Origin of the sequence: Labrys sedimenti, from assembly GCF_034424805.1 — a bacterium.
Classification (GTDB): Bacteria; Pseudomonadota; Alphaproteobacteria; order Rhizobiales; family Labraceae; genus Labrys; species Labrys sedimenti.
Map to the genome: position 1 here is coordinate 55,862 of NZ_JAXOUF010000011.1, position 53,237 is coordinate 109,098.

Consider the following 53,237-nt stretch of genomic DNA (forward strand, 5'->3'; position numbering starts at 1 on the left):
CAGGCCTTTGCCTTCTGCCCGGCCTGACCTCGGGCCGGGGCGATGATCTGGCCTGCGGCGGCGCCCAGCATAATCGCTGGTCGGCCCGGGCGACGGCGTTCAACTATGATTTGGGCACGGTCCATTCCGATTTTGCCAATGCGCCCGAACCCTATGCGGCCGGCTGGGAATGACAAGCTATTTAACGGCGCAATAATTCACAAAATTAATTTCTCGTTAACTATAATAATCACGTAGTGACGTTAAGGCAATTTACAGAACATACATCATAGTTAACAAAATATTTCAAATATAATTGAAATCACTGCCATAATATTGCCTTGTTAAATCTACTTAATAAACCCATCAGGCAACCTTCTCTTAAGAGTCTTCACGTAACACGGTCGCATGATTGTTCGATGGGTTGGGGATACCGGCGTCATCGCGTGTATGAGTTCCAGGAGTTCACGATGAAAAAGCTTCTTCTCGCTACAGCAGTGACGCTGATCACCGGGGCCGCCTTTGCGGCCGACATTCCGCCCTATCAGGAGCCCGCTCCGGCCTACCAGGCACCGGCCTCGAACGTGACCTGGACGGGCTTCTATGCCGGTATCAATCTCGGCTATGGCTTTTCCGGCGACTTCGATGCTGATCGCGGCGTCCGCCTGAACGAGGCCAGCGGCTTCACCGGCGGTGTCCAGGCCGGCTACAACATGCAGTACGATCCGATCGTGGTCGGCATCGAAGGCTCGCTGAACTATGCCGACATCACTGACAAATATGACGGCCACAAGGGCACCTACGGCTTCAACGGCTCGATCACGCCCCGTCTCGGCTACGCCATGGGCGACTTCCTGCCCTATATCAAGGCCGGCCTGGCTTTCGGCGATACGGAGATCAATCGCTTCGGCGCCAAGGATTCGCAGTGGCAGATCGGCTGGACCGCGGGTTTCGGTGCCGAATATCGCGTGACCCCGGAAGTGTCGGTCCGGGCAGAATACAACTATACCAGCTACGGCAAGGATGACTTCGACATCCGCAGCGGTATCGTCAAGGCCGGCTATAGCGGCAGCGACATCAAGCTGGGCGTGAACTATCACTTCTGATCCATTCGGAAGACAGCGCTCCGAAAAGGCCCGGCACAACGCCGGGCCTTTTTCGTTCGACGATCGTCAGCCGGACTGGGCCGTCGACGTCCGGCCTTCCCAGACCATGCTGCCCACCACCGCCAGAAGAACCACGCCGCCGCCCGCCAGGGCAGCCGTTCCCGGCGCTTCTCCGAAAGCAAGCCAGACCCACAGGGGCGCAAGCGGTGTCTCCAACGCCCCGATCAGCGCCGTCTGGGCCGCCGGAATGAACTTCGCGCCGATGGTGAAGCAGACCAGAGCCAGGCCCATATTGCTCACGCCGAACGCCACCAGCATGCCGACCTCGCGGCCATCCATCGGCCAGCTCGACATCAAGGGTGCGCTGATCAGGGCTGGCACCAGCGCCGACAGGCAGGCAGCAGGCACCAGCGGCACATCGGGGAAGCGCCGCCGCATCACCACGAAGGCGGCCACCAGCACGGTCATCGCCAGCGCAAGGGCATCACCGATCAGGCTCCCCTGCCCGCTGCCGCCCGCCACGGTCAGCGCCACGCCCACGACGGCAAACAGGCTGGCGACCAGCACCGCGGCGGAAGCCCGTTCGCGCATCACCAGCCATCCAAAGCCCGCCGCCACGAAAGGCACCGTCGCGTAGATGATCGAGACATGGGCCACGCTGGTGAGGCGCAGTGATGCCACGAAGCAAGCCATGCCCAGGCTGGACAACAGGCAGAAGCCCAGGCCGACCCATCCCATCGCCCTGAAGCTGCGCCAGGTGTTGCGGCCTTCCAGCGCCAGGATGAAGGCAAGGCTGGTGGCCGCGCCGAACAGGCCCCGCCAGAACAGCAGGGCGGCAATGTCGAGGGGCACCGCCCGCGTGAAATAGCCGGCCGAACTCCACAGGATGGCGGAGGCCGTCACCAGTGCCACGCCGACATGGCGCGGCGAGAATGCGGCCGGCATGCTTCCTTCGATGGACATGGCAATCTCCGATATGGCTGGATGCCGATTGACAGATGCCGATTGAAGCAGAACCCTGCTGCCAAGAATCTGTCAGCAGTCAGCGGTCTCCGCACAGACCACAATCACCGGCTTGTTTCCCATGCGCCGCACCACCCGCCTGTTCGAGATCATCCAGTTGCTGCGTGTCGCCAAGAAGCCGGTGACGGCCGAGGCGATCGCCACGCAACTCGAAGTCGCCAAACGCACCATCTATCGCGACATCGCTTCGCTCCAAGCCCTCTCGGTACCCATCTATGGCGAAGCCGGCATCGGCTATGTCATGCGCTCCGGTTACGACCTGCCGCCGCTGATGCTGTCGATCGAGGAGGTCGAGGCCCTCGTAGTCGCGCTCGGACTGCTGGAGCGCACCGACGACCGCGCGCTCAAGGCGGCAGCGGGCTCGATCCGTGCCAAGATCGCCACCGTCCTGCCGGTCGCCAATCGCGAGCCTATCGACAAGACCAACCTTTTCGTGCCGCAGTGGATCCATCCCGAGCCGATCAGCATCGATCTTGCCGCCATTCGCTTGGCCATCCGCGACGAACGTAAATTGCTGCTGCACTATGCCGACGTCGAGGGGCGGGAAAGCCGGCGGGTCATTCGCCCGATTGCCATGGTCTATTATGTCGAGGTGATGCATGTCGTGGCCTGGTGCGAACTGCGCCGGGACTTCCGCAGTTTCAGGGCCGACCGCATCCGCCATTGCGAGGCCATGCAGGAGCGTTTCGAGGGCGAGAGCGCTGCTTTGCGCGTGGCCTGGGAGGCACGCCAGCGCGAAGAGGCGTCACAGCGCTAGAACAAAGCGCGTTCAAGACTGAACGCTTGTTTGCTCTAACTCTTTGGTTCGACGCGTCTTTGCGATGCGAGGTGACTCCGTCAAATCGCAAAACGCTACAGCGCCCGGTCAGGCTTCCAGATCGAGTCTGGAAAGCACTGGTCCGTCGAAAACGGGTTTCCCCGGCATCGCAGGCATCCGTACTGCTCTTCCGGCTCCCTCACCGGTGCGCTCACAGAGGCGGGCAAGGATGCCCGCGATCCCAGAAGAGTTCAGTCGCAATGTGAAGTGGTGCCGGACGGTGACTTCGACGAGGCTGCTCAGATCAATGCCGTCGACGTGGCCGGACGGAAGCGATAGGGGCCACTGTTCAGGCCCATCGCCTCACTGCGGACGCGTCAGGCCGAAAGCCGGGATTTCCGCCTCGAAGGCGGCCAGCCAGGCTTGCAGCTTGGGATGATGCTGCCGCCAGGTTCCGGCAAAGCGCAAATCGAGATAGCCGAGCGCGCAGGCCAGCGTGATGCTTCCCGCGTCCAGTGCCGGGTCGAAGGCCCCTGCCCGTGCCTCGAATTGAGCCAGGCCACGCGCGACCTTGCCGGCCTGGATGTCGAGCCATTTGGCGCTGCGCTGGTCTTCGGGACGCATCCTCGCCTCATAGACCTGGAGCAGGGCAGCATCCATGATGCCGTCCGCAAGGGCCTGACGGGTCAGCACTTCATAGCGTTCCGGGCCCTGCGGCATGATCCGCCCGCCTCCTGCGAGGTGGTCGAGATAATCGAGAATGACACGGCTGTCGTAGAGGATGGACCCGTCATCCAGGATCAGCACCGGGATCTTGCCGAGCGGGTTCTGCCCGCGCAGGCTGTCCTGCGGATCATTGGTATCCGCCGGGACCACGGTGATGCGATCGGACAGGCCGAGATAGTGGGCGGCGATCTTGACCTTCCGGCCGAAGGGCGAAGGCGGCGAGGAGCGCAATTGCATGATGGAGCCGAAATCCAGGTGCTGGAATCACGAGCGCCTGCAAGCGCTCATCCATCCATTACCGCATTTCAGCCGCAAGTGCGGAAATACCGATCAGGCCTTCACCAGATTGACGGCCTTCGGTCCCTTGCCCTTCTTGTCGGGCTCGACATCGAAGGAGATCTTCTGGCCTTCAGACAATGTACCCAGACCGGAACTCTCGACTGCGGTGATGTGAACAAAGATGTCGCGTCCACCATCGTCAGGCGTTATGAAGCCATAGCCTTTTTGGGTGTTGAAGAACTTGACGGTGCCGCTCTGCGCCATCTTACGCTCCCAGTCCCGATCTGGCCGGATGACCAGATCCATTCCACACCAGTACGCAATGAGTTTCATCCAAAGGACGTTTGTACGCAAGAGGCGATATCGGCTGCTGGATCGATAGGCCCTTGCCGCACCGGACAAATTTCACCGATACTGGAAATCCCCATGGGCGAAGACATACCTTACAACCGCGAGGCGCCGTCCCCGGGCGTCCTCGAGGAATTGTCTCCGGGTGTCCGCCGCATCCTGGCTTCCAATGGCGGTGCCTTCACCTTTACCGGTACCTGTTCCTATATCGTCGGACGCGGCAAGGTCGCCATCATCGACCCCGGACCGGACGATCCTGGCCACGCCGCTGCCTTGCTCGCGGCCGTACGCGGCGAGGAAGTGGTGGCGATTGCCGTCACCCACACTCACCGGGACCATTCACCGGGTGTGTCGGCGCTGGTATCGGCCACCGGGGCGCCCACCTACGGCGCCGGCCCGCATCGCAGCGCCCGCCCCTTGCATGACGGCGAGATCAATCTGCTCGATGCCGCCGGCGACCTCACCTTCCGGCCCGACGTAGTCCTGGCCGAGGGCGATCATTTCGGCCCGCCCGATTGGCCGTTGACGGCGCTGGCGACGCCCGGCCACTGCGCCAACCACCTCGCCTTTTCGCTGGAGGCGGACAAGGTGCTGTTGTCGGGCGACCATGTCATGGCCTGGTCCACCAGCATCGTCGCCCCACCCGACGGCTCGATGGGGGACTATATGGCCTCGCTGGAGAAGCTCCTCCGCAGGCCGGAGGCCCGCTATTTCCCCGGTCATGGCGGGCCGGTCGAACAGCCCCAGCGCTTCGTGCGCGCGATGATCGAGCACCGCCGCATGCGCGAGGCGTCGATCCTTCAGGCGCTCAGCGAAGGCCCCGCGCCGGTCACACCCTTGACCGCCAGGGTTTATGCGGGACTTCCCGCCGGCTTGCAGGGAGCCGCGGCCCTCAATCTGTTCGCCCATCTCGAAGACCTGGTCCAGCGCGGCAAGGTCGTCACCGAGGGGGTTCCTTCCATGGCGGGCCGCTACTGGCTCGCCTGATCCGGCGTCAGGGCCCGATCACGCAATTCGGCCATGAAGCTCTGCACATGCCTGGCGTTGGCCCCGAAATCATAGGAGCCGTAGCGAGCAGCCGAGCGCATGTCGATGCGCGTCTTGCCGCCCTCGCTCCGGACGCGGAGTGCGATGTCGTCGACAGTACCCAGAATGGTGGATGAGGCGACCGCCTCGATGCGATCGCCGAAGCGCCTTTGGGCAGCGGCCGGGCCCGCGGGCGAGCCGCCCATCGCGTCGGAGTCCACGGGATCGCCATCGTCGCGGATACTGTCGGGCAGGCGGATACGCGCGGCCATCTCGCCAAAGCGAAGATCGCCGACAACCTGCCAGCGCCTTTCCCGCATCAGGCGGAGGGCGATCTTGCGGATATCGTCCGGCGGCACGTCGAGGAGGATAGACTGGACCTGCGGCAAGGCCTCGCGCTGATAGGCCGCCAGCCCCGCTGCATAGGCGGTGGAATTGGCGTCCGCCGCGCGTGTGCGGTTGGCATGGGCCAAGGGCGGGGGATCATCGGGATCGGTGCTGACATCCACGATATCAGGCACGCTGAGGGCAAGGCTGGTGGCGATCGCCGCGGGCCCCAGCACCAGGATGGCAAGCAGGAAGGCGCTGAAGGCCCGGCCGAAGCCTCGTTCGCCCTTGCGCCAGATCACCTGGAAGGCGATCACGGCGCAGAGCAAGGCGGCGCAGGCTGCCAGCAGCCCCGCGCACAGGGCGGCAAAACCGGCCTTGAGCGGAGCGAGATGAAAGCGCAGCAGTACCAGCGCGATCAGCACCACCTCGAAGGCGAAGACCGCCAGGCTCTGCGCGGTACGGGCCCAGCCGGTTGGCGGAGGCGCCGGACGTCGCAGCATCAGGGCGCATCCGCCAGCGACTGCAGGAGATCCGGCAGGTCCATCACGCTCTCGATGACGTGATCGGCATGCGGCGCCAATTCGTCCCGCTTCGCGAAACCGCTGAGCACGGCGATGGCCGTGCCGCCGGCCGCCTTGACGGCATGAAGGTCATGGGTGGAGTCGCCGACCAGGGCGATTTCCTGGGGTGCCACGCCGAAGGCCTGGGCAAAGCCGAGCACCGGGCCCGGCTCCGGCTTGCGGCCATGCCCTGAATCATAGCCAAGCACGGCGTCGAGCCAGGGCATCAGGCCGAGCTTCTCGCAGTGGGCGCGGGCGCCCGCCTCGGAATCATTGGTACAGATGCCCAGCAGATAGCCTCGGCTCTTCAGGGTGGACAGAAGCCAGGGCGGATCACCGATGGGCGTGACATGTTTCAGGCCCTCCTCGATGAAGATGCGGTCCATCTGTTCGAAGAAAGCGGTATCGGCAACCTCCCCGAGCACTTCGGCCCAGGCGACGCCGTAATCGGCCGAAGATTCGGCCACCAGCACCGAATGCGGCAGGATGCGGTGGCTCGCCAGGTCATAGTCGTTGATCTCGACCAGCCGAGCCATCTTCTCGGGGTCGCCACCGCTCAGGCGCTGCATCGCGGCATAGGCGGCAGCGCTCCAGGTGAGATGAAAGTCGACCAGGGTCCCGTCCTTGTCGAAGAGTATGGCGCGTATCGGCATGGCGAATCCCAGTCTACAGCCCTTTCTCGCCCTCCATAAGGAATTTGGCAGGCGCGGCATACCGAATTCGCGCGGAAACAGGAGGCTGGAACAAGAGATCGTCCATTAAGCGTCAAACCCAGCACCCGAACCGGCACGTTGGTGGAAATCGCCGCCTTCCCGAGATTTCGCGGCGCGAGCATATTGCGGAATCTCGTGCTAAATCCCATCTCTTGGGCGCACGTGGGCCTTGTGCCACGGTGGCGGGCTGCCCATCAGGGGGCCGGCGGGAGAGATTTTGAATATGCGTGACCCCTATAGCGTCCTTGGCGTTTCCAAGACGGCAAGCTTGGCTGAGATCAAGAAGGCCTTCCGGAAGCTCGCCAAACAGTACCACCCCGATCAGAACAAGGATGCCAAGGCCGCGGCGAAGTTCGCCGAGGTCAACAGCGCCTATGAAATCGTCGGCGACGAGAAGAAGCGGGGCCAGTTCGACCGCGGCGAGATCGATGCCGAAGGCAAGCCGCGCTTCCAGGGCTTCGAGGCCGCGGGCGGTCCCGGTGGCTTCGGACGCGACACCGGCGGCTTCGAGTTCAATTTCGGTGGTGGTCGCGGCGGCAGCGGCGGCGGTTTCGCGGGTGGCTTCGACGATATCCTCAGCGAGATGTTCGGTGGACGTGCTCAGCGCGGCGGCGGTTCGCGCGGCTCGGCGCCCCGCGGCGAGGACATTCAGGTGACCGGTCAGATTCCCTTCACGGTCTGGGCGTTGGGCGGCAAGACAAGGGTCGAGCTCGGGCCAGGCCGCATGGTGGACGCTTCCATTCCGGCCGGCATCGCTCCAGGCAAGACCATTCGCCTCAGGGGCCAGGGCGAGCCGAGCTCGTTCGGGGGCGAGCCCGGCGATGCGCTGATCACGGTGGCCGTGGCACCGCACGAGGCATTTCGTGCCGAAGGCAAGAATGTTCGCGTCGACGTCAACGTGACCCTCTACGAGGCCGCTCTCGGCGCCAAGGTGCGCGTGCCGACGCTCGACGGTTCGGTCGATCTCACCTTGCCCGCCGGCACCACAGGGCTGCGCTCCTTCCGCCTCAAGGGCAAGGGCGTGCAGGCCAAGGATGGGCCCGGCGACCTCATCGTCCAGCCCCGGGTCATCATGCCGGGCAAGATCGATCCCGAACTCGAGGCGGCCCTCGTAAAGCTGCGCGACAAGGGCTACGACATCGGGCGTTGAATCGGGGGCGGGTCTGAAGACCCGCCGTCCGTTATTTCTCGAATGGCCAGGCCACCGGCGTGCCGACCTGCCCGCGATGGCGCAGAAAATGGTCGGCCAGCACGCAGGCCATCATCGCCTCTCCCACCGGCACGGCGCGGATGCCGACGCAGGGGTCATGGCGTCCCTTGGTGACGATATCGGTGTCGCGACCGTAGCGGTCGACCGTACGGCGCTCCTGCAGGATGGAGGAGGTCGGCTTCACCGCAAAGCGCAGCACCACCGGCTGGCCGGTGGAGATGCCGCCGAGAATGCCGCCGGCATGGTTGGAGAGGAACAGCGGCCTTCCGTCATTGCCCATGCGCATCTCGTCGGCATTCGCCTCGCCTCCGAGCTCGGCAGCGGCAAAGCCGTCCCCGATCTCCACGCCCTTGACCGCATTGATGCTCATCATCGCCGCCGCAAGATCCGAATCGAGCTTGCCATAGATCGGAGCACCGAGGCCTGGCTGCACTCCTTCGGCCACCACCTCGATCACCGCACCGATCGAAGAGCCGGCCTTGCGTATGCCGTCGAGATATTCCTCGAAGAAGGCGGCCGCGACCGGGTCCGGGCAGAAGAACGGATTGGCATCCACCGCCTCCCAATCCCAGCGGCGGCGATCGATCTTGTGCGGCCCCATCTGCACGAGCGCGCCGCGGACGGTCACGCCGGACAGGACCTGCCGAGCCACCGCCCCGGCCGCTACGCGGGCTGCCGTCTCGCGAGCCGAGGATCGTCCGCCGCCACGATAGTCGCGAATGCCGTATTTGACGTCATAGGCATAGTCGGCGTGGCCGGGGCGATACTTGTCCTTGATCTCCCCGTAATCCTTCGAACGCTGATCGACATTCTCGATCATCAGATGGATCGGCGTCCCCGTGGTCAGCAACTGCCCGCTCGCCTCGTCCGCCATCACGCCGGAGAGGATGCGTACGGCATCGGGTTCGCGACGCTGCGTGGTGAAGCGGCTCTGGCCCGGCTTGCGGCGGTCGAGGAAGCCCTGGATCATCGCCTCGCTGATCGGCAGGCGCGGCGGGCAGCCATCGATCACGCAGCCCAGCGCCACGCCGTGGCTCTCGCCATAGGTGGTAACGCGGAAGAGATGGCCGAAGCTGTTGAAGGACATGGGAGCTCGCAGGGAACAAGTGATGGCCGCCTTCTACAGCATTCGCGCCAAAACTCAATTTCGGCCGTGCCCCGACAGAGCCGAAGGTATCTTGCAAACGCCCCCAGCGCCATGCGAGGCGATCAGAATAAGCAAGGCATAACCTGACATCGAAATAAGATTCGGTCAGATGCCGCCGCTGAATTCTCAAACGAAGGTCAAAATTCGGCCATGTCATGGTTCCATGCCTGGAGCGGGCTGGGTATCGAAATCGTTACCGAAATCGAATATACTGGAGGAAATACCATGAACGTCCGCCGTTTTGGCCTGCTTCCGGCAATTGCATTGGCACTTTCCTTGGGTGTGGACGCAGCCTCTGCACAGACGACGCCTGAGACCACGCCACCTGCGACGGCCGCGCCGACGGAACAGATGGCGCCGAGTGCCACGCCTACGACCCCGAAGGCCAAGAAACCGGCGGTCGATGCCAGCAAGAAGGCGGCCATTTCCAAGGCCTGCTCCGACGCCGCCGACAAGCAGGGGCTGAAGGGCAAGCCCCGCAAGAAGTTCCGCGAAAGCTGCAAGCGCAAGGGTGGCCCGGTTACCTGAGCGACCAGCCTGGCGACGGGAGCCGCCGCGCTCCCAGGAATGCCCTCATAGGTCGGTCTTTCTTGCGGCCTGGTATTTAGACCCATTCGGCCGATTTGTTGCGGAAGACCAGCAGCTTGCCCTGCCAGATCGGCTCCTCGGCGGCTTGAGCGCTGGCTTTACCGGCCAACAGCACCATCAATACGCGGGCGACGCCGCCATGGCTGACAACCACCTGATCCTGCGTCACCGTCTTGAGCCAGAGCGCGATACGGTCGTGCAGCATGGCATAGCTCTCGCCGCGCGGCGGGACATAGGCCCATTTGTCGGCCGTGCGCGCTTTCACCATGTTGCGGTCCACCGAACGCAATTCGGCCCAGGTGCGGCCTTCCCAATCGCCGAAGGTCAGTTCCTTGAGGCGGTCATCGGTGGTGTAGCGCTGCGGCGGCAGGCCAATCGCCTTGCGCGCCAGTTCCGCCGTCTCGCGCGTGCGCCCGAGCGGGCTGACCAGCCAGGGCAGGCTATCCGGCTCAGGCAGGACCCCCGCAAGCCTTTGGCCTGCCTCGGCAGCCTGCTTGCGCCCCGCTTCATTGAGGGGGATGTCCTGCTGGCCTTGCAGGCGCGCTTCGGCGTTCCAATCGGTCTCGCCGTGGCGCATGAAGTAAAGTGTGGGCGCCACGGGCTTACTCCTGCTTTGGACGTATGAACCAGACGGGAGGCCGTCCTGCCTCCCGAAACGGGCATGACGCCAGCCGGCGAATGCCCGTTTCATTTTCGTGCTGCCGGCCCCTCATGAGCTGCTGAACCGGTGCTCCAAAGCCTGCGCTTGCCGCTCAGTCCTTGCCGGCGAGCGTGATGTCGGGCGAGGTCGGGTTCTTCATGCCGACCACATGGTAGCCGGCATCGACATGGTGCACTTCGCCGGTAACGCCGCGCGACATGTCGGAGAGCAGATAGGCCCCCGCTTCGCCCACCTCCTCGATGGTGACTGTGCGGCGCAGCGGCGCGTTATATTCGTTCCACTTGAGGATGTAGCGGAAATCGCCGATGCCGGAAGCGGCCAGGGTCTTGATCGGACCAGCGGAGATGGCGTTCACCCGAATCGCCTTCTCGCCGAGATCGGCGGCCAGATAGCGCACGCTCGCCTCGAGCGCGGCCTTGGCCACGCCCATGACGTTGTAGTGCGGCATCCACTTCTCGGCGCCGTAATAGGTCAGCGTCAGGATCGAGCCGCCCTCCGTCATCAGCTTCTCGGCGCGCTGGGCGACCGAGGTGAGCGAATAGCAGGAGATCAGCATCGTCTTGGTGAAGTTCTCTTCGGTCGTCTCGAGATAACGGCCGTCCAGCTGATCCTTGTCCGAAAAGGCGATCGCGTGGACGATGAAGTCGAGCTTGCCCCACTTGGCGGCAACTTCGGCGAACACCGCATCGATGCTGGCGCCGTCGGTGACGTCGCAATGGCCGACGACAAGGGCATCGAGTTCGGCAGCCAGGGGCTCGACGCGCTTCTTGAGGGCGTCCCCCTGATAGGTGAAGGCGAGCTCGGCGCCATGCTGCCTGCACGCCTTGGCGATACCCCAGGCGATCGATCGATTATTCGCCACACCCATGATGAGGCCGCGCTTGCCGGCCATCAATCCACTTGCTGTCATTCCGCAACTGCCTATTCGAAAGGAACGGCATGAATAACGGAAGGCTGCGCAGGGGGGAAGGGGCGATAGACCTATTTGTTGAGGAATAGACCGTCCCTGTCATGCCGAGAGCATTGTCGGCAACCTTATCGCCCCCGGAATACCGCCGTCAGACGTGCTGCCCGCCATTGATGGCGATCTCTGCCCCGTTCACATAGGAACTCTGATCCGTGCACAGAAAATAGATGGTCTTGGCCACTTCGTCGGGTGTGCCGAGGCGGCGCATCGGGATTTGCGCGACGATCTTCTCGGTGCCGGGCGACAGGATCGAGGTATCGATCTCACCAGGCGCGATCGCATTGACCCGGATGCCGCGCGGTGCGAAGTCCGAGGCCATTTCGCGGGTCAGCGCCGCCAGGGCGGCCTTCGAGGTCGCGTAGGCGGCCCCGGCGAAGGGATGGACACGTGCCCCGGCGATCGAGGTGACGTTCACCACCGAGCCCTTGACCTGCTCCAGTTCCTGGATCAGCCCGCGCGCCAGCATGATCGGCGCGAAGAAATTGACCTGGAACACCCATTGCCAATCCAAAAGCCCGGTCTCGATGCTGCTCAGCCGCGTACCGCTGTTGCCCTTGGGCGAAATCGCCGCATTGTTGACCAGCGCATGCAGGCCGCTGCCGTCGAGACGGCGCTTGATCTCCTGGATCGCCTCCTCGGTATTGGCCGGATCAGCCAGGTCGACCTGGATGTGATCCTCGGGGCCTGCCTCCCACGGGCACTCCTCGGGGAAGGCATGACGGGAGCAGGTGATGACCCGCCAGCCTGCCGCTGAAAAGCGCTTGACGGTCGCATGCCCGATCCCCCGGGAGGCGCCGGTGAGGATCATCGCGCGCTGCGGATGCTGGGCGGAACTGCTTGTCATTGATGTAACCGATCGAAAAAGGGGGCGGCTCCCAAGAGCCATGCCAGAAGACATAGATATCACGACGCCCAAATGAAATAGGGCGGCGGCTCGCGGCAAAGGGCACGCCGAATTGCCGCGCGCTGGCTCAGGGATAAAGCTGCTCGCGGCGCCAGCCGTCCTGGCTCTCGGCACGCCTGAAAACCAGGCGGTCATGCAACCGGAACGGCCTGTCGTGCCAGAACTCGATCTGCACCGGCAGGATGCGGAAACCGGTCCAGTGGGGCGGGCGCGGGATCTCGCCGATGGCGAATTTGGCCGTGTAGGTCGCTACTGCCTTTTCGAGGGCGAAACGCCCCTCGAGCGGCCGCGACTGCTGCGAGGCCCAGGCGCCGATTCGGCTCCCACGCGGGCGCGTGACAAAATAGGCGTCGGCCTCCGCATCGGTGACACGCTCCACCGGCCCGCGCACCCTCACCTGCCGGCGCAGACTCTTCCAGTGAAACAGCAGGGCGGCCTTGGGCGTGCCGGCCAGTTCCTGGCCCTTGGCACTCTGGGTGTTGGTGTAGAACACGAACCCCTTGTCATCGAGGCCCTTGAGCAACACCATGCGCACATCCGGCAGCCCTTCGGGATCCACCGTGGCGAGCGCCATGGCGTTGGGGTCGTTGGGTTCGGATTTCTCCGCCTCCGCGAGCCATTGCGCGAACAACAAAAACGGTTCGGACGCGCCGAGGAAGCCAGCCGAGTCACCCGGCGTTAACTCGCCCGTGCCAGGATTACCTAACGTCATGGTCATTGGGGTGGCTCCACTGTGTTCAGCCTGTTCGTCTTCAAGGGCGGTTATAACGCCTACCGCGTCCGCGGCCCACTGTCAGTGCTGTTCGCCAGTGTCATTTTGACAGGCTGCGCCATTTCGACGCCTCTCGGCCCGATCTTCGGTTCGGCCGAGGATCAGACCACGACCGGTTCGATTCCCGTCCAGGACATCCGCCTCAATGCCAGCATGACCGACGCCGACTGGCAGCAGGCCAAGGCCGCGCTGCAGGCCGCCATGGACCCCCAGAATCCGGGCGCCTCGATTCAATGGTCGAACATGACGACCGGCGCCCACGGCTCGGTGACGCCAGTGGCCGAGACCTATGTCGAGAACAAGCTCACCTGCCGCAGCTTCGTGGCGGCGCAGTCGGACCAGGCCGGCGGGGCCATCCGAGGAACGAACCCGGCGCAATGGTATCAGGGCAAGGGTTGCCGCAAGAGCGGTACGGCCTGGTCGATCGTCAGCGTGCAGCCCTGGGCCTTGCCGAGGGCATGAATTGCCGGTGCCGGCGGCCCGGTTAATCGAACATTCAGGTAGCCGGGCCTATACTGTCCACCATGCCGTGCGAAGTATCACGGAGCCTTCACGTTAACCATGATAGCTTCGCCGCCAAATATTCACAGTCCGGCCCTCACCTCGCTTCAAAGCACCTCCAGGGTGAATGTAAGTAGAGCGTGTCGTTGCGTATGGAGTTAATTATGACGACCTCCCCTCTTTCCACCGCCCAACCGGGCGAAGGGCTCGCGCCCCAGCAAGGCTCGCCGCGCGAGCAGCTGCAGCATCTCTATCGCGCCATCGGCATTTCGGCCGTCGCCGCAGCCGCGGCACAGGTGGCCCGTGTCGTGGCCAAGCCTGAAAAGCCCAAGCATGAAATGCCGGCCTGCCTGCGCGACGAAGACGACGATCTCGCCGCCTGAACGGAAGCATCCTGCTTTTGTCGATATGCGACGCGGCTGCAACGACATGCGCGCGGCATATCGGTAACATTGAACTTATGAATGCATCACAGCCGCGCCGCAAAGCGCGGCTTTCTTTATGGCCTTGTGGCCCATTTACTTGTGACGTTCTTGCAACATGCTGCAGCAAAATAACGACAATGTCGCAATTGAGCTAATCGTGTCGCCGTTCCGTCATAATTCCCACGCCTTCGCTGTCAATTATGGGATAAGTTGTTGTCGTAACTGCGTAAATCCGTGCACGTACTTGTCGTGTATCTTGGTTGAGGACCAGATTATGGACATCGAGGGATCGCGTCTCCAGCAGCCCGCGCAACAGAAGCGGGAAAAGCTCGAGGATCGTTATGGCAAGATTGCCATCCCGGCTCTGGCCGCCGCCGTGGGTGCGGCGCGCAAGGAAAAGGACCAGCGCCAGATGAGCGCGGAGGCGGCCTATACTCGCCTTCAGCAGATGGCCCAGTCGTAAGACTTGGCAATATTGCAGGCCGGTACGTCAGGCCGGCAGCTCCCACGCTCTGGGGTTGTCCCCCGTGGCGCTTGGCAGGATGTGCGAAAGCAAAGCGCTTTTTTCAGAAGCGACTCGCTTAATCGTTGATTTCGCGCTGTCGAATCGCCGTCCTGACCGCCTGCGCCGTCGTCGCCGCTCCCAGGCGAAGGCGCGCCCGGCGTAGATGATTTTCAACCGTCCGCTCCGACAGACCGAGTGTCGCGGCAATGTCCGCCTGTCGCCGGCCTGCTGCCGTCCAGCGCAGGACTTCGCGCTCCCGCGACGTGAGGTTGGCAGCCGTGTCGCCGCCACCGCCCTCGATGAGGCGCCGCGCCGAACGGAAGGCCGCGATGCCGATGATCGTCAGGGCAATGCGGGCCCGCGCAGAGCTGTCGATCCGCTCACCACCATAGGTCACGGCGCCTTCGAGACCGGTGGGTCCGAAGACAGGAATCTGCAGCCCATGCACGCCCGCTCCCCTGGGCGTGCGGACCACGCGGTATTTCTCGCCGCGGCTCGAAACCGTCTTGGTTTAGAAGAAGGCCTCGTCCGTGGACAGGATATGGCGCGTCACCGGGCAGCGCTGGACATAGGTCTTCGCATCCACAAAGGTCCCGTCGCCAAACTAATCCCCCTCCGCCCAGTAGATCTTCTCGACCAAGTCGTCTCGCACCGGGGACGCGGAAAACAATACGAAACGATCATATCCGAACAGCAAAGCGATAGCGCGGACACGTTGCTGGATCGATGCAAGGTCTTCGCTTCTCTCGATGGCGAAGACCGTTCCATAGAACTGATCCATGTCTTCATCCGTCTCTTCATGCGCCGCCGTCGGGGCGACTATAGCGCGGCAGCCTCTGTGATCAGAGCGCGGGCTGCCGCCTTGCCGAGATTGTTCGATGCAAAAGGGCTGTCGCCGGTAATGAGTTTGCGATCCTGGTGCGTCCGGCCCGTGATGTCGTCATTCAGGATTTCCACGCCGGCTTCCCGCAGCCTCTCGCCGATGAACCAGGGCATGGCTCACGGCATATAGCCGATATCCGGCATCTTCGCGTCGATCGAATCGGGAAACGCGCAAATCTTGTAGCCCTTGAAGGGAGAGTCTCCCTCGGCTTCGCCGATCGAAGCGGCCAGCAAGGCTGCAGGGCCATGACAGAGCGAGATGACATATTTGTCCCTGCGCAAGGCCCATTCGAGCACCGCCTTGACGTCGCGGCTTTGCGGCAGGCCGATCAAGGCGCCATGTCCTCCGGGGATGAAGACGCCGATGTAGTCGGAGTCGTCTCCGAGCCGGCCCTCGATGACGTCGGACAGCTTCAGTGGCTGCTTCAGCCTGTCGAGATATTTGCGATAGATGCCCTGGACCGCATCGTCCTCCTTCGGAAAGGCCCAGAGCTCCAGCTTGACCGGGTTTCCCGAGAGGGTGGCGATCTCGGTTTCGAAACCGGCCTTGTCCATATGGTACATCGGCAGCAGCATCTCGACGGGGTGGTTGCCGGTCAAGAACATCGTGCCGTTGCGCATGAGGAGATAGCGCTCGTCCGCCGCAATCATCAGGACCTTCCAGCGCCCCCGCGATAGGCGTCGGGGTAGTGCGCATCCCCCAGGTCGGATTTGGCGGACGTGAATTGGCTCAGTGAATAGGGCGATGGAAAGAAGGCATTCTCCTCGGCATGATCGGGGGTAGGACACCTGTCTTCCGAGCGGTCGGTCATGATGGTCTCTCCGGAGCTGATATGAACCGTTCACAGAGAATAGGCTCGCCGTCGCGCGCGTCGGATGAGGGATTTCACTCAATTCGGCCAGAAAGACCTACCCACCATTCCCCAGTCCGGGGGCAATGACCGGGCAAACAAAAGCCCCGGAAAAATCCGAGGCTTCATGTCTAGCGCGAATGCTGGGCAGGGCCCCCGGACGCGCCGAGATGCCAGAAACCGCAATTCTCAGCGCACGATCACCTTCGTGCCGGCGGGAACGCGATTGTAGAGATCGATCACGTCGATGTTGCGCATGCGGATGCAGCCGGACGACACGCTGCGGCCGATCTTCTCGGGTTCGTTGGTGCCATGGATGCGATAGAGCGTATCCTTGCCGCCCTGGAAGAGGTAGAGCGCGCGGGCGCCCAGAGGATTGGTCCAGCCGCCCTCGGTCCGCTTGACATGCGGCCAGCGCGCAATCATCTCGGCCGGCGGATTCCAGGTCGGCCATTCCGCCTTGTGGTCGATGACGGCCTCGCCCGTCCAGCCGAAAGCCTCGCTGCCGAGGGCCACGCCGTAGCGCATCGCCTTGCCGTCGGGCAGCGTATAATAGAGCAGATGCTGCTTTGTCTCGACCACCACCACGCCCGCCGGCTCGCCGGTGGGATTGTCGACCATGTAGCGGGCAAACATCTTGTCCACATCGCCGGTGGGAATCATCGCCATGAACTGCGCATCCCGCTCCGAGAGCACGGGATCGGCGGTCTTGGTATATTGGCAGGCGCCCAGACTCAGCGACATGGCCGCGAGCACGGCAAAATGGACCAGTTTCATAGTACCCCCGAATACGTCAGCGCGTAGCTAGTACCGACATCATTATGGTTACTGTTCGGTTAAGTCCGGCGGTACTAGGCAGACGAGAGCCGGAAACATCAACACATCAGCAGTACAAAAATGAAACAGCCAGTGGGTGTCAATGCGGTTTGATTAAAAAACAAGAAGTGTTGCCGATATCATACGCCGCTCCCGTCACCACTCGGGAACCGGGACCCTGCAGCGTTTTGCAACCTAGCGGAACCCCAGGAAATGACGAAGATACGCACAAACAAACAGTTTGGACAGGAGAGAGGTCGAAAAAGAACGTGCTCTATCCCGGCGAAACCGCCCCCGCCTTATTGTAAACGCAGGCGAGGTAAGGGCATGCATCGTGCCTCTTTCTTGGCAAAGCCGTGCCGGCTTCCTGAAGCGACCAGGCGTAAGGCTCGTTCTCTACGGGAACCCCAAGCTTAAAAGGAGCGGACAAGCCTCCTGCAAGGCCTGTCCGCTCAAGGTACTGCTATGGAGAGTAGAGTTACGTCCACGGCAACCCGGTTTCCCGGCCGCTGCACCCCTGTGCCTTTCGGCACAGCCGGCTGCCGCTGCAGCGACTATTCGTCAATGAGCGGTCGACGGACGCGTCGGCGCCGAGAAGCTCAATGCGCTGTCGATTCCAGCGATGATCCCACGGGCCAGGTCGACGTGACGGCCGACACCGGCGGAAAGGGCATCCCGCATCTGCGAGTCGAGAGGAGAATTGTCGATGGCAACACCGAGACTGGAGAGCGTCGCGCAAAGCTCGCCCAGCAGACGCTGGTGCTGGCGGATCGACAACATGTAGGCGCGATGCAGCTCGGTGATATCTGGCGCCGACATGTCGACGTCGTTCCAGGCCAGGCGTGCGTTTGAGGTCAACATCGATAGTCCCCGACGATTTTGCGTGGGCTCGTGCTGATTTCCGGCCCCGCTGATACAGCAATGGTTAATTGGAAACGGCCCCTTCGCGCTGTGCGTTTTCGCACATCGCTGTGGGGCGGTATCAGCATGCCGCCTGTCCAATCGTAGGGAGAAGGGCATTCAAGCGGAGCGCGGGAGGGTGGCGCCGTCAAGGCCGAATGAACACCATCACTCCGCGTCCTCCTATGCGAAAGCGCACAGAGGTAACGGACTGCAGCACATTCCGCAGTCATATCCGGGCATGCAACCTTCGCTTGTGTTCGAACCGGCGAACGGCGAGCATGGCCGGACGGGCGCCCGATCGGCAGATCCATTGGAGTTTTCCATGCAGAAAGGCTTTTGCTTCCTCCTTCTGGGCCTTCTCGGCCTGGTGGGCGCCTTCATGCCGATGGCTGAGAGCGCGAGGGCAGGAGAAGGAGCTCGCGTCATGCTGGTGCTCGACGCTTCGGGCTCGATGTGGGGCAAGGTAGGCGCCATCACCAAGATCGAGGCGGCCCGCCAAACCGTGGGCACCATCCTGAAAGGCTGGCCTTCGGAGGATCAGCTCGGCTTGATCGTCTATGGCCACCGCCGCAAGGGCGACTGCAAGGACATCGAGATGCTCAAAACGGTCGGGCCCGTCGAGGAGCAGGCCTTCATGGCCATGGTCGGCGGCCTGTCGCCCAAGGGCCGCACGCCGATGACCGATGCCGTGCGAGCCGCCGCCGAAGCGATGAAGGGACAGGAGGGCCGGTCGACCATCATCCTGGTCTCCGATGGCGTCGAGACCTGTAACGCCGACCCCTGCGAGGTTGCCGCCGCCTTGAAGAAGGCCGATATCGACCTCGTCGTCGATACCGTCGGCTTCGACATCAAGGATCCCGAAGCCAACCGGGAACTGCGCTGCATGGCGGAGGCGACCGGCGGCGTCGCCCTGCAGGCAGAGGATGCCGGCGAACTCACCAAGGCCATCCAACAGGCGGTGCACACGGCGCAAGGCAACCCGCCGCCTGCACCGGCTCCGCAACCCAAGGCCGAGCCGAAGGCGGACCCCAAGCCTGCCTGGAACCTGACCGGCTATGCCCGGTTGGCGGCCAGCGACGACCCGCTCACCGACAATGTACAGTGGGAACTCGCCCGCCCGGCGCCGGAAGGCGTGGCGTCTGAAACCGTGATGACGAGCTACAACGCCAACATCCATGAACAGGTCGCCCCGGGCGACTACATCCTGACCCTCACGGTGGGACAGGCCAGCGTGAAGGCTCCCATCACCATCAAGGCCGGCGAGATGAACCGCGTCGACATGGCGTTGGATGCCGGCCGCCTTGGGCTGCGCGCCAAGCGGACCGCGACCGAAACAGCCCTGGAAAACGCGACCTGGACCGTCAAGGCCAAGGGCAGCAGCGACGACCTGTTCACCGCCTACGATGCCGAGACGGCGGTCATCCTGCCGGCCGGCGAATACAGCGTCACCCTCAAGCTCGGCACCTCCATTCAATCCCGCGACGTCGAGGTCGCACCGGCCGAAACGGTCCCCGTCGAGATCATTGCCGGCGTGGGCAAGCTCAAAGGCAAAATTGTCTTCGTTTCCGGAGGCCCCGTTGCGAAAGATCCCCATGTGGAGATCCTCGCCGGCGCCACACCGGTCGACGGTGAGTCGTTCCTGGTCGATGCCTATGACGGCGAGCCTGTTTTCGACATTGCTGCCGGTACCTATCGCGTGCATGTTCAGATCGACGGGGTGGATCGCGTCTTCCCCCTGGAGATCAAGGCCGGCGAGACGGTCACGGCTTCTTTCCCCCTCGACGCAGGCCTTGCCGCCCTCGACGCGCCGGGCGCGGACTCGGTGCGCATCACCAGTCCCGAAACCGATATCTATGGCGAGGCGAAAGAAATCACCCGGCTCTACACGCTGCCGGCGAACTACGTCCTGCCTGCCGGCAAATACAAGATCAGTGCCTGGAAGGGCGATGTCAGCGTCGTCCAGGACATCGACATCAAGGCAGGCATACGCAATGAGGTGAAGCTGGCCCTGCCGCAATGATCGACTTCCGGGGCCGACTTCGCCCTCTTGCGGGACGAGGTCGACCATCGGCACCGCTGGAGCCTGCAGGCGCGCCCTGCCCCGAACGCGAAGCATGTCAGGGAAACACCAGATACCGTCTCTTGATGCCGCTGCGGGTGTCGGCCATCAGGAGATCGATGCTATCGACTTCGCCGTCGTGCCGAAGGCCGGCCACCACCGCGGTGACGGTCAAGCCCGGCCAGGCTCGCCGGACCGCCTGTCGAATCGCCTGCTCGACATCCAGTTCCATGCGTGTCGGATCGGGCATGCTCCAATCCTCGAAGACGAGCCCGAGTGTTCGCGCCAGCGTGATACGAAGCTGATCGTCGCTTGGAAGATCGGACATGCGAAAGGCCCCCGGTAACCGCAGTCCACATCATGCGCTGTTCAGGCAGCAAATGAGAAGCGCCACGTCGCTTGGACTGGCATGCGGGCTCGGAAGCGCGGCCCGACCGGCTGCGTCCCTTCAGGATCGCCAGACGCCCTGGGGGCAATTATCACAGGAAGAGGCGTCTTTCTCCAGAGAGAGGCGAAATCAAGCCGGCTTCGCCGCCAGTGCTGTAATCCAGTGATCGAGCCTTTCTTTCAGGACCCGTTCACGTACGAAGGCGACCTCCTCTTCCTCGAGTTCCTCAACGATCTCAAGGCTGAAGGCGCGCTCTCCATGTTTCTTCCAGGCGGACTGCAACGCCTGATTCAGGCTAACGCCCTGGCCCAGGGTGAACCAGAGCCGGTTGCGGATTTTTGAGAGGTCCGGCGCCCGGCCAACCCAGCACTCCCCCGTCTCCGCACAGCGGACGGCATAGATGCCGGCCGCAACCTTGCGCTTCTTGTAGGCGTCGACAACCGCCTTGCGATCTTCACGTTTCATGGGCGGCCTCCTTCGGCCAAACCGGAATGACATAGCGCTTCGGCGGACAGCCTTAAACGAGATCCGTGCACTCGGCAATATTACCCGGGTATATTGACATGGAAAATTTCACCCGGATATAAAGGGAGCCGTTTCATTCAGCCGGCTCGGCAGCGTACGCTCGCCTGCCCAGGCTGGACGCTTCCCGAATGCCGAGGAAAAATCATGCCGCCTTTTCTCTCCCCCACGCAGGAGGCGGGGCGAGCCTTCGTGACTCGGGGCTTTGCCGGCCCCGTCACCATGCTCAATCTCCTGCGTTTTCGTGAAATCGCCGACTATTCGGCCTCACCGGATCTCGCCCCTGCCGCTCCGATCAGCGGTGAGGAAGCCTTCCGGCGCTATGTCGTCCACACCCTGCCCTTCCTGTCCCGTAGTGGCGGCGAAGTTCAGTTTCTCGGGAGCGGCGGTGCCTTCCTGATCGGCCCCGAAACCGAACGCTGGGACCTGGTCATGCTGATCCGGCAGGCCTCGGTGCGGAGCTTCCTCGCTTTTGCCGACGACCGGGACTATCTCGCCGGGCTCGGGCACCGCACCGCCGCCCTGGCCGATTCACGCCTGTTGCCGCTGACGCAACTGCCGATTCCCGCCTGATTTTCACCCGTCGATTTCCCGCGCGCACCTGGCGCTCCGCCGCCCGGATTGCACCCGCTTGCCCGGTATCCGCCATGTCGTCGTCTCCCGCCTCCCGCCCCCTATGGCGTCTCTATCTCGGCATCCTCCTGCCGATGATGCTGACCAATGTCCTCCAGGCCGCCTCCGGCACGCTCGACGGCATCTGGATCGGCCAGTTGCTCGGCCTGCCGGCCATTGCCGCGGTATCAGCCTTCTTTCCGATCCTGTTCCTGGCGCTCTCGCTGGTGATCGGCCTGAGCAGCGGCGCCGCCGTGCTGATCGGCCAGGCTTGGGGGGCAGGCGATCGCCCGCGCGTTCGCCGCATCGCCGCCACAGCCACCGTGATGATGCTCGCCCTCAGCCTGCCGATCGCCCTGTTCGGCCACTTCGCTGTTCCCGGCCTGCTGCAGGCCCTCGGCACGCCCATGGCGATCCTGCCGGCGGCCATCGACTATGCGCGCCGGATGACAACGGGCTGTCCTGTGATCTTCCTGCTCTGGCTCGTAACTTCGATGAGCAGGGGTGTCGGCGATGCCGTCTCGCCGCTCTTCGTGCTCGTCCTCGCAACGGCACTGTCTCTCGCCGCCACGCCGGCCCTGATCGAGGGCTGGGCGGGACTGCCTCGTCTCGGTGTCGCAAGCGCCGCCGTCTCCACCATCGGGGCCTATGCATTGTCGCTGCTCTGTCTTGCCTGGCACTGGCGTCGTCGCCGGCATCCGCTGGCGCCATCGCTGTCCCCTGCCTTCGACGTCTCGTTCGTGCCGGCCATCCTGCGCATCGGCTTGCCGACGGCCGGCCAGATGATGAGCCTGGCAGTGGCGGAACTGGTGCTGCTTGGCCTGGTAAACCGGCACGGCATCGGCGCAACCGCCGGCTACAGCGCGATCAACCAGATCATGAGCTGGGTACAGTTCCCGGTGATGTCGCTGGGCATCACGGCGACGGTCCTGGCCTCCCACGCCATCGGCGCTGGCAGGCCAGGCGCCGTCGGGCCTATCCTGGCCACGGGGCTGCGTCTGAACCTGGTTACGACGGGCGCCTTCGTGACGGCCGCCTATCTGATTGCCCCGGGGGCCATCGGCCTGTTCATCACGGATACTGCCACGGCTCTTGCCGCGGTGGACCTGCTGCGCATCGTGCTGTGGAGCGTGGTGCTCGCCGGCTGGTCAGCGGTGCTGAGCGGGGTCATGCGGGCGGATGGTACGGTCCTGGTGCCGATGGGGCTGTTCGTGGCCGCTATCGCCCTGGTCGAGGTGCCGCTAGCCTGCCTGCTCGATGCGAAGCTCGGCCTGTCCGGTATCTGGATCGGCTATGCGGCCGGGTTCGCCGCGAATCTGTTGTTTCAGGCCTGCTATTACAGCCTAGTCTGGTCGAAGAGGCCGGTGCGGCTATTGACCTGAGGGGCCGGAAATCAGGCCGGATGGGCCATCTTGCCGTCCGGCCGGAAGTGCGCATTCAACAGATCGCCGATCTGCCTCCGCGCTTGTATGGCCTCCGGCAGCGGCAGCAGCATCCAGGCATGCACCATGCCGGCCTGCTCGAGGAGTTCGACGGGCTGTCCCGCCGCCTCCAGGCGCTGCACCAGCCTGTGGGCCTCGGGATTGAGGAGATCTGCCGTGCCGGTCATGATGGCGACCGGCGCCAGCCCCCGCATTTCGCCATAGAGCGGACTGATGCCGGGATCGTCCAGCGGCAGGTCACCGGCATAGAGGCGCGCCGCCGCCCGGGCTGCCTCCGGCGTGATCACGGGGTCATGCGGCCGATGGGCCAGCGTCGCCGGGTCGTCCATGGTGAGGTCGAGCCAAGGTGAGAGCAGGACGACTTGGCCAGGCTGGGGGTGACCGGCCGCGACCAGGGCCTGGGCCAGTGCGAGTGCCAGTCCGCCTCCGGCCGAATCACCCATCACCGCCACACGCTCCGGTGTAACGCGGGCGCATAGATCGGTGTAGTGCGCCAGCGCGCTCGCCAGCACGTCGCGGTGATCGTTTTCGGGAGCCAGAGGATAGAAAGGCACCGTGACGCTGCAACCGGTACGGCGGATCAGATCTTCGATGAAGCGCCAATGCAGGAAGCTGATCGCAAACGAGTAGGCGCCGCCATGCAAATAGAGCAGATGGAAGGGCGCTGTCCCGCCATCCCGGGGTCCGAGATGGAATACGCGGTCACCATGCACGATTTCCTGCCGGATCTCGCAGAGATTGCGCAAACGGGCGGACGGCAACGCGGGGTCGGTCCGACGGCTCAGGCGGATTAAGGCCTTCAGAACAGGCGGCCTCGCCCAGTCCTTGACCCTGAGCAGGCGAAACAGGCCGTAGAGCGAGCGCGCGGCGAGGCTGCTTTCGGCGGCTTCCGCCATCCTGCCGCCGGATGGCGGTTCAGGACCTTTCGCCTTAGGAGCCGGCGCCTTCACGCTTGAAGATCGGCTCGACCCGGCTGGCCTGCCTGAGGAAGACGAAAATGGCATAGAGGGCGATGAGGCCGAACACGCCTTGCAGGATGACCTCGGCCGTGGACCCAAGCTGGAAAAATCCCGCCAGCGCCCAGCCGGAAGCCCAGGCCGCACCGAGCAACTCGGTGCCGATCAGAATGGCAACCGAGCAAACGGTGATCAGGCTGGTCCAATTGATGGATCTGTCAGAGCTGGACAAAGGCGGCTTCCTGGCGGCTTCCGTGAACGTCGTCTCATGCCTCTATACCATCGCGCCGCGCTTTGCTACGCCCCTTGTGGAATGAAGCACGCTGGAGCGCATCGGCACTCCTGCGCTAACGCCTTGTTTTCAGGTGCCTTTGCGATTCCCGGCGGATCGCAGGGCGCGTGAGATGACAAATCGTCCATGTAAGTCTTCGCTTGGAAAGCCCCCTGCTCCATGGAAACCCCCGTTTTCGGTCACGCTGCCGTCGCCACGCCCCATCATCCGGCCAGCGAAACCGGCCAGCGCATCCTGATCCAGGGCGGCAACGCCATCGAGGCGATGATCGCCATGGCGGCCACCATCGCCGTCACCTATCCGCATGTGAATGGCATTGGCGGTGACGGCTTCTGGCTGGTGGCCGACAGGAGCCGCCGCGTCCGGACGATACAGGCCTGCGGCCCTGCCGGTAGCCGGGCCACGATCTCGGCTCTGCGCGATCTCGGCTATGACGAAGTGCCATCTCGCGGCGTCCTTTCCAGCCTGACCGTTCCCGGAGCAGTAGGCGGCTGGCAGATCGCTGCCGAGATGGCCAGGGCCTTCGGCGGCCGGCTGCCCATCGGCGTGTTGCTGGAAGACGCCATCCGTCATGCCCGCGACGGCATCGCCGTTTCGGCCTCGCAGGCCCGCGTCGAAGCGGCCGACATCGATGAACTCAGGGCCGTGCCGGGCTTCGCTGCCCATTTCATGCCATCCGGCGAAGTCCCCAAGGCCGGCGACCGCCTCCTTCAGCCGGCCCTCGCGGGTCTGCTGGAGCAGCTTGCCCATGCCGGGCTCGACGATTTCTATCGTGGCGACGCGGCCCGTGAGATCGCCGCCGATCTCGACCGCGCCGGCGCCCTCGTCACGCGGGAGGATTACCGGCGCTATGAAGCACGGCTGCGCGAGCCGCTGAGCCTCGCCCTGCCGGGGGTCACGCTCCATAGCCTGCCGCCGCCGTCGCAAGGCCTGTCCACCCTGATCATCCTCGGCCTCGCCGAACGCCTCGGCCTCAAACGGGCGGGCGGCTTCGAACACCTCCATGGCCTGATCGAGGCGGCCAAACGGGCGTCGGCCATCGGCGATCGCGAGATCACAGATCCTGCCGTAATGGGTGCAGATCCGGGTGCCTTCCTTACCCCTGCTTTCCTGGAGCGCGAAGCCGCTGCAATCTCGATGGCACGTGCCGCCCCTTCCCCGCTGCCGGGCGCCAAGGGCGACACCGTCTGGATGGGCGCGATCGACCAGGAAGGCCTTGCCGTCAGCTACATTCAATCGATCTATTGGGACTACGGCTCGGGCCTGGTCCTGCCGAAGACGGGTTTGCTGATGCAGAATCGTGGCCGGGCCTTTTCGCTCGACGCCCGCTCCCCCCGCGCTTTGGCCCCCGGGCGCCTGCCCTTCCACACCCTGGCCCCGGCCATGGCCCTGTTTGCCGACGGACGGGCGATGCCTTTCGGAACCATGGGCGGCGAGGCCCAGCCGCAGATCATGGCGCAATTGTTCTCGCGCTATCGCCTGGGCGAAGACCTCGCGACTGCCGTCGATGCTCCTCGTTTCGTCCTCGCTTCCGACGAGAAGACCGGGAAATCCGTACTTCAGCTGGAAGACAGATTCGACGAAAGCCTCCTCAACGCGCTCGACCGCGCCGGTCATCCCATCGACATCGGCCGGCCCTATGCAGACAGCTTCGGTCATGCCGGCGCGCTCGTCCGTCACATCAGGGACGGACGCATCGAGGCCGTGCACGACCCGCGTGCCGACGGCGGTGCACTTGGGCTCTAGTTCATCGAGCCGAAGTGGGACATTGGCCTTTTAATAAAAGGGCCTTGGAAACAACACATTACGGCATCGACCTTACCTCCGGGATCAAGTTCGATGCTGCAGAGCAGGTTTATGGACGTTTGAGAATGGCGACACGCTACGCGATCTATCATGTGCCCGCTGCAGATACCGCCCTCTGGCGCTTCGGCAGCGAAGTCCTGGGCTATGATGCCTTCACCGGCCGGGATGTGCCGCAGTGGCATCCTGCCCTTACCCCTGCTTCCGCCTGGCACGAGATGACCGCCGATCCCCGGCTCTATGGTTTTCATGCCACCTTGAAGGCCCCCTTCCGCGCTGCCGAGGGCGTGGACGAGGCGGCTCTTGCATCGGAGCTCGTCGCCTTCGCCAAGGCCCATCGGCCCGTCGATCTCGGCGCCTGGGTCATCCGGCCGATTCCCTCCTCGCGCGATGGCCGCGCCTTTCTCGCCATGGTGCCGGCAGAACCGCCGGCTGAGCTGGCCGTCATCGAGGCCAGTATCGTCAGGCATTTCGACAGGCTGCGCGCGCCGCTCACGCCCGCCGAAATCGCGCGCCGCAACCCGGACCGTCTGAGCGAGCGCCAGCGCAGCTACCTCCATGCCCACGGCTACCCGCATGTGCTCGAAGAATTCCGCTTCCACATGACGCTGTCGGGCGCCATCGAGAATGCCGCGGCCATCGGCGAATGCCTGGACGCTCGGGCCAAGGAGCTCGAGGTCGCTCGCCACCTTCGCATCGATCGCCTCGGCCTGTTTCGCCAAGAGAATGGTGGGCGTTTCCAGGTGATCGAGGTCGCCACACTCCAGGGCTGACGGAGGCGGCTTTCCCGCAATGGAATCAGGCCGCGTCCGCCCTCTCGGCGGCATGCGGCTTGCCATAAAGGTTGATATTTGCATCCCCCCAGGCTTTCAGCGCCAGCAGGACCGGCTCCATGCTGCGGCCCAGCGGAGAGAGGCTGTATTCCACCTTGGGTGGCACCTGCGCATAGACCTTGCGCTCGATCAGCGCATCCTCCTCCAGTTCACGCAACTGGTTGGTCAGCATGCGCGGCGTGACATTGGCGATATGGCGCCGGATCTCGCTGAAGCGTAGCGTGCCCGAGAGCAGATGGTACAGGATGATCGACTTCCATTTGCCGTCGATCAGGCCGATGGCGGCCTCGACCGAACAACCCGGCGTGCAATCGAACCGCGAATGGCGCGCTTTGGCCATGACAGTATCCTTTTTGATACTATAAGCGTTTTTTGTGCATATTGACGATGTTCGAGCATAGGCACAAGTTCCGCTCATAGCAATCAGCGACAAGGAACGAGCCATGAAAGCAATCGGATACAGGACACCCGGTGCCATCGACAGCGCGACGGCGCTCGAGGACGTCGAGCTGCCCCGGCCCAAGGCAACCGGCCGCGACATCCTGGTCGAGGTCGCGGCTATCTCCGTCAACCCGGTCGATACCAAGGTGCGCCGCAGGACTTCGCCTGAAGCAGGTGAGTGGAAGGTGCTGGGTTGGGACGCGGTCGGCAGGGTGGCCGAAATCGGCGAGGCGGTAACCGCCTTCAAGCCCGGCGACGAAGTGTTCTATGCCGGCTCGATCACCCGGCCCGGCGCCAACAGCCAGTTCCATCTGGTCGACGAGCGCATCGTGGGCCACAAACCCCAAAGCCTCTCGAATGCCGAGGCTGCGGCCCTGCCGCTGACGGCCATCACGGCCTGGGAGATGCTGTTCGACCGGCTCGACATTCGCCGCCCCGTGCCCGGAGCAGCCAATGCCATCGTGATCATCGGCGGCGCTGGCGGCGTTGGCTCGATTGCCATCCAGCTCGTCCGCGCGCTCACCGGCGTGACGGTCATTGCCACCGCCTCGCGCCCGGAGACGCAGGACTGGGTCCGCGAGTTGGGCGCCCATCACGTCGTCGATCACGGCAAGCCGATCGCCGAACAGATCGCAGCGCTCGGGATCGGAGCGCCCGCCTTCGTCTTTTCCACCACCGAGACCCACCGTCATCTCGACGAGATCGTCGAGCTGATCGCCCCCCAGGGCCGGTTCGGGCTCATCGACGACCCCGAGGCCTTGAGCATCATGGGCTTCAAGCGCAAGGCGGTCTCCATCCATTGGGAGCTGATGTTCACCCGGGCGATCTTCGAGACGCCGGACATGGACGAGCAAGGCAAGCTGCTGAACGAGGTAGCCACACTGATCGATGGAGGCAGGATCCGCACTACGCTCAGCCAAGTGCTGCGTCCGATCAATGCCGAAAATTTGAAACAGGCGCACGCTCTGATCGAAAGTGGGCGCGCCAAGGGCAAGATCGTGCTGGAGAGCTTCTGAGAAACGCGAGCGGCATGCGGGCGCGGAAACCCCGCGCCCGTGAAGAGTTCGGGACAACTCGGCCGCGTTGACAGGTTCCGAAGCCGGAAGCTGTTATCAAACAGCGCGCAATCCGGGACCAAACGCCGTAGCGTTTTGCGATGAGATGGAATCACGTTGAATTGCAAAGACGCGCCGAACCGACGAACTGGAGCAATAAAGGGTTCAAGCCTGAACGTGTTTTGCGCTAGGGAGCGCCATGCTTCCGCCCCACTCGGCGGGTTACAACCCTTCGGGTGGTGAATCGCTACAGCTACCGCCCTCTGCAAACCGGATCGTTCATGCGTTCGCTTCTTCTCGCCACCGTGCTGCTCGGCTGTCTCATTGGACGGGCTGCAGCCCATCCGCATGTCTTCGTCAATTCGGCCAGCGAGATCGTCTACGACGACAAGGGGCGGGTAACCGGTGTCAAGCAGCACTGGACCTTCGACGAGGCCTTCTCTTCCTATGCCACGCAGGGGCTGCAGCAGAACGCGAATGGTGGCTACACCCGCGAGGCTCTCGCTCCGCTGGCCCAGACCAATGTCGAGAACCTCAAGGATTTCGGCTATTTCACCTTTGCCAAGCTCGGCGGCAAGGAGCTTTTGTTCAAGGATCCGGTCGACCCTTATCTCGACTTCACCAACGGCGTCCTGACCCTGCATTTCTTCCTGCCCCTGTCCTCCCCGCAGACACAGGGGCAGAAGGCCCTGGCGATCCAGATCTACGACCCGACCTATTATGTCGCGTTTACCCTGGATGACGAGACGCCTGCCAAGCTCGACGGTTCCCCACAGGGTTGCGCACTCAACGTCATCAGGCCCAAGCCGCCGAGCGAAGACCAGAAGGCCGCCGCCCTGCAGCTCGACGAGGCCTATTTCAGCGCATTGGACCAGAACAAGGATTTCGGCGCCAAATTCGCCAACAACATCCAGGTGAACTGCCCGTGACAACGGGCACAGGCCGTATTTACAGGCGGGTCGCGCAGGCGGCACCGGCCGTGCTGGTCCTGCTGCTGCTGGCCGCCGGCGAGGCCTTCGCCCAGAAGAGCACGCCTTTCGGCATCAGCCGGCCGGAGCAATCGATCACAGGCCCCGCCAGTCCCTTCCTGGCCTGGATCCTCACCGAGACGGCGCGCTATTATCAACTGCTCGTTGATGCCTTGAAGGAATCCAAGCAGAACGGCACGGCCAGCCTGGCGCTGATCACCCTCAGCTTCGGCTATGGCGTCTTCCATGCTGCCGGCCCGGGCCACGGCAAGGCGGTGATTTCCTCCTATCTGTTCGCCAATGACGAGGCCGTCAAACGCGGCATCATGCTTTCCGGCGCCTTCGCCCTTGTGCAGGCGCTGTCCGCCATCGCCATGGTGTCGATGCTGGCGGCCATCCTCAACGTCACGGCCCAGACCATGGATGCCTCCACCCTGATGCTGGAGCGTCTCTCCAACTTCATGGTGATGGCCGTCGGCGCCTGGCTGTTCTGGCGCAAGGGCCGCGCTCTCTGGGGCCTGATCGCCGCTCGTTTCGGCTTGCCCGGCGCCAGTATCCATGTCCATGACGCCAATTGCGGTCATCTCGCCTTGCCGACCGACAGCGAAACCGCCAAGCGCAACAATATGCGGGCCATCCTCGCCGCGGGGCTGAGGCCGTGCACGGGCGCCATCATCGTGCTGGTATTCGCCTGGCGGCAGGGCATCTACGGCTCGGGCATCATCGCGACATTCGCCATGGGCCTGGGCACCGCCCTCACCATCGCCATCATCGCCACCGTCGCGGTGATGGCCAAGAGCCTCGCCGTCCGCCTTGCCGCCCCGCAGAGCTTTGCCGCTGCCATCACGGTGCGCACGCTCGAAATGGGCCTTGCCCTCATGGTCTTTGCGCTCGGGCTCATCCTGCTGGCCGGCGTGATAAATTTACCCTCTGCATAGGCTCTGCCATCGCCAAAATGCTTGGCCCCCAAAAAGCCGCGCAGTATGATGCGTCAAGGCGTGCCGAGACGTGCGCCCAGCACGAATTTCCGGCTCAATCCGCAGGGAGAAGCGGCCAGCCGGGGGCGGCCGGAGGATCGACCGATGGGCCAGCAGATAGAAGCCGTCGTCCAGCGCCTGAGGCGCTTTGCCCGGGCGCTCAGCCATGATTCCGATGGGGCGGATGCGCTGGTCCTGGAAATCCTGTCGGCACATGAAGGCAAGCGCCTCGACTATCCCCGCCTGCTCACGGCGCTGATCGCCCGCCGCCGCGACCTCGACGACCGGGAAAACCAGCTCAAGGCACAACGGCCGCCGATGAAGGCCGGCTGCTCCAGCCATCCCGACATCCTGCGCGCCTTCGATCGCCTGCCCCTGACCGATCGCGAGGTCCTGGCACTGATCATCATCGAAGGTCTGGATTATGAGACGGCAGCCGCCGTGCTGGCGGTGCGCGAAGAAGCCTTCATCGCCCGCCTCACCCGGGCCCGCGAGGCCTTTTCGCGCCAGGTGGACGGCCAGCGCCATGCCGTGCTGCGGATCGTGAAATGACCGAACCGACCCGTATTCCCGACCGGATCTTCAACGCCCTGGTCGATGGCCGGCTCTCCGCGCGGGTGGAGCGCGAAACGCGCGAGGCGCTGGAAACCGATCCCCAAGGCAACGAACGCGCCGCGACCTGGCAGCGCCAAAGCGAGGCCCTCCATGCAGCCCTCGCCCCCATCGCGCGCGAGCCCCTGCCTCTTTCGATGATGCTGAAATTGCGTCACGACAAGCCGGTTGCCTGGCATCGCGACAGCACGCTTTGGACTTATGTCGGCATTTTTGCCGCCGGCATCGCCGTCGGCCTGGCTTTCGACCTCGCTCTACCCACCTTGCGAGCCCTGATTGGCATCTGATATTTTCATTTTTCAGTAATACTGAAATTCATTCAACATTTCGGTTGAAATTAAAATTCTTCGTGCCTACCTTGGCACCATGAAACTCGACGCCTGGCTCAAACAGACCGCCACCCCCCGCAGCGCCTTCGCCAAGACGGTGGCGCTATCGCCTGCAAGCATTACCGCCCTGTGCAATGACGAGACGGCGTGGATTTCCCGCGAGACCGCCGCGCGCATTGCTGAAGCGACCGGAGGCAGCGTCACTCCCAATGATTTTCTGGGCCTTGCCCCGGTTCGAGACCCCCTCAAGGAGACTGTCGTGTCCCATCAGAAGATTCAGGCCGCCATCGAGGCCTTTGCCCGTGGCGAGATCGTGGTGGTGGTCGATGACGACGACCGCGAGAACGAAGGCGACCTGATCATCGCCGCAAGCCACCTCACCACCGAGAAGATGGCCTTCATCATCCGCCATTGCTGCGGCATCGTCTGCGCACCGCTGACGGTGGAAGAAGCCAGGCGCCTGCGCCTCGACCCGATGGTGTCACAGAACGACGCTCCGCTCGGCACGGCCTTCACCGTCACGGTCGACGTCAAGCATGGCCTCACCACCGGTATCTCGGCCGAGCAGCGCGCCAATACGGTCAGGGCACTCGCCAACTCCAACATGGGCGCCACGGATTTCGTGCGCCCCGGACACATCTTCCCGCTGATCTCGAAGGAAGGCGGCGTGCTGATGCGCTCCGGCCATACCGAGGCGGCTACCGATCTGTGCAAGCTCGCCGACCTGCCCCAGGTCGCCGCGATCTGCGAGCTCGCCAACGATGACGGCACCGTCAAGCGCGGCCCCGAAGTCGTGGCCTTCGCCGAAACCCATGGCCTTCATGTGGTGTCGATCGCCGATCTTATCGCCTTCCGCCAGGCTCGCGAAAAGCTGGTCGAGCGCGTGGCGACCTTTACCGTGGAAAGCGAGATCGGACCGCTCACGGCCTATGCCTACACCACGCCCTATGACGAGGTGCAGCAGCTCGCCTTCGTCTACGGCAAGATCGGCGATGGCGAGAACGTACCGACCCGCCTGCACCGCGCAGACGTGGTGACGGATGTGTTCGGCGGCGCCAAGACGCTCGGCAGCTCCCTCGCCAAGTTCAAGGAAGCTGGCCGGGGCGTGATCGTCTATCTGCGCGACGGCACTGCGGGCGTCCCCATGGTGACGCACGGCTCGGACCACGGTTCGGAGGCCGTGCGCAACGAACAGTGGCGCGAGGTCGGGCTCGGCGCCCAGATCTTGCGCGATCTCGACGTCTCCTCGATCAAGCTGCTCTCGACCAAACCGCGCACCTATATCGGGCTCTCGGGCTTCGGCATCGAGATCAAGGGCACCGAAACGGTCTGAAGACCGCCCCTCTCCTCACACCGGCAGCGCGGTCGTCTTCTTGACGCTGCGCAAAGCCAGTGTCGATTGCACGCGGACCACACCGGGAAGCTGGGTCAGAATCTCGGTGTGGATGCGCTCGAAATCAGCGGCATCGGCATAGGCGACCCGCACCATATAGTCGGCGGCACCGGCCAAGAGACAGCATTCCGTCACCTCGGGATGGCGCTGGATCGCCGCCTCGAAAGCATCGAGCGCACCGCGTCCCTGCTGGTCCAACGTGACGAGCACGAAGGCCACCCCCGGCAGGCCAGCTTCCTTCTCGTCGAGCAGCATGACATAGCGCGAGATCAGTCCACGCTCTTCAAGAAGCTTGACCCTTCTCAAGCAGGCGGAGGGCGAGAGGTTGACCTTCTCTGCCAGGTCGACATTGGTGAGGCGCCCATCGGCCTGCAACAGCCTGAGAATGGCACGGTCGCGGATATCGAGCGAGATCTCGGATCTTGGCATAAACAGCGATCATTGGATCAATTTGTCGCATACTATGCGACAGAACGCCCTGAACACCAGACTTTTCCGCGAGAAATTGCGCGATTTCCGCGCCAACATGCCTTTCTAACCTAAAGCCCGACGACAAGGGCTGGCTTCATCACCATACAAGGCGAAAACAATGCTGATCGGCGTCCCCAAGGAAATCAAGGACAATGAATTTCGCGTCGGCCTGATCCCATCTTCCGTTGCGGAACTGGTGCATCACGGCCACAAGGTCTGGGTGGAAACCAATGCCGGTATCGGCGCCGGCCTCTCGGACGCCGATTATATCGGCGCCGGTGCCGAGATCGTCGACAATCCCGACATCCTCTTCGCCAAGGCGGACATGATCGTCAAGGTGAAGGAACCGCTGGCGGTCGAACGCCGGAAGCTGCGCCAGGACCAGATCCTGTTCACCTATCTCCACCTGGCTCCCGATGCCGAACAGACGCATGACCTCGTCGCTTCCGGCGCCGTCTGCATTGCCTATGAGACGGTGACCTCGGCCACCGGCGCCCTGCCCCTGCTGACGCCGATGTCCGAAGTGGCCGGTCGCCTGGCACCGCAGGTCGGCGCCCACAGCCTGGAGAAGGCCCAGGGTGGACGCGGCATCCTGCTGGGCGGCGTTCCCGGCGTTCCGGCAGCCGAGGTCGTCATTCTCGGCGGCGGCGTCTCGGGCACGCATGCGGCGACCATCGCCGTCGGCATGGGTGCGAAAGTCACGGTGGTCGACCGCTCGGCCGAGGCTCTCAAGCGGCTTGCCGCCCAGTTCGGCACGTCGATCTCTACCGTCTTCTCGACCCGTTCGGCCATCGAGGAGCTGGTGAAACGCGCCGATCTCCTGATCGGCACCGTGCTGGTTCCGGGCGCGGCGGCTCCCAAGCTCGTCAGCCGCGACATGGTGCGCAGCATGAAGCCGGGCGCAGTGATCGTCGACGTGGCGATCGACCAGGGAGGCTGCATCGAGACCTCGAAGGCGACCACCCATTCAAACCCCACTTATGTGGTGGATGGTGTGGTGCATTACTGCGTCGCCAACATGCCAGGCGCGGTGGCGCGCACCTCGACCTTCGCGCTCAACAACGTCACCCTGCCCTTCGCGGTGGCGTTGGCCGACAAGGGCTGGAAGCAGGCGCTGCGCGACGATGCGCATCTGCGCAACGGCCTCAACGTCGTGGATGGCAAGATCACCTGCCGCCCGGTCGCAGAAGCGCATAATCTGGCTTATGTCAGCGCAGAAAGCATTCTGTAGGCCTGACCATGATGCGGACCGGGGGCATCGGCAGGGATGCCTCCGGAACTACCTTTTCAGGCCGAGGTCAGTGCGATGGCGCCGAAGCCGCCGCGTCGGTTGTCCTGAATGGTACCGGAACCGGCCTGACCTTGGTCCGCGTCAGGAGCTTGGCGGCAACGAAAACGCAGACGGCCGGCACGATGAGATCATCGAAGCGCCCTCCCAGCAGCGAATTCGGAATCAAATTATACAGGAAAGCATAGTAGAGAGCGGCGATGGCTAGTAATCCCGCCGCTACGAGCGGGTTGCGTCTCTTGCCGAGCAATCTCGCCTTGCGCCTGAAATAGCGCCTCGCCCGCATCGAGAAGGAAGGACGGGCCATCGGCCTGCCTGCGGCGGGAAGCGGCGATGTAACGGCAGCCTCCTCGGTCCCCGTAGCCAGGATGCGCTCCGCCTGTTTCTTCATCATCCGGACATAGGGGTCATCCTGAATTTCAGGATAGGCCGCTATCATGTCCATGATCATCTTGACGGTCTCCGGCTTGAGATCCATGCCGCGACCGGCCTTGCCGACATTGATGCGGCTGCCCTTGGACTTCGCAGCCTCCAGACCGGCGGCAATCTGCGCCGTACTTGCCGGTATGCCCGCAAACGTCAGCATCTCGCCTATTGCCTTGTCCGGATCGACGACGAAATCCTCATACATGAAGATCCGGGCCACTTTCGAGCTGCGCCAGCCCATATAGAAATTGATATACCAGGGCATCGCCAGCATGGCGATCATATGCTCGAGTTCGACTTGGTCCCGGTTTAAATGCTGCTTGTCGAGATAGAAGAAGGGATTGACCGGGCTCTCGCGATGCACATGATCCCGGATGCTGACTACGACATCGAAAAGGCTGCGGATCAGGACGATGATGGAGACATCGTAGTCGCTGCACAGTTCCTCGGTCCAGGTACTATGCTTGATGTGGTGCTGCGCGACATAATCGAGATTGGCGTTTTGGGCCAGGCAAATTTCACAAAGTTCCTGCTCGCGGCGTCCGTAACTTGGAATCAAATTGATTGAATTAAGGTTCACCGCGTTTGCTATGGCGCTGCTTATGAATGTCGAGGCCGATTTCGGCATGCAGGCCACAAGAACATGGTGCGACATCGCGTCTCCTTCACTCGAACAATTGATCTCCATGATCGGGTATTGTCTTTGCTACTCAGCGCCCCCCAGCAACTACCCAGCGTCACATCACAGGAAACATACTTTCCCGGTTGGTTCAACCTAGGGTTAGTCTCAGTTTTTCCACAGAGGCCGGCATTCGGCAGTCGCACGACAAGAGAACGCCGGCCCTCGTCCAACGTTCCACGCTCGGCAAACCATTCAATAGTTACGCGTCTTTCTGACCGCCCCGGCCAGCGTTGCAATATCTATCACTCTGGAATCATTACAAAAATGAATTTGGATGGATCACGTCGAGCCGGAGGCCACCAAGGTCGAACCAAGATGCAGGGACACGCTGTATTCGTTGTCGGTGCTCCGGCACCAACTGCCTAACCCACTCATCCGATCAACAAAAATTTATTCCTCGAGGACTGCACCTTCGCCTGCGGCGATCGGGAAGCAAGACAGCGAAGGGCGGAGTCACATAATCGGCGACATGAAACGGTGTTGTGACACCTCCATCCCGGTGACGCCAGCACATCCCGTTCAGCCAAGCGAGTCGCCGGCCAGTTGCCCTATCGTTCGGCGGCAGCGCGAGCGAGCCTGTCGCGTATCGCTTCTCCCAGTCCGTCGCCAGGAATGGGAGCGACGGCTATGGCATGAATGTCGGCCCGGTCGAGCATGCGCAGCATGCCGAACAAGTTGGCGGCAGCTTCGGTGAGGTCGCCGCTCGGACTGAGATTGGCAGCGATACGAGCCCGCCCATCCCCGCTTGGGCCAAAGCCGAGCCAGGCCTCGTCCGGTCCGGCTTGTTCGGCATCGAGCCTGACGTGGGCCCGAGGCGCATAATGGGATGCCAGCATGCCAGGTGCCACCGGCTCGTCGCCGGCGCCCTCGGGGCCTTCGGCCAGGGCAAAGCCGAGCACTTCCTCGATCATGTCCCGCGAGAGTCCGCCGGGACGCAGCATCGCCACGCGATCGCCGAGGCAGGACAGGATAGTCGATTCGACACCGACCTTGGTGGCGCCGCCATCCACGATGGCATCGATGCGGCCATCGAGATCGGCGGCGACATGGGTTGCCGTCGTGGCACTGACATGGCCGGAGCGATTGGCCGAAGGTGCGGCGACGGGACGGCCGACCGCCTCGAGCACGGCATGAGCCACGGGGTGGTCGGGTACCCGCAGGGCCACGCTGTCGAGCCCGGCGGTGGCGATCTCGCTGACCGTACAGGTCGACGCCTTCGGCACCACCAGAGTCAACGGCCCCGGCCAGAAGGCCCGGGCCAGGCGCTCGGCCGCAGGCGAGAAGACGCCTTGGCCACGGGCGAGTTCGAAAGAAGCGAGATGGGCGATCAACGGATTGAAGCGCGGACGGCCCTTGGCCTCGTAGATGCCGGCGACCGCCCGTCCGTTGGTGGCATCGGCGCCCAGGCCATAGACCGTCTCGGTGGGAAAGGAGACCAGCCCGCCCTGCGCCAGGATATGTCCCGCCGTCTCCAGAGAGGATGGATCGGCCCCGAGATGCAGAGTGTTTCGATGTGTCATCCGGGCCTGCCGTCCGCTCTTTTGTTGATCGATGCGTGATGCGCCATTGCCCGTAGCCACGCATTCCGTCAAGTTCGAAGGTGCGCAATGGAGTTCAAGAACCAACAATGACCTATCAAGCGCCTATCGCCGACATTGCCTTCTCGCTTCGTCACGTCGCTGATGTCGATGCGCTGCAGAGCGAGGGATTGTTCCCCGACGCAACGCCGGATCTCGTCGACACCATCCTGGAGGAAGCCGGCCATTTCGCGACCGATCGCATTGCTCCGCTCAATCGCGAGGGCGACCGGGTCGGCGCACGGCTCGAACAGCAGGGCGTGGTGACCGCTCCCGGTTGGCGCGAGGCCTATGCCGACTGGAGCGGCGGAGGCTGGAATGGCTTGGCGGGACCGGTGGAATTCGGCGGCCAGGGCCTGCCCCTGCTGCTCAACGCCGCTTGCTTGGAAATGTGGAACTCGGCCTCGATGGCCTTCGGCATCGGCCCCGTGCTCACCATGGGCGCAGTCGAGGCCCTCGCCGCCCATGCCACGCCGGAATTGCGCGCAACCTATCTCGCCAAGCTGGTCAGCGGCGAGTGGACGGGTACGATGAACTTGACCGAGCCGCAGGCCGGCTCCGACCTCGCCGCCCTGCGCAGCCGCGCCGAGCGACGCGACGACGGCAGCTATCGCATCTTCGGGCAGAAGATCTTCATCACCTATGGCGATCATGACCTGACCCCCAACATCGTGCATCTGGTGCTTGCTCGGCTTCCCGACGCGCCTGCAGGCACGCGCGGCATCTCGTTGTTCCTGGTGCCGAAATATCTGCCAGATGCCGAGGGCAATCCGGGCCGCCGCAACGATGCCTTCTGCTCGGGGCTCGAGCACAAGCTCGGCATTCACGGCTCGCCGACCTGCGTGATGGTGTTCGGCGACGAGGGCGGCGCTGTCGGCTATCTCGTCGGCGAGGAGCACAAGGGCCTCGCCTGCATGTTCACCATGATGAACAATGCCCGGCTCGCCGTCGGCCTGCAGGGGGTTGCCATCGCCGAACGCGCCTATCAGCACGCCCTCGCCTATGCCAGGGAGCGCCGGCAGGGCAAGAGCCCGCTCTGGCAGAATGGCGGCATGAGCCCGATCATCGAACATCCCGACATCAGGCGTATGCTGCTGGAGATGCGGGCCAAGACCGTGGCCGCCCGCGGCATCTCTTACCTTCTTGCCGCAGCGATCGACCGTTCCCATCACGAAAGCGAAGTCGACAGGCGTAGACAAGCCTCCAACCGTGCCGCCTTGCTGACGCCGGTGGCCAAGGCCTTCTCGACCGATATCGGCAACGAGGTCGCCTCCCTCGGCGTCCAGGTCCATGGCGGCATGGGCTATATCGAGGAGACCGGCGCCGCCCAGCATTTCCGCGATGCCCGCATCGCCGCGATCTATGAGGGCACCAACGGCATCCAGGCGATCGATCTCGTCACCCGCAAGCTGCCGCTCGAAGGGGGCGCCGTCGTCGGCAGCTTCATCGCTGAGTTGCGGGAGACCGTCGCGGCTGTCGCGGCCAGCGAGCGCCTCGCCTCTCTCGCACCTCTGCTGGGACGTGCCATCGACGCGCTGGAGCGCGCCACCGCCTATATGCTGGCGCCGCGCGAGCGGCCCGAGGACGTCCTCGCCGGCGCCACACCCTATCTGCGCGTCTCCGCCATCGCCGCCGGTGGGGCCGTGGTGGCGAAAGAAGCGCTGGCGGCGGCTGCCATCGATCCGCGCGACCCGGCCAATCGGCTGCGCATCGACACCGCGCATTTCTACGCCACGCAGATTTCGCCGCAGGCCGAGGGGCTCGCGGAAAGCGCGGTTAGCGGCTACGTTGCCGCCGGACTCGAAACCGTTCTCTGACAGGACTCCTGAATGTCGCTTGCCAACAAAACCCTGTTCATCACTGGCGCCTCGCGTGGCATCGGGCTCGCCATCGCGCTGAAGGCGGCCAGGGATGGCGCCAACATCGCCGTTGCGGCCAAGACCGAAACCCCCCACCCCAAGCTGGAAGGCACCATCTATACGGCCGCCGAAGAGATCGAGAAGGCAGGCGGCAAGGCCCTGCCGCTGGTGGTGGACGTGCGTGACGAGGACAGCGTCAAGGAGGCTTTCGCCAAGACAGCGGCGCAGTTCGGCGGCATCGACATCGTGGTCAACAACGCCTCGGCCATCCAGATGACCAAGGCCGCCGACACCGAGATGAAGCGCTACGATCTGATGAACCAGATCAATGCGCGCGGTACCTTCCTGGTCTCGAAGACGGCCCTGCCCTATCTCGAAAAGGCCGAGCAACCGCATATCCTGATGCTGTCGCCACCTCTCGACATGAAGGAGAAGTGGTTCGCGCCCCATACCGCCTACTCGATCGCCAAATACGGCATGAGCTTGGTGGTGCTTGGCCTTGCCGGCGAGACGCGCGGCCGCATCGGCGTCAACGCCTTGTGGCCCCGCACCACCATCGCCACGGCCGCGATCAAGAACATCCTCGGCGGTGACGCCCTGATGCGCCGCTCGCGCAAGCCGGACATCCTGGCCGATGCCGCCTATCGCATCTTCCACAAGCCGGTCAGCTTCACCGGCAACTTCCTGATCGACGACACCTTCCTCTATGGCGAGGGCGTCACCGATTTCGAAGCCTACCGCGCGGTCCCGGGCGAAACCCTGGCGCCCGACTTCTTCGTGCCCGACGATTCCGTACCGCCCCCCGGCGTGGTCATCGGGGAGGCCATGCACTAAAGCATCGCGCCGAAAAGTGGGTACCGGTTTTCGGCAAAAAAGATGCGACAACAAGGAATTACCGCATCGAGCCTGATTCAGAAATCAGGTTCGATGCTGTAGAACAAAGCGCAGTCGCGCGTGCGCGCCTATTTGGTCAAGAGCAAAGCGCGTTTAGACGAAAACGCTTGTTTGCTCTAACTCTTTGGTTCGACGCGTCTTTGCGATTCTTGGTGATTCCACCAAATCGCAAAACGCTCTAGTCCTTCATTTCGACGCGTCCTTGTGGTTCTTGCCGATTTCGGCACATCGCAAGACGCCATAGGTCGCAGGGAGATATCCGGCATGACGACGCTGTTGGTCACGCACCCGGCCTATGCCCGCCACGAGACGCCGCGAGGCCATCCCGAGCGGGTCGACCGTATCCTCGCGGTGGAAGCGGTGCTGGCCACGCCCCTGTTCGATGGGCTGGAGCGCGTCCAGGCGCCGGAGGCCTCGATCGAGATGATCGAGGCCTGCCATCCGCGCGCCTATATCGACACCTTGCAGCGCCTGAGCCCGCATGACGATGAGGGGTTGGCACAGCTCGACGGCGACACCTCGATGTCATCGGGCAGCTTCGAGGCAGCGCTGCGCGGTGCCGGCGGCGCGACGCTGGCGGTTGACCATGTCATGACCGGCAAGGCCAGGAACGCCTTCAGCGCCTCGCGCCCGCCCGGCCACCATGCCGAGCCGCAACGGGCGATGGGCTTTTGCCTGTTCAACAATGTCGCAATCGCCGCGCGCCACGCCCAGAAGACTCATGGTGCCGAGCGGGTGGCGATCCTCGATTTCGACGTGCATCACGGCAACGGCACCCAGGCGATCTTCTGGAACGACCCCAGCGTACTCTATGCCTCCACCCACCAGATGCCGCTCTATCCTGGCACCGGCGCCCCCGGCGAAACCGGCGAGGCCGGCACCATCGTCAATGCCCCGCTCAGGCCCGGCCAGGGCGGCAGCGAATTCCGCGAAGCCATGCAGAGCTTGATCCTGCCGCGCATGCAGGAATTCGCTCCGGATCTCATCCTGATTTCGGCCGGCTTCGATGCCCATGAACGCGATCCGCTCGGCGGGCTCAATTTCGTCGAGGAGGATTATGCCTGGGCGACCTCGGTACTGATCGATCTCGCGGCCAGGACGGCAGGCGGGCGCATCGTCTCCGTGCTCGAAGGCGGCTATGATCTGACCGCCCTCGCCCGCTCCAGCGCCGTGCATGTCGCCACCTTGATGCAGGCGTAGGAATTATCGCGGATATGTACTCTGTCATACCAGAGTGCGGAAAGAATGATCCGTCATTGCGAGCGAAGCGAAGCAATCCAGGAGCTTGAAGGCATAGAGTTTACGGCTCCTGGATTGCTTCGCTTCGCTCGCAATGACGGAATTGGTGAGTCAATCTTTATGCAGGCTGATATATTCGCGAACGGGTAAATCGCGTACCCAAACGCGCGGGCAGCATGGAGGGTCGATCTCCGGATCGACCGCCTTCATCTCTGTTTCACGCGCCGTTTCAAGAATGGTCGATCTGAAGATCGCCCCTCTTCCTGCAAAGGTGAATCAATCCCCGTCCTCGAAGAACTGCCACTTGCCCTGCGGACTGATACCGAGGCGATAGAAGGAATAGACACCCTTGTCCTGCATGTCCTGGAAATCGCCGGCGGTGATCAGGCGGAACAGCTCGACCATCTGCGGGCCGGTCAGCTTGTTGAGGGGATAGCGCGCGAAATAGGGCCAGACATAGGCCTCCTGCGGCGTGCCGACATCGACATGGACATAGCCCGCCTCAAGCACGTCATCCATGATGGCGAGGATCTCCCGCCCCTTCGGATCACCGGCCAGGAGCTTCAGCGTGGCGATCGGATCGTCGCTCTCGCCGCCGGGCAGATCGGGATTGCCGCCATTGGCGGCAAAGATCGGGCGCAGTGATTCGAGTTCGCCCGTCTTGATCGCCGTCAGCAGTTTCTGCCTCAGTTCCTTCACCGGTGCCGGCAGGTCGGCGTCGCCATAGAAGACCTGGGGCGTAGCCTGGGAGGCTGCACTGTCGTCGTTTGCGGGGGTGGTAACCGTCACCGTGGGGGTCTGGGTGCTGACGGGCGGAGACGAGCCCGGCGCATTCTTGGTCGTGTCGTTGGCCGCCTGCGACGGCACGGCGCCGAGCAGGGTGGCTGCGAGAGCGGCAAGGGTTATCAGGCGCATGGGCGGCATCAATCCGGGATCAGGCGAATCACGGCATTCGCTGGGCAACAGCCTAGCCACAGCCGCGTCCGATTGCGAGCCTTCCCGGACTCTCGCCGCCCGTCACATTCTATTGATGGGTTCCCTTGACCGTGAACTCGCCATTGCGCACCCGCTCGGGCAGGCGCTCGGCAAAGCGGGCGACGGGTTCTTCTCCATAGGTCGCGACCAATTCCTTGAAGGCAGCAAAAAGAGCCGCATTGGCCACACAATCGCCGTCGATGCCATCGAGAATGGCCTCTTCCCAGGCCTGCAGCAGATAGTCGAGCGCTGCCCGCCGGGCATCGTCTGCGGCGAATTGCTGTTTCAGATGGGTAACGCGATCATACATGACAAAATCCTGCCGCAGCGATGGCTGCGGACGAACCGGACCATAGCATGCTGGTGTCCCAGGAATAGACACTTCCAAATTAATCGTTAACGGCCGTAACGCGCTTCCAGTGCCTTGATGATGCTACCGCTCTCATCGAGATAGAGGCGGATCACCGTGCCGGCGGCCTCGTTGCAGCTGCGATAGCTCTCGCTGAAACTGCGATAGCCGCGATTGAAGGCACCGGCAAAGCGTGCCTTGGCCGCCTCGTCGAAGCCCTGTGCCTCGGCGAGGGCGTTCATCTTGTCTCGCCAGGCCGGCGCATCCGCAAAGCCGCACAAGCCGCGCAGATAGTGCAAGGCCCCCATCAGTTCGGCGAGCCGCAGCAATTGCGGTTCATAGGGGGCGATCTGCGGAGCCGCCGGCGCCGGCGTTGGCTGTACCGGCTTGGGCGGCGGCGTCTGCGCGCAGGCCGCCGCCACCATCGTTCCAAACGCCAGCAGGGCGGCCAGCAGGACCTGGCGGCCGCTCACAGCATTCTCCTGGCAGCGGCAACGATATCAGCCAGTCCGTCGGTCAGCGGCAGGCCGTCGAGGGTGACGGGATCGGCCCAGCGAAAGCTCAAGGTTTCCTCGCTGAGCCGCGGCTCCCCCTGCGCCGAACGCCCCACGAAGACCGCCACCACGAAATGGCGCTGCACGCCTCCCGCTTCATCGCGGCTGATTACCTCGTGATGGCGGACGAAGCCGGTGATCTCGATCTCCAGACCGGTCTCCTCATGGACTTCCCGCCTGACCGCCGCTTCCAGGTTTTCACCCAGTTCCACCACACCGCCGGGCAGCGAGAACAGGCCCTGGCCCGGTGCTCGCGCCCGCTCGCCCAGCAACACTCTGCCGTCGCGGAAGAGAGCGATGCTGGCTGCAAGAATCGGTCTGGCGGGATAGGATCGCGGCGCTTCCGTCATGGCGCCACTATTGGCGGCGGCGCCCTGCCCCGCAACCCCTTTCGAGGTCATGACCGGCCGTTTTGCGCTCACCCATTCGCCACGAGAGGTGCGGGACTGGTTCGGCTATGTCGAGGAGCCGGATTTCCCGCCACGCGCGAATATCGCGCCGAGCCAACCTGTTGCCGTCGTGCATGCCGACTTCTCGGCCCGGCATTTCACTCTCATGCGATGGGGCTTCATCCCCGCCTTCATCAAGGATACGGCCGGCTATCCGCTACTGATCAACATCCGCTCGGAGACGGTGCAGGAGAAGCCTTCCTTCCGCAACGCCTTTGCGCGGCGACGGTGCGTGATACCGGCGGACGGCTTCTACCAATGGCAGAAGCAGGGGCGCACGAAACGACCCTATCTGCTGCGTCGGCCCGGCGGCGGCCTCATGGCCCTGGCCGCGATCTGGGAGACCTGGTCGGGCTGTGACGGCAGCGAGATCGACACGGTCGGCCTTCTTACCAGCGATGCCAGCGGCACGCTGGCGGCGCTCGGTGACCGCAGCCCGGTACTGATCGAGGCCGACGCCATGGCCTTCTGGCTCGACCCGCTGACCAAGCCTGGCGAAGCAGCCGCCCTGCTGCGGCCACCGGCCGCCGATAGTCTCGAACTAGCGCCGGACGCACCGGATCTGAAGCACGGTCTTTGAACCCCTGCCATGCCGAAGCCTGACATGACGCATGTTCAAATTCTTAGCGAAATCTTGTGAGAGAGGACGGTTTCCTGTTCGACGAGATTCGATCCCTAGAGCAATGCGCGTTCAAGTGTGAACGCCCATTTGCTCTAGCTCCTTGGTTCAACGCGTCTTTGCGATTCTTGGCGCAACCGCCAAATCGCAAAACGCTCTGAAGGAAAAACGATGATGAAGACCCTAAAGCGTTTTCCAGAGAAGTTGATAGACTTTTTGATTAAGAAAACGCGCCAAAACAATAAGTTAGAGAAAAAGTGCGCTTCGAGAAAATCGCGCCTTGCTCTATCCGCAACCCTCGCGCTTGCGGCCGCAGCGACCCTCGCCGGTTGCAGCGCCGGTGTCAGCGTCGGCAGCGCGACCTACAGCGCCGATGAGCGAGGGTCGACCTACTGCTCACGCAGCGTCGGCGCCAGCATCGAGGCTCCCGACGCGAGCGGCAGCGGCATGCATCGCCAGCGCGGCTGCGTGACACGGCCCGCCGACGGCGGCGAGGACTGAACCTCGCCGCATCATCCCCGCTTCGGTTTGGCAGAGGTCGAGGTTTTCTCGGGCTTGGCGGGGCTGGGGGTCAGCCAAGTCGTGATTGGGTGTACCTTCTTGGCGGCCTCGGCCTGCGCGAGATAGCTGGTCTGCCCAGGCAGCCCCATAGGATAAGCCGCATCGCGCATTCGCTCATAGTCACGCGTTTGCTCGCCGCATTGCTTTGCCCTCATGTCCGGAGGGCTACGCTTGGTGTCGTTGGCAAGGGCGGAGAGCGTTGTGTTGCCGGGCGAAAGCTCGCCGGAAAACGCCTGGGTCAAATACATCGCCGCCCGTTCGTTGCGTTCGCGCTCGGTTGTCGCGCCCATCACGACCACCATGACCTGCCTTCCGCCTCTTTCGGCGAGGGCGACCACATTATTGCCCGATGCGCACAGATAGCCCGTCTTCAGGCCTCTGGCACCGTCAAAGCGGGTCAGCAACTCGTTGTGGGATTCCACAGTCTTTCCGTCGATGACGACAGCCGACGTCTCGAAGAAGCGGCGATATTCGGGAAACTGCCTGTCAATGGCGATGCCAAGCAGCGCCATGTCGCGCGCCGTCGATTTTTGCCGACGATCGAACAATCCGTTCGGATTCACAAACCGGCTGCCCGTCATCCCCAATCGCCTAGCGGCGTCATTCATCGACTTGACGAACGTCTCCTCCGAGCCTGCAACCCGCTCGGCGATCGCCATGGCGACATCGTTGGTGGAGCCCGAAATCATGGCGAAAAGAGCATCCTCCAGCGTCATGGTGCTGCCGGCGTGGAGGCCAGAGTCGAGGAACTTCTGCTTCGCCGCATGCTCGGAAAGCACCACCGGCGTCTCCATCGACACACGCCCGGCGCGAATGGCCTCAAAGGTGACGAAGGCCGTCATCAGCTTGGTCGTCGAGGCCGGAAACCAGGGACGCCCTGCCTCCTCGGCATGAAGCACCTGATCATTCGCGACATCGACAACGAGGATGGGCGTCGCATCCGACGCACGCGCGGGGCTGTGCAGCGCCAAAATCAGCGCCAAGCATCCGAAACTCTTCCAAAACATCCTATCCATATCCCTTTCGGCTGCCGAACGGCCCAATCAATGAAGCGTTTCTATGACGTTCGCGTCCGATTCTTTTGCAGCATTCACTCCGAGGCACGCGCCACCGCTGTTTGCAGCAGTTCGGCATTGTCGGCAGCCCTGGTCCCATCGGGCAGATCGGCGCCGTCCTCCAGGCCGATGCGGCGGTCGAGACCCAGGCGGACGGCCTCGTCATGCATCGGCCATTGGGTCAGGTCGCTGCCGTGCAGTTGGATCGGCAGGCCGAGATTGGCATGGCGCAAGACGGCCAGGATCTCATGGGCGACATGCAAACCGGCCGCCATTTCCTGCTCCTCGATCTCGACAAGCACACGCAGGCAGCGCTCGGCGGACGGAAGCGCGACCAGGCGCAAGGCGTCGGTGACGGTGGCCAAACCCGCCTCGATGCCGATGCGGAACTGGATCATCAGCGCCATGATCTCCGGCGCATCTTCCTCGCTGAGATCGACTGAAACATAATCCGGCAGGGTCCGCCATTCGCGCATCGGCGCCTGGCGCGAGCGCCCGACCGGCGGAATCGTCCACAGGGTCGAGATGCCGACCGGCACGCCCGGCACGCTCGCGCGGATCGCTTGCAGGGCCGCGGCGACATCGGCCGGCTCCAGGCTCTGCTCGCCATTCTGTCCACGGGGATGGACATGCAGTTCCTCGGCTCCAGCTGCAATGGCCGCCTTGGCATCGCGCGCCAGTTCGGCCGGCGTACAGGGCAGTGCAGGATGGAAATCGCGGCTCCTGCTGCCGTTCAGGCAAGCTTGCAGCATCGTCCTCTTCCCGATCATACCTCCGCGGCGAGATCCCGCATCTGCAGCGCCAAGACCTTCGCATCCGCGAGCCAGCCGGCCCGATCGGCCGCAGTGCTGGTGGCGACCACGCCATAGAGCGCACGCCGGACGTGATGGACGCCACAATAGCGCAAAATACCTTCCCGCCACATGCGATCGAGCGGATCGCCGAAAACGGCCTGCTCACGGTCCAAAGGTGTATTGCCGGTGTTGAGCACCAGCGCGGCGCGCGCCCGCAGGAGGCCCTGCGGCACGTCACCCCGATCATCCCCCTTGGCAAAGCCATAGGCGGCGCCCGGCGCGAATACCCGGTCGATCCAGCCCTTCATGATCGCAGGCGGCGCGCCCCAGCAATTGGGATGGATGACCGCCATGAGATCACACGACTGCAGCTCGGCGATATGGGCCTGCACAAGGGCATCCCGGCTCGGACGGCCGCGAGCCTCCTCGACGGTCAGCAGCGGGTCGAAGCCCTCGGCGGACAGGTCGTGATAGGAGACCGCGCAGCCAGCCTCCTGCCAGGCGCTTCTTACGGTTTCGGCCAGGGCGTGATTGAAGCTCGCCGGCGCGGGATGGCCGACGACGATCATGGCCCTCACGTCAGCCTGCCCTGCGCATCAGAGTACCTTGCCGGGATTCATGATGCCCTTAGGATCGAGCGTCGCCTTGATGGCACGCATCATCTCCAGCTCCACCGGATCCTTGACCCCGGGCAGCAACTTGCGCTTGGCTTGGCCGATGCCGTGCTCGGCCGAGATGGAACCGTGGAACTCGGCGACGATGCCGTGGACGATCTCGTTGGTCTTTTCCCACTTGTCCAGGAAGGCCTGCTTGTCACCGCCCACGGGCTGCGAAACGTTGAAGTGGATGTTGCCATCGCCGAGATGGCCGAAGGGCAACGGACGTGCGCCCGGAATGAAGGCCTCCACGGCAGCGATGGCCTTGTCGAGGAAAGCCGGCACCAGCCGAATCGGCACTGACACATCATGCTTGATCGAGCCACCCTCGAAGCGCTGGCTTTCCGACAGCAATTCGCGCAGACGCCAGAAATCGGCGGCCTGTTCGAGCGAGGCGGCGATCACGGCATCGCGGGCGTAGCCCTGCTCATAGGCCGTCATCAGCATCGCCTCCAGCGCCTCGTTCACGCCGCCCTCGGCGGAGTTGGACACTTCCAGCAGCACATACCAGGGATAGTTGCCCTCGATGGGATCGCGCGCATCGGCGACGTGGCGGATGACGAAATCGATGCCGATGCGCGGCATCAGTTCGAACGCCGTCACGGTGCCGCCGCCGTTCTCCCGGGCGACGTTGAGGAGCGCCAACGCCGCGGCCGGATTGTCGACGCCGATGAAGGCCGTGCCGACGGAGCGCGGCTTGGGGAACAGCTTCAGCACCGCCGCGGTGACGATACCGAGCGTGCCCTCGGCCCCGACGAAAAGGTTCTTCAGATCATAGCCGGTGTTGTCCTTGCGCAGATGGCGCATGCCATGCCAGATCCGCCCGCCCGGCAGCACGACCTCCAGGCCCATCACCAGGTCGCGCGTATTGCCATAGGCGATCACGCCGGTGCCACCGGCATTGGTGCCGATATTGCCGCCGATGGTGCAGCTCCCCTCCGATGGCAAAGTGAGCGGGAAGAAACGCCCGGCCGCCTCCGCCGCCTCCTGCACCCGCTGCAGCGTCACGCCGGCTTCGACGTCGATGGTGTTGCTGTCGGGATCGACGGCACGAACCTTGTCCAGCCGCCTGAGTGAAACCAGCAGCTCATTGCCTTCCGCGTGCGGAACCTGGCCGCCGACCAGGCCGGTATTGCCGCCTTGCGGCACGATCGGCGTATCCGTCTCGTCGGCAAGCCTGAGGATGGCGGCGACCTCCTCGACCGTACCAGGCAGCAGCACCAGCGGCGTCTTGCCGTGATAGCGGTCGCGCCATTCCTTCAGGAAGGGCTGCTGGGCATCCGCATCGGCAATGGCGTAGCGCTCTCCGACCAGGGCGGCGAAGCGGGCAAGGAGTTCGGGAGAAAGCTGAGCGGACATGGAAGGAGTATCCTGGCTAAGGCGTTGTGCGATGGGTGAACGCAGCTGGAATCACAAAGACGCGCCAAAATGAGGAGTCAGAACGAGGCACGGTCACACTTGAACGCGCTTTATCCTAGAGCAAAGCGCGTTTATGTATAACCACTGCCTTGCTCTAACTCGTTGTTTCAACGCGTCTTTGCGATTCTGAGTGATCCCAAGAAATCGCAAAACGCTTTAGCGGGCAAGCTGGTGGAGCGCGTTGGCGACGATCGTGTCGGGTTCCGCCTCGATTGAAACACTGATCGGCGCCTCGTCGGCACCCGGTGGTTCCAGCGTGGCGAACTGGCTGGCAAGCAGGCTCGGCGGCATGAAATGATCCTTGCGCTTGGCCAACCGGGCCGCGATCACTTCGGCACTGCCTTCGAGAAAGACGAAGCGGACATCCGCATACCCATCCCGCAGGGCATTGCGATAGGCGCGCTTGAGCGCCGAGCAGGCAACCACGCCATGCTGCCCCACCCCTCTCAGCTCGGCGATCCAGGCGGCGATGGCCGCGAGCCAGGGCCAGCGGTCCTCGTCCGTCAGCGGAATGCCTGCATGCATCTTGGCGACATTGGCCGGCGGATGAAAGGAATCACCATCGCGGAAGGTCCAGCCAAGTCGCAACCCAAGCCGCTCGCCGATGCTGCTCTTGCCGGCACCGGAAACGCCCATGACGATGAGGGCAGTGGGAAGAGGCGAGACTAAAGTCATGGCATTTCATCCGCAGGCGATTGAAGCACTCCCTTGGTAAGGGAGAGGCCAAGGGAAACGCAAGGGATGACAGGCGGTATGTGGTGTGCCGGTCTTCAGACCGGCATGTCCTCGACCGTTCGAAAAATGCCGGTCTGAAGACCGGCACACCTTCATCTTCGCTCGAACACGCCGACCAGTTCGACATGCCCCGAGTGACGGAACTGATCGACCGGCGTCACCTTGGCGAGCCGATAGCCGCCGGCAATCAAAAGCGCGGCATCGCGGGCGAAGGTCGTCGGGTTGCAGGAGACCCCCACGATACGACGCAGCTTGGCGGCGGCAAGGCGCTTGGCCTGCGCCTCCGCACCGGCGCGCGGCGGATCGAAGACCACGGCATCGAAGGGCTTGAGTTCCTCGGCCAGCAAGGGACGATGGAAGAGATCGCGCACGGTGGCGCTGACAGGCTTCAGGCCCTGGGCCCGCCGGGCGGCACGGTCGAGAGCCCCGATGGCCGGCTTGTCCGAATCGAAGGCCTGCACGTGCATGGCATCCGCCAGCGCCAGGGCGAAGGTGCCGCAGCCGGAGAAGAGATCGGCGATGCGCTTGGCGCCGGACAAGCCCTCGCGCACCAGGCTCGTCAGAGCGATGTCCGCCTCGGCCGTAGCCTGCAGAAAGGCACCCGGCGGTGGTGAAACCTCCACGGCCCCGAACCGCACCACCGGCGCCCGGCGCTCGATCACCACGTCGCCATGGTTGGAAAGCCGGGCTAGATCGAACTGCTGGGCGAGGTCGCCGAGCCTCAAACGCATCTTGTCGTCGATGCGTCCGGCGCCACGAATGTCGCAGTCGAGGCCGGTGATCGTGGCTGACAGCACCAGATCGAGCGGCTTGCCGAGACCGCGCAATTGCTTCTCCAGCGCACGCGCCGCCTCCAGGCCGCGATTCAGTTCCGGCACCAGGATCGGGCAGGCGTCGAGTTCGACGATCGCATGCGAGCGGGCCTCGGCAAAGCCGACCTTGCCCTTGCGGGCATGCAGGGTTGCCCGGCGCCGACCTCGGCCATGGGCATTGACGAGCGGCTCGACCGGCACCTCGATGCCAGCCTGCCTCAGCGCCTCGACCGCCAGGCCACGCTTCCAGGCCTGATAGGTGGAAAGCGACAAATGCTGGATGGCGCAGCCGCCACAATGGCTGAAATGGGGGCAGAAGGGGTCGATCCGATCCGGGCTCGGTTCTTGCAAGGCGATCAGCCGCCCCCGCTCCCCGGCCACCTCGGCCAGGACCGTCTCGCCCGGCAAGGCATAGGGCACGAAGACCGGGCCCGGCGCAATGCCGTCACCACGATGCCCCAGCCTTTCGATCTTGAGTTCCAGCGATGTCTCAACGTGCTGATTCACGATCTCAACTTCATCAAGCGACACCTGAAAGAGATGAATCAAAATCTCAATCCAGGCGCGCAAGCCCCCTGATTCAATCCATGAGCTCGGCTACACTAACCCTATGGGCAGACAGCAGAAACTCCTTATTGCCATCCCCGCCTTCGATGGGAGACGGCACGACCCCATTCACCTTCCAGCCAAGCGACGAGACGAGGCCGGCGATACGCTCGCAGACCTCGACATGCACGGCCTCGTCCTTGACCACGCCACCCTTGCCGACCCGTTCGCGACCTGCCTCGAACTGCGGCTTGACCAGAACGGCGAGATCCGCGCCCGGTGCGGCAAGTGCGAGAGCCGCCGGCAGCACCAGCGCCAGTGAGATGAAACTGACATCGGCAACGACGAGATCGATCGGGTCAGGCACCAGGCTGCGGTCGAGCTTGCGCGCATCCTGCCCTTCGAGCGAGATCAGCCTGTCATTCCCGCGCAGGCTGGCATGAAGCTGATCGTGACCGACATCGACGGCATAGACCCGTACCACCCCGCGCCGCAGCAACACGTCACTGAAGCCCCCGGTGGAAGCCCCGATATCGAGCGCCACGCGCCCCTCCACCGGCACCGAGAATGTATCGAGCGCATGTTCGAGCTTGAGCCCGCCGCGCGACACGAAGGGAAAGGCCGGCTGCGCCTCGATCGCGGCTTCTGCTTCAAGGCTTTCCGACGCCTTGCGCACGGGCTTGCCATTGGCCGTCACAAGGCCGGCGGAGATCGCCGCCTGTGCCTTGGCGCGGCTGTCGAAATGACCGCGCTCGACCAGCAGCACGTCCGCACGCTTGCGCATCAGGCCCGCTTGGCGCCGGTCACGACATCGCGCCCGAGCACCGACAGAACCTTGGTGACGATGCCGGCGGCATCGAGCCCGGCCTGGGCATACATCGCCTCCGGCTTGTCCTGGTCGAGGAAGATGTCGGGCAGCACCAGGGAGCGGAATTTCAGGCCGTTGTCGAAAGTGCCCGCCTCGGCGAGGCACTGGGCCACGAAACTGCCGAAGCCTCCTACGGAGCCTTCCTCGACGGTCAGCAGCACCTCGTGCTCGCGAGCGAGCCTGAGGACCAGTTCCTCGTCGAGCGGCTTGGCAAAGCGGGCATCCGCAACGGTCGCCGACAGGCCGAGCGCCGCCAGGTCCTCGGCAGCCTTCAGGCACTCGGCCAGGCGCGTGCCGAAGGAGAGCAAGGCGATGTTGCTGCCCTCGCGCAGGACGCGTCCCTTGCCGATCGGCAGGGGCACGCCAGCTTCGGGCATCTCGACGCCGACCCCCTCGCCGCGCGGGTAGCGGAAGGCGATCGGACCGCCGTCATAGGCGGCCGCGGTTGCGACCATATGCACCAGCTCGGCTTCGTCGGCGGCCGCCATCACCACCATGTTGGGCAGGCAGCCGAGAAAGGCGACGTCGAAGGAACCGGCGTGGGTGGCGCCATCCGCCCCGACGAGACCGGCTCGATCGATCGGGAAGCGCACGGGCAGGTTCTGGATGGCAACGTCGTGGACGACCTGATCGTAGCCGCGCTGCAAGAAGGTCGAATAGATGGCGCAGAACGGCTTGTAGCCTTCACTCGCCAAGCCCGCCGCGAAGGTGACGGCATGCTGCTCGGCGATGCCGACATCGTAAAGCCGTTGCGGGAAGGCCTGCTCGAACAGGTCCAGCCCGGTGCCGGACGGCATGGCCGCCGTGATCGCCACCACCTTGTCGTCCTTGCGGGCTTCCTTGATCAGGCTTTCGGCGAAGATGCGGGTATAGGAAGGCGCATTGGCCTTGGCCTTCACCTGCGCGCCGGTGATGACATCGAACTTCACCACGCCGTGATATTTATCGGGCGCGTTCTCGGCCGGGCCGTAGCCCTTGCCCTTCTGGGTGACGACATGGATGAGCACAGGCCCATCGGCCTGGTCACGCACATTCTTGAGCACCGGCAGGAGGTGGTCGAGATTATGCCCGTCGATCGGGCCGATATAGTAGAAACCGAGCTCCTCGAACAGCGTGCCGCCGGTCCAGAAACCGCGGGCATATTCCTCGGTTCGCTTGGCCTTGTCGTAGAAGAATTTCGGCAGCTTCTTGGCCAGCATCTTGCCGAAATCGCGCAAATTCTTGTAGGTGCCGCCGGAAACCAGCCGGGCCAGATAGGCCGACATCGCGCCCACGGGCGGAGCGATCGACATGTCGTTGTCGTTGAGGATGACGACGAGGCGCGAGCCGAGAGCCCCGGCATTGTTCATCGCCTCATAGGCCATGCCGGCCGACATCGAGCCGTCGCCGATCACGCAGATCACGTTGTTGTCGCGGCCGTCGAGATCGCGCGCCGCCGCCATGCCGAGGCCGGCCGAGATCGAGGTCGAGGAATGCGCGGCGCCGAATGGGTCGTATTCGCTCTCGCTCCGCTTGGTGAAACCGCTGAGGCCATCCGGCTGGCGCAGGGTGCGGATGCGGTCGCGCCGCCCGGTGAGGATCTTGTGCGGATAGGCCTGGTGGCCGACATCCCAGATCAGCCGATCGTCCGGGGTATTGAACACCGCATGAATGGCCACGGTGAGCTCGACCACGCCGAGGCCGGCACCGAGATGGCCGCCCGTCACCGAAACGGCGTCAATGGTCTCCCGCCGCAGTTCGTCGGCCAC

At 63.7% G+C, this 53,237-nt stretch carries 62 protein-coding genes (2 of these 62 running past the window's edge); 26 read left to right on the forward strand and 36 right to left on the reverse strand.

The features are described 5' to 3' along the window. Both U1R88_RS25005 and U1R88_RS25010 read left to right on the forward strand, forming a co-directional pair. On the forward strand, positions 1 to 173 hold the final stretch of the coding sequence (locus U1R88_RS25005; protein WP_322433692.1) for a hypothetical protein. It extends 295 nt beyond the left edge of the window; 173 of the gene's 468 nt are visible here — the last part of the coding sequence; the start codon falls outside the window, past its left edge; it ends in the stop codon at positions 171 to 173. Between the two features lie 276 nt (positions 174 to 449). Next, positions 450 to 1,085 (forward strand): outer membrane protein, encoded by a 636-nt coding sequence (locus tag U1R88_RS25010; RefSeq protein WP_322433693.1) that lies wholly within the window; start codon positions 450 to 452, stop codon positions 1,083 to 1,085. 66 nt (positions 1,086 to 1,151) lie between these two features. Here U1R88_RS25010 and U1R88_RS25015 read toward each other — a convergent pair whose 3' ends face one another. After that, positions 1,152 to 2,048: a DMT family transporter gene (locus U1R88_RS25015; protein WP_322433694.1), complete on the reverse strand. Its 897-nt coding sequence runs from the start codon at positions 2,046 to 2,048 to the stop codon at positions 1,152 to 1,154. A gap of 121 nt (positions 2,049 to 2,169) precedes the next feature. Here U1R88_RS25015 and U1R88_RS25020 point away from each other — a divergent pair, with 121 nt between their 5' ends. Beyond that, positions 2,170 to 2,865, forward strand: coding sequence for a helix-turn-helix transcriptional regulator (locus tag U1R88_RS25020; RefSeq protein ID WP_322433695.1), 696 nt, complete (start codon positions 2,170 to 2,172; stop codon positions 2,863 to 2,865). Between the two features lie 363 nt (positions 2,866 to 3,228). Here U1R88_RS25020 and U1R88_RS25025 read toward each other — a convergent pair whose 3' ends face one another. Together U1R88_RS25025 and U1R88_RS25030 are read right to left on the reverse strand one after the other, a co-directional pair. Further along, positions 3,229 to 3,831, reverse strand: a complete 603-nt coding sequence (locus U1R88_RS25025; RefSeq protein WP_322433780.1) for a glutathione S-transferase family protein — start codon at positions 3,829 to 3,831, stop codon at positions 3,229 to 3,231. A gap of 90 nt (positions 3,832 to 3,921) precedes the next feature. After that, on the reverse strand, positions 3,922 to 4,134 hold the full coding sequence (locus U1R88_RS25030) for a cold-shock protein (RefSeq protein WP_068284736.1): 213 nt from the start codon (positions 4,132 to 4,134) through the stop codon (positions 3,922 to 3,924). Between the two features lie 162 nt (positions 4,135 to 4,296). On the opposite strand from U1R88_RS25030, the gene U1R88_RS25035 reads away from it, so the two are divergent. Continuing rightward, entirely contained in the window at positions 4,297 to 5,205 is a 909-nt protein-coding gene (locus U1R88_RS25035) for an MBL fold metallo-hydrolase (protein ID WP_322433696.1), read from the forward strand. Here the strand turns inward: U1R88_RS25035 and U1R88_RS25040 are convergent. Both U1R88_RS25040 and U1R88_RS25045 read right to left on the reverse strand, forming a co-directional pair. Then, a complete protein-coding gene (locus U1R88_RS25040) occupies positions 5,190 to 6,074 on the reverse strand; it encodes a DUF1499 domain-containing protein (protein WP_322433697.1) in 885 nt (294 codons plus the stop codon). The two genes, U1R88_RS25035 and U1R88_RS25040, sit on opposite strands and share 16 nt — an antisense overlap. Beyond that, positions 6,074 to 6,787, reverse strand: coding sequence for an HAD family hydrolase (locus U1R88_RS25045; protein WP_322433698.1), 714 nt, complete (start codon positions 6,785 to 6,787; stop codon positions 6,074 to 6,076). The genes U1R88_RS25040 and U1R88_RS25045 overlap by 1 nt, the downstream gene beginning before the upstream one ends. A gap of 283 nt (positions 6,788 to 7,070) precedes the next feature. Here U1R88_RS25045 and U1R88_RS25050 point away from each other — a divergent pair, with 283 nt between their 5' ends. Then, positions 7,071 to 7,997 carry a DnaJ C-terminal domain-containing protein gene (locus U1R88_RS25050; protein WP_322433699.1) on the forward strand — a complete coding sequence of 309 codons (927 nt, stop codon included), beginning with the start codon at positions 7,071 to 7,073 and terminating at the stop codon, positions 7,995 to 7,997. Positions 7,998 to 8,028: 31 nt separating this feature from the next. Here U1R88_RS25050 and aroC read toward each other — a convergent pair whose 3' ends face one another. Beyond that, positions 8,029 to 9,144 carry a chorismate synthase gene (gene aroC / locus U1R88_RS25055; RefSeq protein WP_322433700.1) on the reverse strand — a complete coding sequence of 372 codons (1,116 nt, stop codon included), beginning with the start codon at positions 9,142 to 9,144 and terminating at the stop codon, positions 8,029 to 8,031. A gap of 285 nt (positions 9,145 to 9,429) precedes the next feature. Between aroC and U1R88_RS25060 the strand changes: the two genes are divergently transcribed. Further along, positions 9,430 to 9,732: a PsiF family protein gene (locus U1R88_RS25060; RefSeq protein ID WP_322433701.1), complete on the forward strand. Its 303-nt coding sequence runs from the start codon at positions 9,430 to 9,432 to the stop codon at positions 9,730 to 9,732. A gap of 76 nt (positions 9,733 to 9,808) precedes the next feature. Here U1R88_RS25060 and U1R88_RS25065 read toward each other — a convergent pair whose 3' ends face one another. The 4 genes from U1R88_RS25065 to pdxH all read right to left on the reverse strand — a co-directional run bounded on the left by U1R88_RS25065 (position 9,809) and on the right by pdxH (position 13,042). Beyond that, entirely contained in the window at positions 9,809 to 10,390 is a 582-nt protein-coding gene (locus tag U1R88_RS25065; RefSeq protein ID WP_245314602.1) for a histidine phosphatase family protein, read from the reverse strand. A 154-nt stretch (positions 10,391 to 10,544) separates the two neighbouring features. Further along, a complete protein-coding gene (fabI, locus tag U1R88_RS25070; protein ID WP_322433702.1) occupies positions 10,545 to 11,363 on the reverse strand; it encodes an enoyl-ACP reductase FabI in 819 nt (272 codons plus the stop codon). Between the two features lie 148 nt (positions 11,364 to 11,511). Then, on the reverse strand, positions 11,512 to 12,264 hold the full coding sequence (locus tag U1R88_RS25075) for an SDR family NAD(P)-dependent oxidoreductase (RefSeq protein ID WP_322433703.1): 753 nt from the start codon (positions 12,262 to 12,264) through the stop codon (positions 11,512 to 11,514). Positions 12,265 to 12,391: 127 nt separating this feature from the next. Beyond that, complete coding sequence (gene pdxH / locus U1R88_RS25080; protein ID WP_322433704.1) at positions 12,392 to 13,042, reverse strand: pyridoxamine 5'-phosphate oxidase; 651 nt, start codon at positions 13,040 to 13,042, stop codon at positions 12,392 to 12,394. Between the two features lie 15 nt (positions 13,043 to 13,057). Here pdxH and U1R88_RS25085 point away from each other — a divergent pair, with 15 nt between their 5' ends. The 3 genes from U1R88_RS25085 to U1R88_RS25095 all read left to right on the forward strand — a co-directional run bounded on the left by U1R88_RS25085 (position 13,058) and on the right by U1R88_RS25095 (position 14,485). After that, entirely contained in the window at positions 13,058 to 13,558 is a 501-nt protein-coding gene (locus tag U1R88_RS25085) for an RT0821/Lpp0805 family surface protein (RefSeq protein ID WP_068284580.1), read from the forward strand. Between the two features lie 203 nt (positions 13,559 to 13,761). Beyond that, positions 13,762 to 13,980, forward strand: coding sequence for a hypothetical protein (locus tag U1R88_RS25090; protein ID WP_322433705.1), 219 nt, complete (start codon positions 13,762 to 13,764; stop codon positions 13,978 to 13,980). 316 nt (positions 13,981 to 14,296) lie between these two features. Then, positions 14,297 to 14,485, forward strand: a complete 189-nt coding sequence (locus U1R88_RS25095; protein WP_068284584.1) for a hypothetical protein — start codon at positions 14,297 to 14,299, stop codon at positions 14,483 to 14,485. 118 nt (positions 14,486 to 14,603) lie between these two features. On the opposite strand, the gene U1R88_RS25100 is transcribed toward U1R88_RS25095, so the two are convergent. The 6 genes from U1R88_RS25100 to U1R88_RS25125 form a co-directional block, all read right to left on the reverse strand. After that, positions 14,604 to 15,002 carry a LuxR C-terminal-related transcriptional regulator gene (locus U1R88_RS25100; protein WP_322433706.1) on the reverse strand — a complete coding sequence of 133 codons (399 nt, stop codon included), beginning with the start codon at positions 15,000 to 15,002 and terminating at the stop codon, positions 14,604 to 14,606. Between the two features lie 129 nt (positions 15,003 to 15,131). Continuing rightward, a complete protein-coding gene (locus U1R88_RS25105) occupies positions 15,132 to 15,308 on the reverse strand; it encodes a hypothetical protein (protein WP_322433707.1) in 177 nt (58 codons plus the stop codon). Positions 15,309 to 15,346: 38 nt separating this feature from the next. Continuing rightward, entirely contained in the window at positions 15,347 to 15,523 is a 177-nt protein-coding gene (locus U1R88_RS25110) for a hypothetical protein (RefSeq protein ID WP_322433708.1), read from the reverse strand. 3 nt (positions 15,524 to 15,526) lie between these two features. After that, on the reverse strand, positions 15,527 to 16,060 hold the full coding sequence (locus tag U1R88_RS25115) for a DJ-1/PfpI family protein (protein ID WP_322433709.1): 534 nt from the start codon (positions 16,058 to 16,060) through the stop codon (positions 15,527 to 15,529). Between the two features lie 389 nt (positions 16,061 to 16,449). Beyond that, positions 16,450 to 17,037, reverse strand: coding sequence for a L,D-transpeptidase (locus U1R88_RS25120; protein ID WP_322433710.1), 588 nt, complete (start codon positions 17,035 to 17,037; stop codon positions 16,450 to 16,452). A gap of 600 nt (positions 17,038 to 17,637) precedes the next feature. Further along, positions 17,638 to 17,937, reverse strand: coding sequence for a hypothetical protein (locus U1R88_RS25125; protein WP_322433711.1), 300 nt, complete (start codon positions 17,935 to 17,937; stop codon positions 17,638 to 17,640). 364 nt (positions 17,938 to 18,301) lie between these two features. On the opposite strand from U1R88_RS25125, the gene U1R88_RS25130 reads away from it, so the two are divergent. Then, positions 18,302 to 19,999, forward strand: coding sequence for a vWA domain-containing protein (locus U1R88_RS25130; protein WP_322433712.1), 1,698 nt, complete (start codon positions 18,302 to 18,304; stop codon positions 19,997 to 19,999). Between the two features lie 97 nt (positions 20,000 to 20,096). On the opposite strand, the gene U1R88_RS25135 is transcribed toward U1R88_RS25130, so the two are convergent. Together U1R88_RS25135 and U1R88_RS25140 are read right to left on the reverse strand one after the other, a co-directional pair. Then, entirely contained in the window at positions 20,097 to 20,366 is a 270-nt protein-coding gene (locus U1R88_RS25135) for a hypothetical protein (protein WP_322433713.1), read from the reverse strand. A 189-nt stretch (positions 20,367 to 20,555) separates the two neighbouring features. After that, positions 20,556 to 20,891, reverse strand: a complete 336-nt coding sequence (locus tag U1R88_RS25140) for a GIY-YIG nuclease family protein (RefSeq protein WP_322433714.1) — start codon at positions 20,889 to 20,891, stop codon at positions 20,556 to 20,558. 204 nt (positions 20,892 to 21,095) lie between these two features. Between U1R88_RS25140 and U1R88_RS25145 the strand changes: the two genes are divergently transcribed. Further along, complete coding sequence (locus U1R88_RS25145) at positions 21,096 to 21,521, forward strand: DUF1330 domain-containing protein (protein WP_322433715.1); 426 nt, start codon at positions 21,096 to 21,098, stop codon at positions 21,519 to 21,521. Between the two features lie 74 nt (positions 21,522 to 21,595). Further along, positions 21,596 to 22,942, forward strand: a complete 1,347-nt coding sequence (locus U1R88_RS25150; RefSeq protein ID WP_322433716.1) for an MATE family efflux transporter — start codon at positions 21,596 to 21,598, stop codon at positions 22,940 to 22,942. A gap of 11 nt (positions 22,943 to 22,953) precedes the next feature. Here U1R88_RS25150 and U1R88_RS25155 read toward each other — a convergent pair whose 3' ends face one another. Together U1R88_RS25155 and U1R88_RS25160 are read right to left on the reverse strand one after the other, a co-directional pair. Continuing rightward, positions 22,954 to 23,898: an alpha/beta hydrolase fold domain-containing protein gene (locus U1R88_RS25155; protein WP_322433717.1), complete on the reverse strand. Its 945-nt coding sequence runs from the start codon at positions 23,896 to 23,898 to the stop codon at positions 22,954 to 22,956. Positions 23,899 to 23,932: 34 nt separating this feature from the next. Beyond that, a complete protein-coding gene (locus U1R88_RS25160) occupies positions 23,933 to 24,190 on the reverse strand; it encodes a hypothetical protein (RefSeq protein WP_322433718.1) in 258 nt (85 codons plus the stop codon). A 219-nt stretch (positions 24,191 to 24,409) separates the two neighbouring features. On the opposite strand from U1R88_RS25160, the gene U1R88_RS25165 reads away from it, so the two are divergent. Next, positions 24,410 to 25,996 carry a gamma-glutamyltransferase family protein gene (locus tag U1R88_RS25165; protein WP_322433719.1) on the forward strand — a complete coding sequence of 529 codons (1,587 nt, stop codon included), beginning with the start codon at positions 24,410 to 24,412 and terminating at the stop codon, positions 25,994 to 25,996. A gap of 125 nt (positions 25,997 to 26,121) precedes the next feature. Further along, a complete protein-coding gene (locus U1R88_RS25170) occupies positions 26,122 to 26,826 on the forward strand; it encodes a DUF1045 domain-containing protein (protein WP_322433720.1) in 705 nt (234 codons plus the stop codon). A gap of 25 nt (positions 26,827 to 26,851) precedes the next feature. On the opposite strand, the gene U1R88_RS25175 is transcribed toward U1R88_RS25170, so the two are convergent. Beyond that, entirely contained in the window at positions 26,852 to 27,226 is a 375-nt protein-coding gene (locus tag U1R88_RS25175; RefSeq protein WP_322433721.1) for a winged helix-turn-helix transcriptional regulator, read from the reverse strand. Positions 27,227 to 27,329: 103 nt separating this feature from the next. Here U1R88_RS25175 and U1R88_RS25180 point away from each other — a divergent pair, with 103 nt between their 5' ends. From U1R88_RS25180 to ribB, 6 genes are all read left to right on the forward strand, one after another. Further along, positions 27,330 to 28,343, forward strand: a complete 1,014-nt coding sequence (locus U1R88_RS25180; protein ID WP_322433722.1) for a zinc-binding alcohol dehydrogenase family protein — start codon at positions 27,330 to 27,332, stop codon at positions 28,341 to 28,343. Between the two features lie 320 nt (positions 28,344 to 28,663). Then, a complete protein-coding gene (locus U1R88_RS25185; RefSeq protein WP_322433723.1) occupies positions 28,664 to 29,311 on the forward strand; it encodes a DUF1007 family protein in 648 nt (215 codons plus the stop codon). Next, positions 29,308 to 30,288 (forward strand): nickel/cobalt transporter, encoded by a 981-nt coding sequence (locus U1R88_RS25190; RefSeq protein WP_322433724.1) that lies wholly within the window; start codon positions 29,308 to 29,310, stop codon positions 30,286 to 30,288. Before U1R88_RS25185 ends, U1R88_RS25190 begins: the two co-directional genes overlap by 4 nt. 144 nt (positions 30,289 to 30,432) lie before the next feature. After that, on the forward strand, positions 30,433 to 30,879 hold the full coding sequence (locus U1R88_RS25195; RefSeq protein WP_311942305.1) for a sigma factor-like helix-turn-helix DNA-binding protein: 447 nt from the start codon (positions 30,433 to 30,435) through the stop codon (positions 30,877 to 30,879). Next, on the forward strand, positions 30,876 to 31,226 hold the full coding sequence (locus tag U1R88_RS25200) for an anti-sigma factor family protein (RefSeq protein ID WP_068284619.1): 351 nt from the start codon (positions 30,876 to 30,878) through the stop codon (positions 31,224 to 31,226). The genes U1R88_RS25195 and U1R88_RS25200 overlap by 4 nt, the downstream gene beginning before the upstream one ends. A gap of 79 nt (positions 31,227 to 31,305) precedes the next feature. Further along, positions 31,306 to 32,601: a 3,4-dihydroxy-2-butanone-4-phosphate synthase gene (gene ribB / locus U1R88_RS25205; protein WP_068284621.1), complete on the forward strand. Its 1,296-nt coding sequence runs from the start codon at positions 31,306 to 31,308 to the stop codon at positions 32,599 to 32,601. Between the two features lie 15 nt (positions 32,602 to 32,616). On the opposite strand, the gene U1R88_RS25210 is transcribed toward ribB, so the two are convergent. Beyond that, entirely contained in the window at positions 32,617 to 33,090 is a 474-nt protein-coding gene (locus U1R88_RS25210; RefSeq protein WP_068284623.1) for an Lrp/AsnC family transcriptional regulator, read from the reverse strand. Positions 33,091 to 33,250: 160 nt separating this feature from the next. On the opposite strand from U1R88_RS25210, the gene ald reads away from it, so the two are divergent. Next, on the forward strand, positions 33,251 to 34,363 hold the full coding sequence (gene ald / locus U1R88_RS25215) for an alanine dehydrogenase (RefSeq protein WP_322433725.1): 1,113 nt from the start codon (positions 33,251 to 33,253) through the stop codon (positions 34,361 to 34,363). A 67-nt stretch (positions 34,364 to 34,430) separates the two neighbouring features. Here the strand turns inward: ald and U1R88_RS25220 are convergent, their stop codons facing one another. Further along, positions 34,431 to 35,534: a sulfotransferase domain-containing protein gene (locus U1R88_RS25220; RefSeq protein ID WP_336624885.1), complete on the reverse strand. Its 1,104-nt coding sequence runs from the start codon at positions 35,532 to 35,534 to the stop codon at positions 34,431 to 34,433. Between the two features lie 542 nt (positions 35,535 to 36,076). Next, positions 36,077 to 37,048, reverse strand: a complete 972-nt coding sequence (locus U1R88_RS25225) for an L-threonylcarbamoyladenylate synthase (protein WP_322433727.1) — start codon at positions 37,046 to 37,048, stop codon at positions 36,077 to 36,079. A gap of 107 nt (positions 37,049 to 37,155) precedes the next feature. Here U1R88_RS25225 and U1R88_RS25230 point away from each other — a divergent pair, with 107 nt between their 5' ends. The 3 genes from U1R88_RS25230 to U1R88_RS25240 all read left to right on the forward strand — a co-directional run bounded on the left by U1R88_RS25230 (position 37,156) and on the right by U1R88_RS25240 (position 41,058). Then, positions 37,156 to 38,922 (forward strand): acyl-CoA dehydrogenase family protein, encoded by a 1,767-nt coding sequence (locus U1R88_RS25230; RefSeq protein ID WP_322433728.1) that lies wholly within the window; start codon positions 37,156 to 37,158, stop codon positions 38,920 to 38,922. A 12-nt stretch (positions 38,923 to 38,934) separates the two neighbouring features. Then, positions 38,935 to 39,798 (forward strand): SDR family oxidoreductase, encoded by an 864-nt coding sequence (locus tag U1R88_RS25235; RefSeq protein WP_322433729.1) that lies wholly within the window; start codon positions 38,935 to 38,937, stop codon positions 39,796 to 39,798. A 324-nt stretch (positions 39,799 to 40,122) separates the two neighbouring features. Continuing rightward, on the forward strand, positions 40,123 to 41,058 hold the full coding sequence (locus U1R88_RS25240; RefSeq protein WP_322433730.1) for a histone deacetylase family protein: 936 nt from the start codon (positions 40,123 to 40,125) through the stop codon (positions 41,056 to 41,058). 315 nt (positions 41,059 to 41,373) lie between these two features. Here U1R88_RS25240 and U1R88_RS25245 read toward each other — a convergent pair whose 3' ends face one another. The 4 genes from U1R88_RS25245 to U1R88_RS25260 form a co-directional block, all read right to left on the reverse strand. Further along, positions 41,374 to 42,012 (reverse strand): hypothetical protein, encoded by a 639-nt coding sequence (locus U1R88_RS25245; protein ID WP_322433731.1) that lies wholly within the window; start codon positions 42,010 to 42,012, stop codon positions 41,374 to 41,376. Positions 42,013 to 42,121: 109 nt separating this feature from the next. After that, positions 42,122 to 42,382, reverse strand: a complete 261-nt coding sequence (locus tag U1R88_RS25250; protein ID WP_068284643.1) for a hypothetical protein — start codon at positions 42,380 to 42,382, stop codon at positions 42,122 to 42,124. Positions 42,383 to 42,468: 86 nt separating this feature from the next. Then, positions 42,469 to 42,894 carry a TIGR02301 family protein gene (locus tag U1R88_RS25255; RefSeq protein WP_322433732.1) on the reverse strand — a complete coding sequence of 142 codons (426 nt, stop codon included), beginning with the start codon at positions 42,892 to 42,894 and terminating at the stop codon, positions 42,469 to 42,471. After that, entirely contained in the window at positions 42,891 to 43,376 is a 486-nt protein-coding gene (locus U1R88_RS25260; protein WP_245314604.1) for an NUDIX hydrolase, read from the reverse strand. The genes U1R88_RS25255 and U1R88_RS25260 overlap by 4 nt, the downstream gene beginning before the upstream one ends. On the opposite strand from U1R88_RS25260, the gene U1R88_RS25265 reads away from it, so the two are divergent. Together U1R88_RS25265 and U1R88_RS25270 are read left to right on the forward strand one after the other, a co-directional pair. Then, positions 43,375 to 44,004 carry an SOS response-associated peptidase gene (locus U1R88_RS25265; RefSeq protein WP_322433733.1) on the forward strand — a complete coding sequence of 210 codons (630 nt, stop codon included), beginning with the start codon at positions 43,375 to 43,377 and terminating at the stop codon, positions 44,002 to 44,004. The genes U1R88_RS25260 and U1R88_RS25265 overlap by 2 nt on opposite strands. A gap of 210 nt (positions 44,005 to 44,214) precedes the next feature. Next, entirely contained in the window at positions 44,215 to 44,544 is a 330-nt protein-coding gene (locus U1R88_RS25270) for a hypothetical protein (protein ID WP_322433734.1), read from the forward strand. Positions 44,545 to 44,555: 11 nt separating this feature from the next. Here the strand turns inward: U1R88_RS25270 and U1R88_RS25275 are convergent, their stop codons facing one another. From U1R88_RS25275 to dxs, 8 genes are all read right to left on the reverse strand, one after another. Then, positions 44,556 to 45,587, reverse strand: a complete 1,032-nt coding sequence (locus tag U1R88_RS25275; protein WP_322433735.1) for a D-alanyl-D-alanine carboxypeptidase family protein — start codon at positions 45,585 to 45,587, stop codon at positions 44,556 to 44,558. Positions 45,588 to 45,694: 107 nt separating this feature from the next. After that, positions 45,695 to 46,411, reverse strand: a complete 717-nt coding sequence (locus U1R88_RS25280; protein WP_322433736.1) for a 3-keto-5-aminohexanoate cleavage protein — start codon at positions 46,409 to 46,411, stop codon at positions 45,695 to 45,697. A 14-nt stretch (positions 46,412 to 46,425) separates the two neighbouring features. Beyond that, positions 46,426 to 47,022 (reverse strand): NAD(P)H-dependent oxidoreductase, encoded by a 597-nt coding sequence (locus tag U1R88_RS25285; RefSeq protein ID WP_322433781.1) that lies wholly within the window; start codon positions 47,020 to 47,022, stop codon positions 46,426 to 46,428. A gap of 27 nt (positions 47,023 to 47,049) precedes the next feature. After that, a complete protein-coding gene (locus U1R88_RS25290; protein ID WP_322433737.1) occupies positions 47,050 to 48,468 on the reverse strand; it encodes an FAD-binding oxidoreductase in 1,419 nt (472 codons plus the stop codon). Between the two features lie 216 nt (positions 48,469 to 48,684). Further along, the gene (locus U1R88_RS25295; RefSeq protein ID WP_322433738.1) at positions 48,685 to 49,203 is read right to left on the reverse strand and encodes a gluconokinase; all 519 of its coding nucleotides are present in this window, start codon (positions 49,201 to 49,203) and stop codon (positions 48,685 to 48,687) included. A gap of 152 nt (positions 49,204 to 49,355) precedes the next feature. Then, the gene (locus U1R88_RS25300) at positions 49,356 to 50,582 is read right to left on the reverse strand and encodes a class I SAM-dependent RNA methyltransferase (protein WP_322433739.1); all 1,227 of its coding nucleotides are present in this window, start codon (positions 50,580 to 50,582) and stop codon (positions 49,356 to 49,358) included. A gap of 73 nt (positions 50,583 to 50,655) precedes the next feature. Beyond that, a complete protein-coding gene (locus U1R88_RS25305; RefSeq protein WP_322433740.1) occupies positions 50,656 to 51,405 on the reverse strand; it encodes a TlyA family RNA methyltransferase in 750 nt (249 codons plus the stop codon). Then, positions 51,405 to 53,237: the 3' portion of a 1-deoxy-D-xylulose-5-phosphate synthase gene (gene dxs / locus U1R88_RS25310; protein WP_322433741.1), read on the reverse strand. The gene runs 87 nt beyond the window's last position; 1,833 of the gene's 1,920 nt are visible here — the last part of the coding sequence; the start codon falls outside the window, past its right edge; its stop codon occupies positions 51,405 to 51,407. Before dxs ends, U1R88_RS25305 begins: the two co-directional genes overlap by 1 nt.

What these genes read in the sequence shown, in the direction of transcription:
- U1R88_RS25305 (WP_322433740.1), bottom strand. Translation starts at nt 51,405, where the DNA reads ATGCGCAAGCGTGCGGACGTGCTGCTGGTCGAGCGCGGTCATTTCGAC.
- U1R88_RS25180 (WP_322433722.1), top strand. Translation starts at nt 27,330, where the DNA reads ATGAAAGCAATCGGATACAGGACACCCGGTGCCATCGACAGCGCGACG.
- U1R88_RS25155 (WP_322433717.1), bottom strand. Translation starts at nt 23,898, where the DNA reads ATGGCGGAAGCCGCCGAAAGCAGCCTCGCCGCGCGCTCGCTCTACGGC.
- U1R88_RS25075 (WP_322433703.1), bottom strand. Translation starts at nt 12,264, where the DNA reads ATGACAAGCAGTTCCGCCCAGCATCCGCAGCGCGCGATGATCCTCACC.
- U1R88_RS25170 (WP_322433720.1), top strand. Translation starts at nt 26,122, where the DNA reads ATGGCGACACGCTACGCGATCTATCATGTGCCCGCTGCAGATACCGCC.
- U1R88_RS25185 (WP_322433723.1), top strand. Translation starts at nt 28,664, where the DNA reads ATGCGTTCGCTTCTTCTCGCCACCGTGCTGCTCGGCTGTCTCATTGGA.
- U1R88_RS25135 (WP_322433713.1), bottom strand. Translation starts at nt 20,366, where the DNA reads ATGTCCGATCTTCCAAGCGACGATCAGCTTCGTATCACGCTGGCGCGA.
- U1R88_RS25060 (WP_322433701.1), top strand. Translation starts at nt 9,430, where the DNA reads ATGAACGTCCGCCGTTTTGGCCTGCTTCCGGCAATTGCATTGGCACTT.
- U1R88_RS25035 (WP_322433696.1), top strand. Translation starts at nt 4,297, where the DNA reads ATGGGCGAAGACATACCTTACAACCGCGAGGCGCCGTCCCCGGGCGTC.
- U1R88_RS25115 (WP_322433709.1), bottom strand. Translation starts at nt 16,060, where the DNA reads ATGATTGCGGCGGACGAGCGCTATCTCCTCATGCGCAACGGCACGATG.
- U1R88_RS25200 (WP_068284619.1), top strand. Translation starts at nt 30,876, where the DNA reads ATGACCGAACCGACCCGTATTCCCGACCGGATCTTCAACGCCCTGGTC.
- U1R88_RS25120 (WP_322433710.1), bottom strand. Translation starts at nt 17,037, where the DNA reads ATGAAACTGGTCCATTTTGCCGTGCTCGCGGCCATGTCGCTGAGTCTG.
- U1R88_RS25225 (WP_322433727.1), bottom strand. Translation starts at nt 37,048, where the DNA reads ATGACACATCGAAACACTCTGCATCTCGGGGCCGATCCATCCTCTCTG.
- U1R88_RS25285 (WP_322433781.1), bottom strand. Translation starts at nt 47,022, where the DNA reads ATGATCGTCGTCGGCCATCCCGCGCCGGCGAGCTTCAATCACGCCCTG.
- U1R88_RS25020 (WP_322433695.1), top strand. Translation starts at nt 2,170, where the DNA reads ATGCGCCGCACCACCCGCCTGTTCGAGATCATCCAGTTGCTGCGTGTC.
- U1R88_RS25270 (WP_322433734.1), top strand. Translation starts at nt 44,215, where the DNA reads ATGATGAAGACCCTAAAGCGTTTTCCAGAGAAGTTGATAGACTTTTTG.
- U1R88_RS25110 (WP_322433708.1), bottom strand. Translation starts at nt 15,523, where the DNA reads ATGCCCTGGTTCATCGGCGAGAGGCTGCGGGAAGCCGGCGTGGAAATC.
- U1R88_RS25105 (WP_322433707.1), bottom strand. Translation starts at nt 15,308, where the DNA reads ATGGATCAGTTCTATGGAACGGTCTTCGCCATCGAGAGAAGCGAAGAC.
- U1R88_RS25130 (WP_322433712.1), top strand. Translation starts at nt 18,302, where the DNA reads ATGCAGAAAGGCTTTTGCTTCCTCCTTCTGGGCCTTCTCGGCCTGGTG.
- U1R88_RS25260 (WP_245314604.1), bottom strand. Translation starts at nt 43,376, where the DNA reads ATGACCTCGAAAGGGGTTGCGGGGCAGGGCGCCGCCGCCAATAGTGGC.
- U1R88_RS25280 (WP_322433736.1), bottom strand. Translation starts at nt 46,411, where the DNA reads ATGCTGCAAGCTTGCCTGAACGGCAGCAGGAGCCGCGATTTCCATCCT.
- U1R88_RS25050 (WP_322433699.1), top strand. Translation starts at nt 7,071, where the DNA reads ATGCGTGACCCCTATAGCGTCCTTGGCGTTTCCAAGACGGCAAGCTTG.
- U1R88_RS25240 (WP_322433730.1), top strand. Translation starts at nt 40,123, where the DNA reads ATGACGACGCTGTTGGTCACGCACCCGGCCTATGCCCGCCACGAGACG.
- U1R88_RS25250 (WP_068284643.1), bottom strand. Translation starts at nt 42,382, where the DNA reads ATGTATGATCGCGTTACCCATCTGAAACAGCAATTCGCCGCAGACGAT.
- U1R88_RS25150 (WP_322433716.1), top strand. Translation starts at nt 21,596, where the DNA reads ATGTCGTCGTCTCCCGCCTCCCGCCCCCTATGGCGTCTCTATCTCGGC.
- U1R88_RS25040 (WP_322433697.1), bottom strand. Translation starts at nt 6,074, where the DNA reads ATGCTGCGACGTCCGGCGCCTCCGCCAACCGGCTGGGCCCGTACCGCG.
- U1R88_RS25095 (WP_068284584.1), top strand. Translation starts at nt 14,297, where the DNA reads ATGGACATCGAGGGATCGCGTCTCCAGCAGCCCGCGCAACAGAAGCGG.
- U1R88_RS25010 (WP_322433693.1), top strand. Translation starts at nt 450, where the DNA reads ATGAAAAAGCTTCTTCTCGCTACAGCAGTGACGCTGATCACCGGGGCC.
- U1R88_RS25230 (WP_322433728.1), top strand. Translation starts at nt 37,156, where the DNA reads ATGACCTATCAAGCGCCTATCGCCGACATTGCCTTCTCGCTTCGTCAC.
- aroC (WP_322433700.1), bottom strand. Translation starts at nt 9,144, where the DNA reads ATGTCCTTCAACAGCTTCGGCCATCTCTTCCGCGTTACCACCTATGGC.
- U1R88_RS25165 (WP_322433719.1), top strand. Translation starts at nt 24,410, where the DNA reads ATGGAAACCCCCGTTTTCGGTCACGCTGCCGTCGCCACGCCCCATCAT.
- U1R88_RS25045 (WP_322433698.1), bottom strand. Translation starts at nt 6,787, where the DNA reads ATGCCGATACGCGCCATACTCTTCGACAAGGACGGGACCCTGGTCGAC.
- U1R88_RS25295 (WP_322433738.1), bottom strand. Translation starts at nt 49,203, where the DNA reads ATGACTTTAGTCTCGCCTCTTCCCACTGCCCTCATCGTCATGGGCGTT.
- U1R88_RS25245 (WP_322433731.1), bottom strand. Translation starts at nt 42,012, where the DNA reads ATGCGCCTGATAACCCTTGCCGCTCTCGCAGCCACCCTGCTCGGCGCC.
- U1R88_RS25220 (WP_336624885.1), bottom strand. Translation starts at nt 35,534, where the DNA reads ATGGAGATCAATTGTTCGAGTGAAGGAGACGCGATGTCGCACCATGTT.
- U1R88_RS25290 (WP_322433737.1), bottom strand. Translation starts at nt 48,468, where the DNA reads ATGTCCGCTCAGCTTTCTCCCGAACTCCTTGCCCGCTTCGCCGCCCTG.
- U1R88_RS25015 (WP_322433694.1), bottom strand. Translation starts at nt 2,048, where the DNA reads ATGTCCATCGAAGGAAGCATGCCGGCCGCATTCTCGCCGCGCCATGTC.
- U1R88_RS25235 (WP_322433729.1), top strand. Translation starts at nt 38,935, where the DNA reads ATGTCGCTTGCCAACAAAACCCTGTTCATCACTGGCGCCTCGCGTGGC.
- U1R88_RS25195 (WP_311942305.1), top strand. Translation starts at nt 30,433, where the DNA reads ATGGGCCAGCAGATAGAAGCCGTCGTCCAGCGCCTGAGGCGCTTTGCC.
- U1R88_RS25140 (WP_322433714.1), bottom strand. Translation starts at nt 20,891, where the DNA reads ATGAAACGTGAAGATCGCAAGGCGGTTGTCGACGCCTACAAGAAGCGC.
- U1R88_RS25210 (WP_068284623.1), bottom strand. Translation starts at nt 33,090, where the DNA reads ATGCCAAGATCCGAGATCTCGCTCGATATCCGCGACCGTGCCATTCTC.
- U1R88_RS25125 (WP_322433711.1), bottom strand. Translation starts at nt 17,937, where the DNA reads ATGTTGACCTCAAACGCACGCCTGGCCTGGAACGACGTCGACATGTCG.
- ribB (WP_068284621.1), top strand. Translation starts at nt 31,306, where the DNA reads ATGAAACTCGACGCCTGGCTCAAACAGACCGCCACCCCCCGCAGCGCC.
- U1R88_RS25145 (WP_322433715.1), top strand. Translation starts at nt 21,096, where the DNA reads ATGCCGCCTTTTCTCTCCCCCACGCAGGAGGCGGGGCGAGCCTTCGTG.
- pdxH (WP_322433704.1), bottom strand. Translation starts at nt 13,042, where the DNA reads ATGACCATGACGTTAGGTAATCCTGGCACGGGCGAGTTAACGCCGGGT.
- U1R88_RS25030 (WP_068284736.1), bottom strand. Translation starts at nt 4,134, where the DNA reads ATGGCGCAGAGCGGCACCGTCAAGTTCTTCAACACCCAAAAAGGCTAT.
- U1R88_RS25090 (WP_322433705.1), top strand. Translation starts at nt 13,762, where the DNA reads ATGACGACCTCCCCTCTTTCCACCGCCCAACCGGGCGAAGGGCTCGCG.
- fabI (WP_322433702.1), bottom strand. Translation starts at nt 11,363, where the DNA reads ATGACAGCAAGTGGATTGATGGCCGGCAAGCGCGGCCTCATCATGGGT.
- U1R88_RS25175 (WP_322433721.1), bottom strand. Translation starts at nt 27,226, where the DNA reads ATGGCCAAAGCGCGCCATTCGCGGTTCGATTGCACGCCGGGTTGTTCG.
- U1R88_RS25265 (WP_322433733.1), top strand. Translation starts at nt 43,375, where the DNA reads ATGACCGGCCGTTTTGCGCTCACCCATTCGCCACGAGAGGTGCGGGAC.
- ald (WP_322433725.1), top strand. Translation starts at nt 33,251, where the DNA reads ATGCTGATCGGCGTCCCCAAGGAAATCAAGGACAATGAATTTCGCGTC.